The sequence below is a fragment of the Embleya sp. NPDC025285 genome (assembly GCF_055558835.1).
In genome coordinates, this window is the sequence record NZ_JBVHLU010000005.1 from 1 (window position 1) to 57,671 (window position 57,671).

A 57,671-nucleotide genomic window follows, 5' to 3' on the forward strand; every position below is an offset into this window, starting at 1 on the left:
CCCGAGCGAGGCACCGCTTTTTCTTGGAGGAGCGAAGCGGGGGAAAGAAAAAGCGGTGCCTCGCGAGCCGGCGACGAAGTCGCCCAACAAACAGCATCGCCTCACCCACGACTCCGCCCCGCCACCCCACGCCCCCACCCACGACCCACGACCCACCCCACCCCCTCGCGAGCCGCCGACGAAGTCGCCCAACCAACACAGCCGGACCCGGTCCTCCGCACCGGATCCGGCCGCGCTTTCCTCGTCCAAGGCGACCACGGGGTGCGTATCACGCCCCGGACGAAGTCTCGATCCCCGTCAGGCCCCGTACTTGGCCCGGAAGTGCGGGATGACCTTCTCGCCCCAGATCCGGATCGTCTCCATGCAGTCCTCTTGCGGGATCGTGCCCATCTGGATCAGGCACATGATCTCGTCCGCACCCGCGTCGATCAGCTTCTGCACGTAGCCGATCGCGTCCTCCGCCGTCCCGTAGGCGTGGTTGATGTTGTACGTCGCGGTCGCGTTCACCGTGACCGGGATCTTCGCCTCGTGCAGCATCGCGACCTGCTGCTCGGCGGCCTCGTTGATGATCGCCACCTCGTCCCGGCCCTCGACCACGGCCTCGTCCGGGATGCCGGACTTGCCGCCGGAGAACCAGTGCGCGATCGACTGCGCGAAGAAGCGCTGACCGCGCGCGCCGACCTGACGGGCGCGGGCGCCGTCCTCGGAGACGATCGTCGGACACAGCGCGACCAGGTGGTCGTTGGTCACCGTGGACACGAACCGCTCGCCGGTGCGCTCCTTGATCGCGTCCCGGTAGATCTGGTTGAGGTTCGCCACCTCCTCGGGACCGGCGAAGCCGAGCACCAGCGCGCCGACGCCGTACTCCGCCGCCTCGACCAGGCTCGGCTGCTTGCTGCAGGCCAGGAACAGCGGCGGGTGCGGGGTCTGCACCGGGCGCGGCAGGATCGGGTGCGAGCCCTCGATGTCGAGCACGTCGCCGTGCCATTCGAGCTCGTCCCGCTGCCACGCGGCGCCGATGATCCGCAGCGCCTCCTCGACCTGGGCCTTGGTCTGCTCGATGTCCACGCCGCACAGCGTGGACTCCTGGAGCGTGCCGCCCCGGGCCGCGCCCACGTCGAGCCGCCCGCCGGAGAGCGTGTCGAGCATGCCGATCCGCTCGGCGACCCGGGCCGGGTGGTTGAAGTTGAACGGCATGCAGACCGCGCCGTGCGCGATCCGGATCCGGCTGGTCCGCGCGGCGACCCAGGTCAGGAAGATCTCCGGCGCGCTCATGTGTGAGTACCACTTGGTCGAGTGGTGCTCGACGGCCCAGATCCGGTCGAAGCCCATCTGCTCGGCGTATACGGCCTGATCCACGGAGTTGAGGATGACCTCGCGCTCGTGTTCCGCCGTGGGGTTGGCCATCTGGGCTTCGAAGATCATCGAGAACTGCATGCCGTACTCCTGGTGCGCGTGGCGTGGAATACTTCAATTAGATATATGACGACCAGTCAGGTCAATAGCCGGCTGACGTAGAATCAGAAAAAGTTGACGCGTACCGAACGCGCACCGATGGAGGCCACGATGACGGGGGATCCGCTCCCGAAGCTGCCCGCTACCGCGTGGGCCGTGCTCGGCCTCTTGTCGTTCCCGGGCGAGCGCTCCGGCTACGACCTCAAGAAGTGGGCCGACGCTTCCCTGCGCTTCTTCTACTGGAGCCCGGCGCTGAGCCAGATCTACAGCGAGCTCAAGCGCCTGGAGCAGCTCGGCTTCGCCGTCTCGCGCATCGCCTCCCAGGACGAACTGCGCAACAAGCGGCTCTACCGGATCACCGATTCCGGTCAGGAGGCGCTGGCCACCTGGGCCCGGGACACCCCGGCCGGGCCGCCGGTGCTCAAGCACGGCGTCGCGCTCCGGGTCTGGCTCGGCCACCTCAGCGAGCCCGAGGAGCTGCGCAAGACCCTGGTGGAGCACCGCGACTACGCGGCGACCACGCTGGACGAGGTGCGCGCGAGCGAGGATTCGGCACAGGACCGCTGGCCGTTCCCGGCCCTGGTGCTCAAGTGGAGCGAGCGCTACTGGCAGGCCGAGCGTGATCTCGCCGACGGCATGCTCGCCGATCTGGAGGAGCTGTACCGCAAACAGGCGGGCGAGGAGTGAGCGCCCGCCTCACCGGCGGGCGCACATGAAAAAACGATCCAGGAGTCGAGGGGCGGCGCCCGTCGGGGCGCCGCCGACTCCGAGATCGTCCTGGTCGTGCGTGGCTCAGTCGTCGTCGCCGATGACCGGCTCGGGCAGGGTGCCGGCGTTGTGCTCCAACAACCGCCATCCGCGTACGCCCGGGCCCAGCACCGACCAGCAGCAGTTGGACAGCGCGCCCAGCGCGCCCCAGGTCTCCCGGGGCAGGCCCAGCAGCGCGCCGAGTCCGCAACGGATCGCGCCGCCGTGCGAGACCACCACCAGCGTGCCGTCCTCCGGCAGCTTCTCCACCGCGAGGTCGATCGCCTGAGCCATCCGGTCGGCGACCTCGCTCTCCAGTTCGCCGCCGCCGCGTCGCACCGGCTCACCGCGCCGCCAGGCGGCGAACTGCTCCGGGAAAGTCTCCTCGATCTCCCGGTTGGTCAACCCCTGCCACTCCCCCGCGTACGTCTCGCGCAGCGCGGGATCCAGCGTCACCGGGACGTCGACGAGCCGGGCCAGTTCGGCGGCCGTGTCCACCGCGCGGATCAGGTCCGAGGCGATGATCGCGTCCGGACGCAGCGCGGCGAGCAGCCGGGCCGAGCGCCGGGCCTGGCCCAGGCCCGCCTCGGTCAGCGGGATGTCGGTCTGGCCCTGGAAGCGCCGCTCGACGTTCCACGTGGTCTGGCCGTGCCGCCACAGCAGGACACGGCGCCCCTTCCCGCTCAGAGCGCGCCCTCCGCCGCCTCGGCGGCCTTGGCCTGCTCGTTGCCGAGCCGCACCGCTTCCGGCAGTTCGATCCGCGGGCAGTCCTTCCACAGCTTCTCGAGCGAGTAGTAGGCCCGCTCCTCGGCGTGCTGGACGTGCACCACGATGTCGATGTAGTCGAGGAGGATCCAGCGCCCTTCGCGCTCGCCCTCGCGCCGGACCGGCTTGGCGCCGAGCCCGCGCAACGCTTCCTCGACCTCGTCCATGATCGCCTTGACCTGGCGGTCGTTGGACGCGGAGGCGAGCACGAACACGTCGGTGATCGTGACGACCTCGCTCACGTCGTAGGCGACGACGTCGGTGGCGAGCTTCTCTGCACATGCCACGGCAGCCGCGGTGGCGAGCTCCAGGGCGTGGGGGGTTGCGGTCACGATTCGCTTCCTGCGGACGACAAGGGGATTACCGTTCAGGGTCTCACACGCGGGGCCTCGGACGGCCACCCGTTATTTCGCGGATCCCACGGCGGTCACCCGCCCGGGCACGCCGCGGTCGTCCCCGAACCGGGAATCGGGAACGACCGCGGCGACGGCTACGGCTTGTCCGGGTTGTAGTCCTGGCCGAGCGTGACCACCACGTCGGCGAGCATCTCGCCGGTGGCCTTCTTCACCGCCGTCGCCGGCAGGGCCAGGGTCAGCGCCACCTGTTCCGCGTCCGCCTTTCGGGCGTCGTCGGCGTACTGCACGGTCGACGTCGGCTGCGTGCGCTTGGCCGAGGCACCGCCCGGAACGTACGTGACGCCCGCGTTGAGCAGCCGCGCCTGCGCGTCCGGACCGGAGGCGGGCTTGCCGCTCGCGTCCTCCACCATGACCCGGGCCGGGCCCGCCTCGACCTTGCCCTGGCGCACCGTGCCGCCGAGCAGCTCGCGCACGATGGGCAGCGCCGCGGCGGTGTCCAGGATGCCGTCCGCGGAGACCGGGAGGGCCCGGACCTGCATCTGCTTCGCCTGGGTGGCCTTGGCCAGGTTGGCGAGCAGGACGCTGAGCTTGTCGTCCGGCAACGAGGGGTCGGGCACGTTGGCCATGTTGGCCAGCAGCGACAGGACCGCGTCCGGCTGGGTCGGGAACGCGGTCAGCAGGCCCTGGAGGACCCGGCCGAACCGATCGCCGACCACCGCGGGCGCCTCGTTGGGCTGCTTGTAGCCGGCGAAGGCCAGCGCCGCGACGCCGTTCGCGGGATTGCGGCCCTGTCCGACCAGCACCTTGCCGTCCGGGCCCTTGACCTCGACATCGGCGTTGAGTTGGATGCCGCCGGCCAGGTCGACCAGGCCCTGCAGGACCGGCTCCGAGATCACCCACGAGCCGTCCAGCCTGACGCCGAGCAGGTCGGACAGCGCGTCCCGGGACGCGCCCGGGCCCTCGTCCGCCATCAGCTGACCGAGCGGGAAGGAGCTGTTGTCGGAGTTGACGATGGTGACCGAGGACACGCTGACCATGGAGGCGGTGTTCTTCGCCGGGTCGACCGTGAGCAGCACGTTGGCGGCGGCCTTGCCGTCCTTGGCGCGCAGTTGCACCAGCACGCCGCCGTTCTTGCCCGGGGCCGCGACCGACTTCTCGTCGCGCATCCAGGTGTCCCACGCGAAGTACCCGCCGACCCCGAGCAGGGCCACCGCGAGCACCACCGCGAGCGCGATCAGCCGCTGCCGGATCGCCCGACGCTTCTCGTCCCGGCGCTCGGAGCGGGTCTCGGCGAAGGACAGCCAGTCGATGACGTCCTCGGCCTGCTCGCTCTCGTCGTCGACGAACGCGAACTCGTCCGAGCCGTAACCGGGTCGGCCCGGTCGGCCTGGACCCGGCTTGCGCGTCCTGGGCGGCGGCACCCGGCCGTCGTCGGTGGAGGCCGCGGACCGGCCGGACCCGGACCCGCGTTCGGCCGAAGTCGAGGCCGAGGACGAGGGCGTGGGCGACGGCGAAGCCGTGGCCGCGCCGGTCGCCTCCGACCGCGAGCGGGCCGGCCGGGCCGGGCGCACCGGGATCGAGCCCGCCGCGATCCCGGTCGAGGCCGGGTCCGTTCCGGCCGACGGCAGCGGCGCGGCGGGACCGGGCGCGGGCTCGGGTCGGCTACCGGGCACCACAGGCGGCGCGGGAGGTGCGGCGGGCTGCTCGTAGTACGCCGTGGGCTGCTGCTGTTCGTAGTAGCCCTGCTGCGGGTCGGCGAACCCGCCCCGACCGCCCTGCGGCGGATATGCCTCGGCCGGTCGACCCGTCGGGTCGTAGCCGTTGGGGTCGTACGCGTTGGGGTCGTAGGCGTTGGGGTCGTAGCCGCCCTGGCCCGCGCCGCCGGTGCCGTAGCCGTTCGGGTCGTACGTCCCCGCGCCGGTGCCCGGGTCGTACGCGCTCGGCTCGTAGCCGGTCGACTCGTAGCCGCCCGGTGCGTAGGTCCCGGGCGGATACGCGTTCGGGTCGTAGGCGTTCGGGTCGTACGGGTACTGCTGTTGTGGAGCGAAGTACACCGGCTCCAGCCCCTGCGGACCCGACCCCGGCGCCGCCGGCGGCTGCGGGTCGTATCCCGTGAAGCCGCCGTCGGGCGCGTACGAGCCGTATCCCGGCTGTTGCCCCTGGACCTGTCCGCCGTCGCCTCGTTCGGTGCCGTACGGCTCCTGCGCCTGTCCGCCGTCCCCTTGCTCGGTGCCGTAAGGCTCCCACTCGCGCCGGTCGTCGTTGCTCACGAAGCTCCCCGGTACAGCCGCCGCTTGCTGATGTATTGGACGACCCCGTCCGGCACCAGGTACCAGACCGGATCACCCCCGGCCACCCTTGCACGGATGTCGGTCGACGAGATGGCCAGCGCGGGGACCTCGACCAGGCTCACGCCCCCGTCCGGGAAACCCGGGTCGGACAGAGTGTGCCCCGGACGGGTGCAACCCACGAAATGCGCGAGCTCGAACATCTCGTGCGCGTTGTGCCAGGAGAAGATCTGGGACAGCGCGTCGGCGCCGGTGATGAAGAATATCTCGGTCCCCTCGGGAGAGGACTCGCGCAGGTCGCGCAGGGTGTCGAGGGTGTACGTCTCGCCCTCGCGGTCGATGTCCACCCGGCTGACCGAGAAGGTCGGGTTGGACGCGGTGGCGATCACCGTCATCAGGTAGCGGTCCTCGGGCGAGGACACGTCCTGCGCGAACTTCTGCCACGGCCGACCGGTCGGCACGAACACCACCTCGTCGAGCCCGAACTGGCCCGCGACCTCGCTCGCGGCGACGAGGTGCCCGTGATGGATGGGATCGAAGGTGCCGCCCATGACACCGACACGTCTGTTCCGCTCGCTCATGGCGCGAGAATCTATCGGTCCCTACTCCTTGACCGCGCCCGAGGTGATGCCCGCGACGATGCGCCGCTGGAAGACCAGCACGAGAACGACGACCGGAATGCTCACCACGACCGACGCCGCGGCGATCGCGGCGGTGGGCTGCTGGAACTGCGACGCGCCGGTGAAGAAGGCCAGCGCGGCGGGCACCGTACGGGAGCTGTTGGTCGAGGTCAGCGACACGGAGAAGACGAAGTCGTTCCAGGCGAAGAAGAACACCAGGATCGCGGTGGTCACCACGGCGGGCACCGCCATCGGCGCGATCACGTAGCGAAACGCCTGCCACGCGGACGCGCCGTCGATCCGCGCGGCGTCCTCCAGGGCCCACGGAATCTGCTTGAAGAACGAGGTCAGCGTCCAGATCGAGAGCGGCATCGTGAAGGAGAGATACGGCAGGATCAGCCCGATCCAGGTGTCGAACAGGCCGATGCGGCGCCACATGTCGAACAGCGGCCCGACCACCGCGATGGTCGGGAACATCGCGATCGCCAGCGCGCCGAGCAGGATCAGCCGTTTGCCCGGGAACTCCATCCGCACGATCGCATACGCGGTGCCGGTCGCGCACGCGACCGCGATCACCGTGGCGATCAGCGAGATGCCGATCGAGTTGCGCAGCGCGTCGGTGAACAGGTCGTTCTTGAAGACGGTCCGGTAGTTCTCCCAACTCCAGGTGGTGGGCAGGAACTTCGCGTTGTTGATGTCGTCGCCGCCCTTGAACGACAGGGACACCATCCAGGCCAGCGGCAGCACGGTGATCGCGATCACCAGGACGGTGACCAGGACACGGGCGCCCTCGCGGGCCGGACTGGGCTGACTCACGCGGGGCTCCCGAGCTTGCTCACGTCGGTACGGAAGAGCTTGATGAACATGAACGCGATCAGCAGGACGCAGGCGAACAGCAGTACCGAGATCGCCGAGCCCAGGCCCAGCGCGGTGCGGCTGACCAATTGCCGATAAGCCAGGAAGGACACCGTCTCGGTGTCGTTGGCACCGCCGGTCATCACGAACACGGAGTCGAAGATCCGAAACGCGTCCATCGTGCGGAACAGCAGCGCGACCAGGATCGCCTGCTTCATGATCGGCAGGGTGACCCGGGTGAGCCGCTGCCACGGTCCCGCGCCGTCCACGCGCGCCGCCTCGTGCACGTCCGAGGAGACCTGGATGAGGCCGCCGAGCAGCAGCAGCGACATGAACGGCGTGGTCTTCCAGATCTCCGAGAGGGCGATCACGAACAGCGCGGTCCAGCGGTGGTCGAACCACGCGATGTCGGTGCCGAACCAGTCGTTGACGAACCCGGTCGAGGGGTCGAACGCGTAGCGCCAGGCGTAGGCGGAGACGACGGTGACGATGCCGTACGGGACGAGCACGATGGTGCGCAGCGTGCGGCGCAGGTGGAGCGCGCGCTGCATCAACTGGGCGAGCCCGAAGCCGATCACGAACTCGACCGAGACGGTCACCACGGTCAGCGCCAGCGTGGTCCACACGTCGGTCCACCACAGCGGGTCCTTGAGCACGACCCAGTAGTTCGACAGGCCCGCGAACGAGTTCGCCTCCGGGGTGGTCAGCCGCTTGTGGAAGAGCGAGAGCCAACCGGCGTCGAGCAGCGGCGCGATCGCGACCAGGATCATGATCAACACGGCGGGCGCGGAGAGCATCCACCCGGTGCGCCGCATGCGCTGGGCGTGATCTCGCTGTTTCCGGGGCTTCTTGTGCCGGGGCGCGGTGCCGGCCGTGGATACCGTGCTCACAGCAGCACCCGGTCGTGCAGGACCCCGGTGATCAGGTCGTCGGTTCTGCGCGGGGCGGTGTTCGGGTCGACGTCCGCGGGCGGGTGGTACATCCGCTGTACGGACGCGGACACGTCGTTGTAGTACGGGGTGCGCGGGCGCGGGCCGGCCTGGTCCAGCGACTCCCTGATCAGGTCGGCCATCGGCAACGCCTCGCGCACGCGCGGGTCGTCGTAGGCGGCGGCCTTGGCCGTGGTCTCCTTCGACTCCAGCATGTAGGTGATCTGGTTCTCCAGCGTGCCCGCGCAGCGCACCGCGCTCACCGCCGCCGCGCTGTGCTTGCCGTACTTGCTGACCCCCAGGGCGATTCCGCCGAACGGCGGCTTGGACGCCTTGCCGGCGTCGGTCTGCGGGTAGCGCGCCCAGCCGTAGTCGTCGAGCACCTCGCGCGAGAGTTGGCCGTCGTCGACCGCCTCGGCCGCGGCGCCGCGCGCGTACGTCCAGTTGACCATGAAGCCGCCCGAGCCGGATTGGAACGTGGTCCTGGTGTCGTCCTCGATCGAGGTGGCCAGGTTGGCCGGGGCGGCGGGGGAGCGGCCCAGCCGGCGCATGACCTCGGCGGCGCGTTTGCCCGAACCGCCCTCCTGGAGCGTGGGTTTGAGGTCGACGCCCTTCTCCACGTCGCGCACGATCGCGCCGCCGGCGCCGGTGACCAGGCCGTTGACCCAGACCGTGATGCCCTCGTAGCGCTTGGCGGGCACCGAGACCGTCTTGCGCGTCTTCTCCGCGGCGGTGATCACCTCGTCCCAGCTCACCGGGCGGCTCAGGTCGAGCCCGGCTGCCGCGGCGACCGACTTGCGGTACCACAGGAGTTGGGTGTTCGCCCGGAACGGGGCGGCGACCAGGCGAGCGCGCCAGACCGAGGACTCCACCGCGCTGCTGAGCATGCCCTCGGTGAGCGCGGCGGCCTCGGCCGGGTCGAACGGGCGCAGGAAGCCCGCCTCGGCGAACTCCGGTACGAAGACCGGGTCGAGCGCCATCACGTCGATCGAGGAGTCCTTGGCGGCCAGCCGCCGGACCAACTGCTCGCGCTGCCCGGACGCGTCGGTGGGCAACACCGAGACCTTGACCCGGTAGGCACCGCCCGACGCCTGGCTGCACCGGTCGGCGAGCTTTTGGTAGGCCCCGTTGTCCGGCGGCACGTACCAGTTGAGCACCGGTGGGCCCGAGCTGCCGCCTCCACACCCGACGACGGAGGCGACCAGCGCGAGCGCGACGGCCCAGAGTCCGCGACGACGCAGCATGTGGTTCACGGGCTCAGCAGATCAAGCAAACCGTTCTTATCGCTTTAATACCCCCCGAATGGTGGCGTGTCGGTACGCCATTCGGACCCACCCGTCCGCCACCACGCGCCGCGGGTCGCCCGTCTCCGGTATCGGAGGCGGGCGGCCCGGGCTTTCGGGCGTTGGGGTGGTGGGCTGGTGCGGGGCCGGGGGCTAGGCGTGTCGTGGAGGGGCGTTCAGTCGAGGACCGGGGTCAGCGTCCAGTCGCCGTCGGCCTCGAGTTCGATCAGGCAGGGACCCTTGGGCAGGATCGACTCGCCCTCGTAGTCGCCGATCGCGTTGGCCAGGGTGCCGAGATAGGACTCGTCGCCGCCGTGGTCGGCGAAGGTGCCGACGATGAAGTTTCCGGTACCCCGATGCGTCATCACGAGCACCGTGCGCGGGCCGGCCCAGCGCACCGTCTCCGGGCCGGTGCCGGTCAGCCTCTCGGTCAGCGGCCGGGCCGCCTCCGGGCCGAACAGCCGCACGGTCCACGCGCCGTCGGCCTCGATCTTCAGGCGCGAGGTGCGGCTGCTGCGTTCGTCCACCAACGCCCGGCCGCGGTAGGCGCCGATCGCGTTGGCCAGCAGTTTGTCCGTCTCCAGGTCGGCGTCCAGCGTCCACACCACGAAGTTGTCGGTGCCGCGTCCCTCGAGTTCGACCAGGAAGGGGCCGGCCTCGACCGGGCGGGTGATCGACAGGACCTTGTCGCCGCGTCCCTCGTAGACGCCGGCGGGTGGGGTCTCGCCGGTGGCGGGCGCCGGCAACGGCTCGGCGGGGGCCGGTTCGTGCTCCGCCGGGGAGGGCGCGGCCGGTTCGTCGGCCGATTCGGTCACCGCTTCGGCTGCCACTTCGGCCACCGGCTCGGCAGCGATGGACGCGACCGGCTCCGGTTCCGCTGCCGCCGCCGTGGCGTCGCCGGGCGGCGCGTCGTCGGGGCGCACGTCATCGGGGCGCACGTCCTCGGACGGAGCGTCGGCGGGCTTCGCGTCGGCGGGCTTCGTGTCCTCGGGCTTCGTGTCCTCGGGCTTCGTGTCCTCGGGCTTCGCGTCCTCGGGCTTCGCGTCCTCGGGCTTCGCGTCCTCGGGCTTCCGCTCCTCGGGCGTCGCGCCGCCGGCGGGCGGGTGTACCGCCGCGTCCGTCACCGGCTCCACCGACTCCACCGCGTCCTCGTGCGCCATCACCGCGGCCACGATCAGCGTCTGTTCGGGATCCGCGCCCAGATCGCGCACGAGTTGGTCCACGCCCGCCTCGTAGCCCTGGCCCACCGCGCCGAATCGCCAGCCGTCCCGCCGGTAGACCTCGGCCAGGATCAGCGCACGTTCGCGGGTCAGCTCCGCGACCGGCAGCACGAAGCGTCCGATCTCGCCGTCCGCGCCGAGCAGCCGAAGCAGCGAACCGTCGCCGAACCCCGGCGCCTGCGCACCGACCGCGAACACCAGGCGGTCCACCGCGTCGTCCACGGCGGACAGGTCCACATGGAACTCGGCCGTCCCGGTGCCCCCGGCCACCAGCGCGACCGCACTGATCAGCGACGCCGGCCGGGCCGTACAGACCACGTCCAGGTCCGCCGTGCCCAGGCTGAAGCAGTACGCGGCCAGACCCTCGCCCGACACGTCGAACTCCACCCTGATGGCCGAATCGTCCAGCCTCGTCTTTTCGCCCATCGCGAATGTGCGCATCGGGTCCTCCCCCAGCCGCCCCTGACCTGGCGTCACCTTAACGCGCACGGCAAAGCGCCGGGACGGCAACGGCCGGCCCGGCGATCACGGGAGGTATCGGTGATCCGGATCCCGGGATCCGGATTCGACGACAGGTGCTCAGCGGTCCTTGTTGAACCGCGTCACCACGAACAGCAGGACCAGGAGCACGGCCAGCGCACCGATGCCGGCACCCACCGGGTTCAGGTTTTCGTGCTTGCCGCCTTCGTTGGCCAGCGTGGTGAGGACGGTCGTCGCGTGCGAGGTCATCCGTGGTCAGCCCTTGCGTAGTTTTTGCCGACGTGTGCGCACGACATCGTACGGGCGCCGAGAGCGGGTCGCGCGGCCAGGTTCCGGGGACGACCCTCAGCCCGGGGCTGCGGACGCGCCTAGTCTGGGGGCAGATTGGTCGAGGCTAGGGGGCTGGGTATGCCGGACGACAAGACGATCGAGACCTTCGAGGGGCGCAGGCGATTCCCCGGAATCTCCTCCCGGGCGTACGAACATCCCGCCGACCGCACCGCCCTGGTGGCGATGCGCCGGCTGAGCGGGTTCGACACGGTACTCAAGCAGATGTCGGGCATGGTGTCCGAACGGGCCATCCGGCTCGCCTTCCTCGCGGGCTCGGTGCGCGCGGGCGAGCAGCAGTTCCGCCGGTTGCACGAGATGGTCCGCGAGTCCGCGTACATCCTGGACCTGCCCGCCGTGCCCGAGTTGTACATCACCCAGGACCCGCAGCCGAACGCGATGGCGATCGGCATGGACAAGCCGTTCATCGTGGTCACCTCGGGCCTGGTCGAGTTGCTCGACGACGACGAGATGCGCACCGTGATCGGGCACGAGACCGGGCACATCCTGTCCGGGCACGCGGTGTACCGCACGATGTTGCTGATCCTGACCCGGTTCGCCTCGGCGCTGTCCGGGATCCCGCTCGGCTCGCTGGGCGTGCACGCGATCATCACCGCGTTGCAGGAGTGGTTCCGAAAGTCCGAACTGTCCTGCGACCGTGCGGGTCTGCTGGTCGGGCAGGACCCCGAGGTGTCGATGCGCGCGCTGATGAAGGTGGCCGGCGGCTCGCAGTTGCACGAGATGAGCACGGACGCGTTCCTGGAGCAGGCCGCCGAGTACGAGGGCGCCGGCGACCTGCGCGACAGCGTGCTCAAGTTGATGAACCTGCTGGGCCGTTCGCACCCGTTCCCGGTGGTCCGGGTGGCCGCGCTGCGCAAGTGGGCGGACGGCGAGGAGTACGCGCGAATCCTCGCGGGCGAGTACCCGCGTCGTGCGGACGACCCGAACGCGTCGGTGCGCGAGGAGGCCAAGGCCTCGGCGAACGCCTACCGCGAGTCGGTACGCACCACCACCGACCCGTTGTTCGGCCTGCTCCGCGACCTCGCCGACGGCGCGGCGGACGCCGGCGGCAAGCTGCGCGACAAGTTCACCGGCCGCCGCGAAGAACCGGGCGCGGCCTCGACGAACAACAGTGGTGGTGGTGGCGGCGGCGCCTGACCACCCGTCAGGGCAGCCCGAGCAGCCGGGCACATGTGCCGGCGGAGGCCGAGCGGAACGGATCCACCTGCTCGGCCGCCGGCGGCGCGTCGGTCGGCGCCGGACCGGTGAACGAGGGCCGGAACCACAGCGAACCGTCCACGTCGCAACCCTGCGGGCCGGCCACGGTCAGGATCCGCCGCACCTGGAGCAGGCCGTCGCGCAACATCGACGAGTTCAGGTGGAAGTCCCACACCCGGTGCAGCACGAAGCGGGTCCACCCCGGGCCGCCGACCTGCGCCACCGCGTAGACGAACACCACGTCGGCGGTGACCACCAGATCCGCGCGCGCGTGTTCGGCGGCGGCGAGCGTGCCCTTGACCCGTATCGGCGCGTCCAGAACCTTGACCGCGGTCGGATCGAATCGGGTGATCCACCCGGTGGGCGCGAACGTGTCGTCGTCGCGCGGGGCGATCAGCGCCGCGCCGAGCTGATCGCGCTGCTCGGCGCGCAGCAGCGGCAGCGCGGCCCACGGCCGACCGCCCGCGAGCACGGTCGGGTCGAGCTGGGTGCCCACCACGAACTCGCGGACCAGGTTCAGGGCCTGACCCACCCGCGCGGCCGAGAAGTGCGCCGTCGCGCGGGGCTCACCGACCACGATCCCGGCCGCGCCCTGTGCCCAACTCGCTGCCGGGCCGGCCGACATCGGGTCGGCGGGCAGCGGACCCGGCGCGTAACCCACCGGCGGCAGCAGCGCGACCCGATGCAGTACCGCCGGACCGATCTCCAACCGCGGCCCGGGCACGGCGGCCCGCCGGGCGCCCAGAAAGCTCGCGCCGCCGATCACCGACAACACGAGTAACGCACCCAGAGCGCCGCGCAGCGTGCGCACCCGCACGCCGAACACCCGGCGCTGCCGGTGCGGTCGCTTGCCCCCGTGGATCCGCTCGCGTGCCGACGGCTCGTGCAGTCCCGCCGCGCGCACGAAGGTCGCATCGAAGACGACGGCGCTGAACTCGTCCTCGCCGTCGGGCCCACCCCGGTTCGGGCCTTCGGGGGGCACTCCCCGTCCGGACATACTCCCAGCTTAGGTCGCCCGCGAGCGGGTGCATACGTACCCGGACAAGGGGTTGCGACCGGGGCTCAGCCGGGTCCCGAACGGGCCGCGGCGGGCACCGAGGGAACCGGTGCGGACCCGTCCGCGGCGCCGGAGTCACCGGGCGGAACGGTGATCCGCACCTGCGACGTGTCCTGTCCGGGCAGCGGCGCGAACACCGGGTTGTTGTCCGTCGTCGCGCTCCGGCCCGAGTCCACCGACGGCTGCCGGGGAGCGGTGGGGCCCTGTGAGGATCCGCTGCGGTAGACGGCGGTCACCGCCATCGCCACCACGCCGACGCCCATCAGCAGGGCCAGCACCCAGGCCACGCCGCGCCGCCAGCGTGCGCCCCGCGCCCGGGCCCACGGCTCGCCCGCGAACCAGGTCGGCACGTGCGGCAACATCGGGCCGGGGTCGGAGGAGGAAACGGTGCGGGCCCGCCACGGGTCCTCGCCGTCGGGTGGATACGTCCCGTCGTCGAACCAGTCGGAACGCTCGGCCTGTTCGGCCTTCTTGTCGGTCCGCTCGGGCGCGGCCGGTGTGGGTGTCGGCGCAGGATCGACCGCCGCACCACGCTCGTTCGCCGAGGGCTCGTGTACGCGGGCGGCGCGCACGAACGACTCGTCGAAGACGACGGAGGAGAGCTCGTCCTCCGAGAACTCGGGAAAATCTGGGCCGTCCGGGAACTCTGGCCCTGGTGATTCGGGCACTCCTAGACAGTATTACCGCAGGCACCCCGATGGATACCGAATCATCGGACCGGTCGGCGGCCCGAGGACGATCGAAGTCGCCCCGGGCTGCCGATCCCGGATCGGAAGCGTGTCAGACCGTCGCCGCGGCGAGCACTCGGAAGCGCACACGACCGTCGCCGCCGAGCACTCGGAGTGCCTGTGGCCGTCGCCGGCGAGCACTCAGGAGCGCACGTGGCCGTCGCCGGTGACCACGTACTTCGTGCTGGTCAGCTCGGGCAGACCCATCGGGCCGCGCGCGTGCAGCTTCTGCGTGGAGATGCCGATCTCCGCGCCGAAGCCGAACTGGCCGCCGTCGGTGAACCGGGTCGACGCGTTGACCATGACCGCGGTCGAGTCGACCAGGCTGACGAACTCGCGGGCCGCGGCCTGCGACGTGGTGACGATCGCCTCGGTGTGCCCGGAGCTGTGCCGGCGGATGTGCGCGACCGCGTCGTGCAGCGAGGGCACCACGGCGGCGGCGATGTCGTACGACAGGTATTCGGTGTCCCAGTCGGCGTCGACGGCGGGCACCACGTCGGCCGAGTACCCCTGCACCGCGGCGTCGCCGTGCACGGTGACGCCGGCGTCCTTGAGGGCGGCCAGCGCGAGCGGCACGAACGCGTCCGCCACGTCCCGGTGCACCAGCAGCGTCTCGGCCGAGTTGCACACGCTGACCCGGTGCGCCTTGGAGTTGACCAGGATGTTCACCGCCATCTCCAGGTCCGTCTGCGCGTCGACGTAGACGTGGCAGTTGCCCACGCCGGTCTCGATCACCGGCACGGTGGAGCCCTCGACCACGGTCCGGATCAGGCCGGCGCCGCCGCGCGGGATCAGCACGTCCACCAGACCGCGCGCGGTCATCAGCTCCTTCACCGAGTCGTGCGTCTCGCCCGGCACCAACTGGATCGCGTCGGCGGGCAGCCCGGCCGCGACGATCGCGTCACGCATCACCGCGACGATCGCGGTGTTCGACCGGTAGGCGGACGAGGAGCCGCGCAGGAGCACCGCGTTGCCCGACTTCAGGCACAGCGCGGCGCCGTCCACGGTGACGTTGGGGCGGGCCTCGTAGATGATCCCGACCACGCCGAGCGGCACCCGCACCTGGCGCAGTTCGAGACCGTTGGGCAGGGTCGAGCCGCGCAGCACCTCGCCGACCGGATCCGGCAGGCCGACCACGTCGCGTACGTCGGAGGCGATCGCGGCGATCCGCTCGTCGGTCAGGGTCAACCGGTCGATCATCGCCTCACCGGTGCCGTTGGCTCGGGCCCGCTCGACGTCCTCGGTGTTGGCGACCACGATCTCGGCCGAGCGGGCCACGAGCGCGTCGGCGAGCGCGAGCAGCGCGTCGTCCTTGGCCCGGCGGGTCAGTGGCGCGAGGACGGCGGCGGCCTCCCGGGCGCGACGGGCGGTGTCGAGGACTGCGGAGGCTTCGCTGCTGGTCATACCGGCAAGCCTACCTAGGCGCATCGATGATCAACACGAGGATTTCAGCGGTCGAGACGCTTCCGCCCGGCGGCCGTGCCGGACACAATGACGCCTTCACGTGCTGCACAGAGGCAAGGAGCCATCCGTGACCGCTGTACAGGCCCGCCGGCACGGCGTCGCCGACCTGCTCGCGCGCACCGCCGCCCGCCTCCCGCATCGGCTCGCGATCGTGGCGGGCGAGCTGCGCCAAACCTACGCCGAACTCGACGACACCGTCTCGAAGGCCGCCGGCGCGCTCGCCGCGCGCGGCATCGGCAAGGGCGACCGGGTGGTCCTGCTCGCCCGCAACTCGCACGGCTTCGCGGTCGCCTACTTCGCGCTGGCCCGGCTCGGCGCGATCTCGGTCCCGGTCAACTTCATGCTCACCGCGCCCGAGGTCGGCTACGTCCTGGAGCACGCGGGCGCGACCGCCGTCCTGGCCGGCCCCGAGCTGACCGACACCGCCGACGCGGCGTTGGCCGGCCGCGACGCGCTACGTGTGGTGTTCGGCCCGGCGGCCCCGGGCTGGGAACCGTTCGCGGCACTGCTCGCCGAGGGCGGCCCGGTGCCGGAGCTCGAACTGGACGACGACGATCCGGTGCAGATCATGTACACCTCCGGCACCGAGTCCCGCCCCAAGGGCGCGGTGATGACCAGCCGCAATCTGATCGCGCAGTACGCGACCGCGATCATCGACGGCGGGATGGCCGCCGACGACGTGGAGATCCACGCGCTGCCGCTCTACCACTGCGCGCAACTGCACTGCTTCCTGACCCCGGACGTCTACCTCGGCGCGACCTCGATCATTCTGCCCGCGCCGGATCCGGCCACGCTGCTCGCCACCGTCGAAGGCGAGCGGGTGACCAAGCTGTTCTGCCCGCCGACCGTGTGGATCGCGCTGTTGCGACACCCCGACTTCGACACGCGCGACCTGTCCAGCCTGCGCAAGGGCTACTACGGCGCGGCCGCGATGCCGGTCGAGGTGCTGGCGGAACTGCGGCGTCGGCTACCGGAGTTGCGGCTGTACAACTTCTACGGCCAGACCGAGATGTCGCCGGTCGCCACCATCCTGGGCCCGGACGAGCAGGAGCGGAAGGCCGGATCGGCCGGGCGCGCGGGGCTGAACGTGCAGACCATCGTGGTCGACGAGCAGGACCGGCCGGTGCCGCCCGGCGAGGTCGGCGAGATCGTGCACCGGGGCCCGCACACCATGCTGGGCTACTGGAACGACCCCGAGCTCACCGCCGAAGCATTCCGCGGCGGCTGGTTCCACAGCGGCGACCTCGGTGTACTCGACGACGAGGGCTACCTCACGGTCGTCGACCGCAAAAAGGACATGGTCAAGACCGGCGGCGAAAACGTGGCGGGCCGCGAAGTGGAAGAAACCATCCACACCCACCCCGCCGTAGCCGAAGCCGCGGTCTTCGGCGTCCCGCACCCCTACTGGATCGAAGCCGTAACCGCCGTAGTAGTCCCCCGCCCCGGCGAAGCAATCACCCAAGACCAGGTAATCAACCACTGCAAAGCCCACCTCGCAGGCTTCAAGGTCCCCAAATACGTAGTAATCGCCGATTCCCTCCCCAAAAACCCAAGCGGCAAAATCCTCAAACGCCAACTCCGCGAACAACACGCGACCCTGTCCACCACCACCCCCTGACCCTCCCAGCCCTCCAGCCCGGCCGGCGCTTGAGGCCACTCAGCCCGTGCGGCGCTTGAGGCCAACCTCAGCCCGTGCGGCGCATGAACACACCAGCCCGGCCGGCGTTTGAGGCCACTCAGCCCGGCCGGCGCTCGAGGCCACTCAGCCCGTGCGGCGCTTGAGCACACCAGCCCGGCCGGCGCTTGAGGCCACTCAGCCCGGCCGGCGCTTGAGGCCACTCAGCCCGGCCGGCGCTTGAGGCCAACCTCAGCCCGTGCGGCGCTTGAGCACACCAGCCCGGCCGGCGCTTGAGGCCAACCCAAACCGGCTCACCCATGCCAAGACCGCCAAAGCGCAGCATACGCACCGTCCGCCGCGATCAACTCCCGGTGACTCCCCAGCTCCGTGATCCGCCCGCCCTCCACCACCGCAACCCGGTCCGCGTCATGCGCCGTATACAACCGGTGCGCGATGGCAATCACCGTCCGCCCCGAGATCACCGCGCCCAACGACCGCTCCAGGTGCCGCGCCGCCCGAGGATCGATCAGCGAGGTCGCCTCATCCAGCACCAACGTGTGCGGATCGGCCAACACCAACCGGGCCAGCGCCAACTGTTGCGCCTGCGGCGCGGTCAACTCGTGCCCCTTCGGCCCGACTTGGGTGTCCACACCGGCCGGCAACCCCGCCACCCAGTCCGCGTCGACTGCACGCAACGCGGCCACCACCTCGTCGTCGGAGGCGGTCTCCCGGGCCAACAGCAGGTTGTCCCGCAACGTGCCCCGGAAGACGTGGTGCTCCTGCGTCACCAACGCGACCCGGCCGCGCAGTTCGTCCAGCGGCAGGCCCACCAGCGGCACCCCGCCCACCCGCACGTCGCCGGAGGTCGGCGCGTTGACCCCGGCCAACAACCGCCCCAGCGTGGATTTCCCGGCCCCGCTGGGCCCCACCACCGCGATCCGCTCGCCCGGCTCGATGGTCAGGTCGATCCCGTGCAGCACCTCACGGCCCGCCGAGTACGCGAACCGCACGTCGCGCGCGGTCAGCGTCTCGTCCACCGGCTTCGTGTCGGTGGGTTCGCGATCCGAAGGCACGTCCGCCACACCCAGCAGCCGGGCCAGCGAGGCCGCCGAGATCTGCACCTCGTCCAGCCAGTTCAGCAACTCGTCCATCGGGCCGATGATCAGTTGCACGTACAACACCGCGGTCGCCACCTCGCCGAGCGAGGCCCACCCGTGCAGGTACGCCCAGCCGCCGAAGGCCGTGGTGGCCACCACCGGCAACACGTAGCCGAAGTCGACCGCCGGGAACCAGATCGTGCGCAACCACAGCGTGTACCGCTCGGCCGCGTACGCCTGCGCGACGTCCTCGTCACCACGCCGCCGGCGCCGGTCGGCCAGCCGCAGCGCCTCGACCGTGCGCGCACCCTCGACCGTCTCCGCGAGCGAGTCGGTCACCTGCGCCCACGCCGCGTTCTCGCGCAGGTAGCCGGCCGGCGCGCGGCGCAGGTACCAGTACGTGACCGGGATCAGCAGCGGCACCGTGATCAGCAGCGGCAGCACCAGCAGCGGGTTGAGCAGCAACAACCCCACCAGGGTCAGCACGATCGTCACCACCGCGACCAGCACCGACGGCACCGCCCGCCGCGCGGACCGCGACATCGCGGCCACGTCCCGGTTGGCCCGCCCGAGCAGGTCACCGGAGCCGGCCCGCTCGACGGTGGACAGCGGCAGGTCCAGGATCCGGTCCACGAACTCCTCGCGGACCTGCGCGAGCAGCCCCTCGCCGAGCCGCGCCGCGGCCACCGCGGCCTGCCGCACGATCAGGGCCTGGAGCAACAGCGCGCCCGCTATACCCAGGCCCAACAGGTCGATCGTGCGGGTCGGGCTGTCCGCGCGGACCTTCTCGATCAAGACCCCGAGCAGCCGGGGCGCGACCAGACCGGCCACCGCGGCGAGCGCGTAGAACAGCACGGTCAGGATCAGATCCCGACGCCGCTCGCGCAGCAGCCGCACCGCGTGCCGGCCCACCTCGGCGGCCGGCGCGATCGGCAGCAGTTCCCGCGCGCTCACGCGTCCTCCAACTCTTCGTCGTCGACCCGGGTGACCAGTGCGGCGTACCTCGGTTCGCCGGCCAGCAGTTCACGATGCGGACCGACCGCGATGACCTTCCCGTCCTCGATGTAGGCGACCTCGTCCAGCGTGTCCAGGACGAGCGGGCTGGTGGTCGCGACCACCGTGGTGCGACCGCGGCGATGGGCGGCGAGCCGGTCCGCGATCCGCGCCTCGGTGTGCGCGTCCACCGCGCTGGTCGGCTCGATCAACACCAGCGTCTGCGGATCTGCGACCAACGCCCTTACCAAACGCAGCCGTTGCACCTGGCCGCCGGAGAACTCCCTTCCTCGCGCCGCGATCTCGGTGTCCAACCCCTCATCCAGCGCGTCGATCACGTCCTCGGCGCAGGCCACCCGCACCGCCGCCGCCAGATCACCCGTTTCGCCGTCGCCCGGCGTCAGTTCGCGGCGCAGCGGCCCGGAGAACAGGCCCGCGTCGTGGTGCGCGACCAGGATCCGCGCACGCACGTCGGCGAGCGCGAGGTCGGCCAGCGGCACGTTGCCGTAGAGCACGTCGGCGTCCTCGTAGCGGCCGAGCCGATCGGCGAGCGCGGGCGCGTCCTGCGGGTCCTCGCAGGCGATGCCCAGCAGCGTGCCGGGCCGGACCACCAGGCCCGAGCGCCGGTCCACCAGGTCGCCGGGTGGCGGCCACGCGGCGGGTTCGGCGGCGTCGTTCACGCCCGGTTCCAGGGCCAGCACGCGAGTGACCCGCCGGGCCGCGACGTGGCCGCGCACGATCCGGTCGGCGGCCTCGGTGAGGGTGGAGAGCGGCACGGTCAGGAACGCCGCGTAGCCGTAGAAGGACACCATCTGACCGACCGTCAGTCGCCCGTCCAGCGCGAACCGGGCGGCCAGCCAGGTGCCGAACGCGACGAAGAAGCCGGGCACCAGGAACTGCGCCGCCTCCAGCAGGGATTCGACCCGGGCGGTACGCACGCCGGCCACCCGCAGCTGTTGCGACTCGCGCCGGTAGCGGGCACCGAAGGTGCGCTCGCCGCCGATCCCGCGCAGCACCCGCAGGCCGGAGGCGATGTCCACGGCCCGATCGGCCAGGCCGGTCTGCAACTCGCGGTAGTCGTTCTGGCGTCGGTGCAGCGGACGCAGCAGCAGCGAGACCAGGCCCATCAGCAGCGGCACGCCGATCAGCACGAGCAGGCCCAGCGGCACCGACATGTTCAGCAGCACCACCGCGACCACGCCGAGCGTGACGACCGACGCGCAGCCGCGGGCGGTGATGTCCAGCATCGAGCCGATCGCGTCCACGTCCGAGGTGCCCACGCCGACCACCTCGCCGGAGGCGATCCGGCGTTGGAGCGCGGCACCGAGCCGGGACGCGTGCCGGGTCACCAGTTGGATCGTGCGAAACGCGCCGTCCAGGAAGTTGGCGACCGCGTTGCGGTGGCGCATGATCCCGGTGAAGCCGATCAGGACCGCGATGCCCAGCAGCGCGCCGGACCACCCGAGCAGTCCCCGCTCGTCGCGCTCCTCGATCGCGTCGATCGCACGGCCGACCGCGGCGGGCATCAGCGCCTGCGCGACCATCCACACCGACGCCCACAGGATGCCCATGGTGATCGTCCGGCGACAACGTGCGGCGAGCCAGATCAGGAATCGGCCCGCCGACCGGATATCGGGATCGCCGGGGTCGGCGACGGGAAACGTACGCATTGTCCCGCGACGCTAACGCGCGAGAGTTTTTCGGGCCACGCATTATTCGCCGACACCCACGCCGACACGCGGCCCGCAACGGCCCGCAATCGGCCCGCGACAAGACCCGGTCCCACCGCCGGGCGCAGGCCGAACGCGGCCGGTGTCGGCGCTAGAAGGGCTGCACCCGGCCCGGTTGCACCGGCAGCGGAGCCGGCGCGCCGGCCCGCGTCTGGTACGTCGGGCGGTCCACCACCTCCAGGCCGATCAGCTCCCAGGGCGGCAGCCCCGCGCTCTGTCGATGCTCGCCCCACAGCCGCATCGCGATCGCCGCCGCGTCGTGCAGGTTGGGCGCCTCCTCCCAGTACCGCACCTCCGCGTGGTCGGCCGCGTAGCGTCCGGCGAGCAGGAACGGGTGCTCGTGGGCGAGCCGTTCCAGCGCCCGCCGCACGTCCTCGGGATCACCCGGCTTGCCGGCGAGGGTGAGCGTGATGTGCCACATGCGGCCCGCGCCGTCGTCGGCCTCCGCCCTCGTGTTGGGCTGTCCCCAGGGGCGGTCCCCACGCTCCGGCACGGCCGGCCTCCCGTCGGCGAGCTGCTGATCTTCCGTGGTCGTCGCTCAGCGGCGCAGCAGCACCAGATCGTCGCGGTGGACGACCTCGCGCTCGTAGGCCGGACCCAACTCCCGGGCCAACTCTCGGGTCGATCGCCCGAACAGGCCCGGCAGTTCCTTCGCATCAAAGTTGACCAGTCCGCGGGCCACGATGTGACCGTTTTCGTCAACCAGGTCCACCGGATCGCCGGCGACGAAACCGCCCTGGACACCGGTGATCCCGGCAGGCAGCAGCGAGCTGCGCCGCTCGACGACGGCCCGCACCGCACCGGGGTCGAGGGTGAGGCGACCGCGCGCGGTGCTCGCGTGGGCCAGCCACAGCAGTCGGTCGGCGGTGCGAACTCCGGTGCGGTGGAAGAGCGTTCCGGTGTCCTTGCCGGCCAGCGCGTCGGATGCGAAACGGGCCGCGGTGAGCACCACGGGGATGCCCGCCGAGGTCGCGATACCCGCCGCCTCGACCTTGGTCACCATGCCGCCGGTGCCCACGCCGGCCTTGCCGGCCTTGCCGATCTCGATGCCCTCGAGATCCTCGGGGCCGTGCACGAACGGAACCCGCGAGGAGGTCGACTTGGCCGGGTCGCCGTCGTAGAGCCCGTCCACGTCGGAGAGCAGCACGAGCAGATCGGCGTGCACGACGTGGGCGACCAGCGCGGCGAGTCGGTCGTTGTCGCCGAACCGGATCTCCTCGGTGGCCACCGTGTCGTTCTCGTTGACCACCGGCACCGCGCCCATCGCCAGCAGCTTGTCCAGCGTGTTGTAGGCGTTGCGGTAGTGCGCGCGCCGGGTGACGTCGTCGACGGTCAGCAACACCTGGCCCACCCGCAGGCCGTAGCGCGCGAACGACGCGGTGTAGCGGGCCACCAGCAGTCCCTGTCCCACGCTCGCGGCGGCCTGCTGGGTGGCCAGGTCGCGTGGTCGGCGGGCCAGTCCGAGCGGGGCCAACCCGGCGGCGATCGCGCCGGAGGAGACCAGGACGACCTGGACCCCCTCGGCCCGCTTGGCCGCTATCACGTCCACGAGGGCGTCGACGCGATCCGCGTCCAGGCCCCCCTGGGCGGTCGTCAACGAAGACGAACCGACCTTGACCACGATGCGGCGCGCGGAGGTCACGTCCTCGCGCGCCGCGCCGGCCCCAGTGAGCACTTCAGGCCCTGCCTTCCCCGTTCGAAAGCATCCGGAATCACCCGGAATCTTCAGGAATCACCATCATCCGAGGAGCGCCCGCCGGTCACGAGTCCGAGAACGGGTCGAACTCCTCGTACTGCGTCTCGATCGCCTCGCGCTCGCGGCGCCGGTCCACCGCCGGGCGGTGGGTCTGCAGGCGGTGGTCCTCGCCGCGTCGGCCCAGCATCTCCGCGCCGGCCGCCACGGTGGGCTCCCAGTCGAAGACCACGCCGGTGACGTCGTCGCCGATGACGACCTCGGCACCGGGGACGGCCCCGGCCGACCACAGCGCCTCCTCGACGCCGAGTCGGGCGAGCCGGTCGGCGAGGTAGCCCACCGCCTCGTCGTTGCTGAAGTCGGTCTGGCGCACCCAGCGTTCGGGCTTGGCCCCGCGCACGATGAAGGCCTCGTCGCGCCGCGTGACGGTGAAGCCGCTGTCGTCGACCGCGGTCGGCCGCAGCACGATCCGGGTGGCCTCCGGCGCCGGCGCGGCGTCGCGCGCGCCCTGCACCTGCGCGGCCATCGCGAAGGACAACTCGCGCAGGCCCGCCCGGCTGACCGCGGAGACCGCGAACACCTGGAGCCCGCGCCCCTCCAGCTCGGCCTTGACCATGTCTGCGAGGTCGTTGCCGTCGGGCACGTCGATCTTGTTCAGCGCGACCATCCGCGGCCGGTCCTCCAAGCCGCCGTACGCCTTCAGCTCGGCCTCGATCGTGTCGAGGTCGCTGATCGGGTCGCGGCCGGGCTCCAGCGTCGCGCAGTCCAGCACGTGGACGAGCGCCTTGCAGCGCTCGACGTGCCGCAGGAACTCCAGGCCCAGTCCCTTGCCCTCGCTCGCGCCGGGGATCAGCCCGGGCACGTCGGCGACGGTGTAGACCACGTCGCCGGCGGTGACCACGCCCAGGTTCGGCACCAGGGTGGTGAACGGGTAGTCGGCGATCTTGGGGCGTGCGGCGCTGAGCGTGGCGATCAGCGAGGACTTGCCGGCGCTCGGGTAACCCACGAGCGCGACGTCCGCGACGGTCTTGAGTTCCAGGACGAAGTCGCCGGCCTCGCCGGGCTCGCCGAGCAGCGCGAAGCCGGGGGCCTTGCGGCGCGGAGAGGCCAGAGCCGCGTTGCCCAGGCCGCCGCGACCGCCCTGGGCGATCACGTAGCTGGCGCCGTTGCCGACCAGGTCCTCGACGAATTCCTCGTCGCCGTTGGGGAGCAGTCGCTTGACCACGGTGCCGTCCGGCACGGGCAGGATCACGTCGGCGCCGTTGGGACCGGTGCGGTTGGCGCCGGCGCCGGGCTTGCCGTTGGTGGCCTTGCGGTGCGGGTGGTGGTGGTACTCGAGCAGTGTGGTGGTGTTGGCGTCCACGACCAGCGTGACATCGCCGCCCCGCCCGCCGTTCCCACCGTCGGGGCCGCCGAGCGGCTTGAACTTCTCCCGGTGGACGGAGGCCACGCCGTGGCCCCCGTTACCCGCCGCGACATGCAGCACGACGCGGTCGACGAAGGTCGTCACGTGGATTCCTCCTCGGCTCCCCGAGCGGGGAGCGAAACACTGTGGACAAACAACCGAGGGCGGACCGCATGGGGTCCGCCCTCGGGTGTCAAAGCGAATGCCGCGGCGTGATTATTCCGCCGGGACGATGTTCACGACGCGACGACCGCGCGCGGTACCGAACTGCACGGCGCCGGCCGACAGCGCGAACAGCGTGTCGTCGCCACCGCGACCGACGTTGGTGCCGGGGTGGAAGTGCGTACCACGCTGGCGGACGATGATCTCGCCGGCGTTGACGACCTGGCCGCCGAAGCGCTTGACGCCGAGGCGCTGAGCGTTCGAGTCACGGCCGTTCCGGGTGGAAGATGCACCCTTCTTGTGTGCCATGTCGCTTCTCCCTACTTCCCGGAGTTGATGCCGGTGATCTTAAGCTGGGTGTGCTGCTGGCGGTGACCCATGCGCTTGCGGTAACCGGTCTTGTTCTTGTACTTCAGAATGTCGATCTTCTTGCCCTTGGTGTGATCGACGACCTCGGCCGTCACCTTCACACCCGCGAGGACCCACGGGTCACTCGTCACGGCTTCACCGTCTACGACGAGGATGGCCTGAAGCTCAACTGCCGTGCCCGCCGCACCGCGAATGCGGTCGACCTGGACGACGTCACCGACGGCAACCTTGTGCTGCCTGCCACCGGCGCGAACGATCGCGTACACCGTGGATCTCTCTCTCTGCAGGGTCCGAGCCCCTGAAGCCAGCCACACCGAACAGAAATCGGGGGCCTCCTCCGAAGCTTGCGATCCGGAGGGTGGTTGCTCAGGAGCCTGTGCCTAAGCACACCAAGGGCAAAGGTTACAGGATGCCCGGGGGCGAAGGCCAAACGGGTCCGTCCCGGGGTTGGACCCCGGGGCGGACCCGTCGTGACTCAGCTTCCGCTCGCCGCCGAAACCGGTTCGGCGCCGTCCACGGCACCCTCCGGCGGACCGGCGGGCCGGGTCGCCCGCCGCGACGTCTTGCGCGGCTTGGCGGCGGCCTTGGCGGGCTTGGCCGGCTCGACCTCGGCGGGGGCCTCGGCGGCCTGCGCCTTGGCCTTGGCCGCGGCCTTCGTGGCCCTGGTCGCCTTCGCGGCCGGCTCCGGCGTCGGCTCGGCGACCGGCTGTTCGGCCGGCGCCTCGCTCGCCGCGGCCTCGGCGGCGACCTTCTTGGCCGACTTCCGAGGCGTCTTCGCGGCGGCGGTCTTCTTCGCCGGCGCGGTCTTGGCCGCGGCCTTCTTGGCGACCGTCTTCTTGGCGGCGGTCTTGCGCACCCGCTTGGCCGGCGCGGGGGCCTCCTCGGCCTCCTCGACGGCCTCGGCCGCCTCCACCACGTCGACCTCGACCGGCTTGGCCTCGATCACCGGCGCCTCGGCCTCGACCTCGGTGGTCGGCTCGGCCTCGACCGGCGGGGCCGGCTCCGGCTCGACGACAACCTCGGCGGCTTCGGCGGTCTCCACGGCCTCGATCGCCTCGGCGACCTCGACCGGCTCGACCGAGCCGAGTGCGGCGACCTCGGGCAGCACGGTGTCCACCGCGACGTCGTCGAGTTCCGGGCCGTCCAGGTCGATCGACTCGTCGGTGTCGACGATCTCGGTGATCGGACCGCTGCCGTTCTTGTCGGCGTTGCCGCCCTTGTTGCGCTTGCGCCGCCCGGAACCGGCGGAGGCACCGTTGCCGTTGCCGCCGTGGCTGTGGCCGCTGTTGCCGTGCCCCTTGGTCTCCGGCGCGTCCATGTGCACGATCACGCCGCGCCCGTTGCACCGCTCGCAGTTCTCCGAGAAGGCCTCGAGCAGACCCTGGCCGACCCGCTTGCGGGTCATCTGGACCAGGCCGAGCGAGGTCACCTCGGCGACCTGGTGCTTGGTCCGGTCCCGGCCCAGGCACTCCATCAGGCGCCGCAGCACGAGGTCGCGGTTGCCCTCCAGGACCATGTCGATGAAGTCGACGACGATGATCCCGCCGAGGTCGCGCAACCGGAGCTGGCGGACGATCTCCTCGGCCGCCTCCAGGTTGTTGCGGGTGACGGTCTCCTCGAGGTTGCCGCCCTGACCGGTGAACTTCCCGGTGTTGACGTCGACCACGACCATCGCCTCGGTGCGGTCGATCACCAGCGAGCCGCCGCTGGGCAGCCAGACCTTGCGGTCCAGCGCCTTCATCAGCTGCTCGTCGATGCGGTACGTCGCGAAGACGTCCACCTCGCTGGTCCACCGCGACAACCGCGGGGCCAGGTCGGGGGCCACGTGGCCGACGTAGTCGTGGACGACGTCCCACGCCTCGTCGCCCGAGACGATCAGCTTGGAGAAGTCCTCGTTGAAGATGTCGCGGATGACCCGAACCGTCATGTCCGGCTCGCCGTACAGCAGCGAGGGCGAACTGGTCGTGATCATCTTGGACTTCTTCTTGATCTCTTCCCACTGCGCCTGCAGCCGCGTCACGTCGCGGGTCAGGTCCTCCTCGGTCGCGCCCTCGGCGGCGGTGCGCACGATGACGCCCGCGTTCTCCGGCACGATCTTCTTGAGGATGGTCTTCAGCCGCGCCCGCTCGGTGTCCGGGAGCTTGCGGCTGATCCCGGTCATGGTGCCCTCGGGCACGTAGACCAGGTACCGACCGGGCAGCGAGACCTGGCTGGTCAGCCGGGCGCCCTTGTGGCCGATCGGGTCCTTGGTGACCTGTACCAGGACCGACTGGCCGGGCTTGAGCACGGCCTCGATCCGGCGCGGGCCGCTGAAGCCCGCCGCCTCGAAGTTGACCTCGCCGGCGTACAGCACCGCGTTGCGGCCCTTGCCGATGTCGACGAAGGCGGCCTCCATCGACGGCAGCACGTTCTGGACCTTGCCCAGGTAGACGTTGCCGACGTACGAGGTGGCCTGCTCCTTGTTGACGTAGTGCTCGACGAGCACGTCGTCCTCGAGCACGCCGATCTGGGTGCGCTCGCCGTTCTGCCGGACGACCATCACCCGCTCGACCGCCTCGCGGCGGGCCAGGAACTCCGACTCGGTGATGATCGGCACCCGCCGACGGCCCTGCTCGCGCCCCTCGCGGCGGCGCTGCTTCTTGGCCTCCAGGCGGGTCGAGCCCTTGACGCCCTGCACCTCGTCGGTCGGGCTCTCGCTGAGCGCCTCACGCTTGCGCGGCTCGCGCACCTTGACCACGGTGCGCTCGGGGTCGTCCTGCGGCTCGGCCGCGACGTCGTCGGCCGCACCGTCACGACGGCGGCGCCGACGCCGACGCCGGCTGCTCGTGGTCGCCCCGGGGTCGCCCGGCTCGTCGGTGTCCTCGTCGTCGTCGGGACCGTCGCCGACGCCCTCGGCCTGCTGCTCGCCGTCCTCGTCGGAGCCGCCGTCCTCGGCACCGTCGTCACCGCGACCGCGGCGACGACGACCACCGCGCCGACGGCGACGGGTCGGGCGGTCGCCCTCGGTGTCGTCCTCGTGCGCTTCGGAGCCCTCCGGCTCCTGCGCGGCCTCGGGCTGCTCGGTCGCGGTGACCGCGCGGCCCACGTGCCGCTCCTGCTCGTCCTGGTAGCGCGAGTCCTGCGGCTCGGCCTCGGCCGCCGTGTGCACCTCGTCCACCGGCAGCGCACGGCGTCGGCGACGCCGACCACGCGGCTCGTCCGACTCGGTGCGGGTCTCGGTCTCGGGCTCGGCGGCGGCGGGCGCCGGGGCCGGCTCGGCCGCGCGCTGGGGCTCGGCGAAGACGGCCGCCTGCGGGGCCTGGAACAGCGGCTGGAACACCGGCGGCGGCGTCTTGCGACCACTGCGGGTCCGCGGCTCGGGTGCGGCCTCGGGCTCCGGCTCGGGCGCGGCCTCGACGACCGGCTCGGCCTCGGCGACGGGGGTCTCCTCGATCGCCTCGGCGGCGGGCACCGCCCGCTTGCGGGTACGCCGGGTACGCCGCGGTGCCTCCTCGGCCGGCTCGGCCTCGGTCTCCGGCTGCCCGGACTCGGCCCGGGCCGGCTCGGGAGCGGGCTCGGGCACGACCTCGTCCGGGGTCGCCTCGGGAGCGACCGCCGCCCGCTTGCGGGTACGCCGGACTCGCCGGGGTGCCTCCTCGGGCTCCGGCTCGACCTCGGCCGGCGCGGCCTCGGCGGCCTCCGCCGGTGCGGCCGCGGCCTCGGCCGTGTCGGTCACCGGCGCGGTCACCCGCTTGCGGGTGCGCCGCGCACGTCGCGGGGCCTCCGGCTCGGGCTCGGGCTCGGGCTCGACCACCGCGGCCTCCTCGGCCTCCGGCTCCTCCTCGTCGGAGGGCTCGGCAACCTCGGGTGTCACGGCAGCCGGAACCGGCGCGGCCTCGGCAGAGGGCACGCTCGGCGGTCCTGCGGGTCGACTGGCGGCCCTGCGACGGCGGCGGGGTGCCGGCGTCGTGGCCGTGTCGTCCTTCGTGCTGTTGTCGTTGTCGGAAGTACCGGAGTTCACAACCCCGGGTGTACCTGATGTCTCAGGCGTGTCGTTGGGCTCGGTGTCGAGCATGCGGGTCTGTCTCCCGTCACGCTTCCGGGCGCTCCAACGCAGGGCGCCGCGCGGAAGCTTCTCTCTCACTCGCCGGTCCCGGCCTTGCGGCCGTGACCGGGCGATAAGTCTGTCGGAAATTCAAGCCTTGGGCCTCGTGTACCCGGTCGTCACCGATTCGAGGCTTCGACGACGGGTTCTGCACCGCCCTGCGGGCCGGTCCGGAGTACCTCGTCCCCCTGTGAGGTGTGCTCCACCGCCGATGCTGCTGCGCGGTCGGGCGCGAGCGGGTCGGTCACCGAATCGGTCGCGGCGTCGAGCGGCCCCTGCGCCAGGCGGGTGACCGCGGCGGCGGTGGGCGTAACAAGTTCGGCGACCATGCGAAGACCGGACAGAACGTCGTCGGGTCGAACGGCGGGTGTGGTGTGCCGGACAACCAGTCGCAGTATCGCACAAGGTGCGGCACTACCCGCATCGACACCCGGGTGACCTGCGTCGTTCCCGTCGGGGGTGGTGACGGTCAGCGCGATCACCGCCTCTCGGGCGTCGAATGTGCGCATTCCGTTCTTGCTCATCCGCTGGACCTCGACGGTCTCCGCGGCCAGGAACACGCCGACCGCCCGCTCGGCCTCCTCGTGGGTGACCCCGGCGAGAAGCAGCTCCCAGACCGACGCCTCGAGGCGTTCGGGCAGGTTGCCGCCGTGTGCCTCGACGATCTCGAGCACGTCGAGACCGCTCGGCAGCGATGCGTCGAGCAGGTCTCGCAGTCGCGCCGGGTCACAGTGCGTGGCCACGCCGATCTCGAGGTACTCGGCCTCGCTGGCGACGCCGGTGGGCGCCGCTCCCGCGTAGGACACCTTGGGGTGGGGGGTGAAACCGGCGGAATAGGCCATCGGCACTTCCGCCCGACGCAGGGCCCGCTCGAACGCGCGCTGAAAATCCCGGTGGCTGGTGAACCGGAGGCGGCCGCGCTTGGTGTACCGGAGGCGCAGTCGCTGGACCGTCGGCGCGGGCGGCGGTCCCTCGGGCGTACGTCGTGCCAGTTTCGCTCAGTCCTTGGCTCAAGTGGGTGGGCAGAAGTCGATCCAAGCGTACGGCCATCGGACGGGTCGGGTCAGCGGCCCCCGATTCCCATGGCCCGCAGCACCTCCCCGGTGGCCCGGCCGATCGGCCGCAGGATGGTGCGGCCGACCCAGCGCAGCGGTGCCACGACGACGAATCGCCACACGGCGCGGATGGCCCTGCCGATCGGCGTGAGCACGTTGCGCCACGCCCAGGACACCGGCAGTACCACCAGGTGGTGCCAGACCACGGCGATGCCGCGACCGATCGGGACCAGTACGGCCCGCCACAACCACGACAGCGGCCGGACGATCAGGAAGTTCAGGACGGCGGTGGACACTTCCCACGCGAACCGCAGCGCCTGCAGCGTCACGCGTCCGACCGGACGCAGCACGTACCGCCACAGCCACGTCGCGGGCTTGAGCAGCACGTACCTGAACAGGAAGACGAGTGGGCGGATCAGCAGGTGGGTCACCAGCCACGCGATCGCGTTGCCGATCGGAACCAGGATGTAGCGGCCGACGAAGCTGAGCACCGGGTACAGGAACCAGTCCCACAGCAGAATCTTCAGACCCTTGAGGATCGGCCGCAGGAACCAGGTCCAGAACAGGAACTTGATCCCCCTGCCGATCAGTCGCAACAACTCCCACAGCAGCCGCAGCGGGACCACGATGATCAGCGCGATGATCCGGGCCGGCCAGCGGACCACCGCGTACAGGCACCCCTCGCCCGGTTCGGGGCCGCCGGCGGTGCGCGTGCCTTCGGCGCGCTGCTGCCACGTCGGTTCGGGCCCGCTCGGCGGCCCCGGCCGGTGATTGCTCGTCGACGGCGTCCACGGCGCCGGTTCCGGTTGCTCCCCGTTTGCATTCACCCGGGAAGATTAGTGGCCCTGCCACCGACAAGGAGCCGGGACCACCATTGCTGCCTCGTGTGACCATGCGACTACCCGACGGCGCGCACCGACGGCCCGGCTCGACCGCGCGTCGACCCGCGCCGCCGCCTAGGTGCACTCGGCGCCGCCGACGAGGCAGGCGAACCCGACTGCGCCCGAAGGGCTGGGCAGCTTCCGCCGGTTGGTGCAGGGTGTAGGCCGGAAGGGTCCCGCACTCTTGCGACGACTTCGTAAAGGCGGTGCGCAGTGGCAAAGATGAATGAAATCGGAACAATCGCCTATGAATTGGGGAAACTGTTCCGCAGCAAGCTCACCCAAGGGCCGGTCGGAGCGTCACCGGCGAAGGAGACCGATGGCGAGGCTCCGACCCCCGCACCCGACCCACTGCGATACATGCCCAAGGAGCAGAGGCGGCGCGCCGCCAGGGACAACCAGCAGCGGTTTCCCCCGAATTCCGTAGCGAGGCCGGGCGTGGGAAAGGACACCAAGAAGCGCGAGCCAAAGGATCTCGAGAAGCCCGGACCCCCAGCACGCGCGGTGTCGGATTCCGAAGCGACAAAAGCGTTCGGGGAGAGCCTCCGCGCGGACGTCGCCGCCTTCCGGGACAAGGAATTGCTCGGGAAGAAGCCCGCCCCCCGGGCCAAGGCGCCAGACGTCGACAAGTCGTTGGCGAAGAGCGCGGCAACGGGTTTCGTACCCGCCGCGGGTGGCGGAGCGTCCGGCCGTTCGTCCGCCGCCGTGGAGGTCAACCGCCACGAACCGTCACGCACCCTCGGCGTGAGCAGGGTCGGCGCCGGGGCGGAGCTGAAGCAGAACCTCGAAAAGTAACGCGGCATCCGGCACCGCCTCGCCCGCCGCGGCGCCCCGCACGGAAACGAAAAGCGGCCGGACTCGCCGTCCGACCGCCTGTTCGTTCCGAGCCCCGGAGGGCCCGCGCCTCATCCCGGTGCTAGCCCTGCGCGGCCGGTTGCTTGACCGACAGCGGCAGCAACTTCTGGCCCGTGGGGCCGATTTGGATCTCCGTGCCCATTTGCGGACATACGCCGCAGTCGAAGCAAGGGTTCCAGCGGCAGTCGTCGACCTCGGTTTCATCGAGGGCGTCCTGCCAGTCCTCCCACAGCCAGTCCTTGTCCAGGCCGGAGTCGAGGTGGTCCCACGGGAGCACCTCGTTCCACTCGCGTTCGCGGGTGGTGTACCAGTTCAGGTCCACCGGCTCGTCGGCCAGCGCCTTGTCGGCGCAGCGCACCCAGCGGTCGTAGCTGAAGTGTTCGCTCCAGCCGTCGAATCGGCCGCCGTCCTCCCAGACCGCGCGGATGATCCGGCCCACCCGGCGGTCGCCGCGCGAGAGCAGGCCCTCGATCGCGCCCGGCTTGCCGTCGTGGTAGCGGAAGCCGATCGACTTGCCGTACTGCCGGTCCGCGCGGATCGCGTCGCGCAGCTTGTGCAGTCGCGCGTCGGTGGCTGCGGGGTCGAGCTGCGGGGCCCACTGGAACGGGGTGTGCGGCTTGGGCACGAACCCGCCGATCGACACCGTGCAGCGGATGTCCCGGCTCCCGGAGACCTCGCGGCCCTTCTGGATGACCTTCTTGGCCATGTCCGCGATCTGCAGCACGTCCTCGTCGGTCTCGGTGGGCAGGCCGACCATGAAGTAGAGCTTCACTTGGCGCCAGCCGTTGCCGTACGCGGTGGCGACCGTGCGGATGAGGTCCTCCTCGGACACCATCTTGTTGATCACCTTGCGCAGCCGCTCGCTGCCGCCCTCGGGCGCGAAGGTCAGACCCGAGCGGCGACCGTTGCGGGTCAGCTCGTTGGCCAGGTCGATGTTGAACGCGTCCACCCGGGTGGACGGCAGCGACAGGCCGATCTTGTCGTCGGTGTAGCGGTCCGCGAGGCCCTTGGCCACCTCGGCGATCTCGGTGTGGTCGGCGGAGGACAACGACAGCAGGCCGACCTCCTCGAAGCCGGTCGCCTTCAGGCCCTTGTCGACCATCTCGCCGATGCCCTTGATGCTGCGCTCGCGCACCGGCCGGGTGATCATGCCGGCCTGGCAGAACCGGCAACCGCGGGTGCAGCCGCGGAAGATCTCCACCGACATGCGCTCGTGCACGGTCTCGGCGAGCGGGACCAGCGGCTGCTTGGGGTAGGGCCACTCGTCGAGGTCCATCACGGTGTGCTTGGACACCCGCCACGGCACGCCCGAGCGGTTCGGCGCGACCCGCTGGATCCGGCCGTCGTCGAGGTAGTCCACGTCGTAGAAGCGCGGCACGTAGACGTTGCCGGTGACCGCGAGGCGGAACAGCAGTTCGTCCCGACCGCCCGGGCGGCCCTCGGCCTTCCAGGCCCGGATGATGTCGGTGATCTGGAGCACGGCCTGCTCGCCGTCGCCGACCACGGCGCAGTCGATGAAGTCCGCGATCGGCTCGGGGTTGAACGCGGCGTGTCCGCCGGCGAGCACGATCGGGTGGTCCTCGGTGCGGTCCTTGGCCTCGATCGGGATCCCGGCCAGGTCGAGCGCGTTGAGCATGTTCGTGTAGCCCAGCTCGGTGGAGAAGCTCAGCCCGAACACGTCGAACGCGCCGACGGGCCGGTGGCCGTCCACGGTGAACTGCGGCACGTCGTGCTCGCGCATCAGCTTTTCCAGGTCGCCCCACACCGCGTAGGTACGCTCCGCGAGCACGTCGGCGACCTCGTTGAGAACCTCGTACAGGATCATCACGCCCTGGTTGGGCAGGCCGACCTCGTACGCGTCCGGGTACATCAGCGCCCAGCGGACCGTGCACGCGTCCCAGTCCTTGACGGTCGAGTTGAGCTCGCCACCGACGTACTGGATGGGCTTCTGCACCTGGGGCAGAAGCGGCTCCAGACGCGGGAACAGGGACTCGACGGGCATGGCGGTCCTTCCGATGGGGCTGGGAGGGGGATCGACCTCCCAGCCTAACGCGATCCGGGCGGACCCCCTACCGGGTTGCCCGGTGGGGGCCCGCCCGCGACGGGTGGCCGGCGGCCTGTGCGAGGCCGACGGGCCGGCTCGGCTCAGGCCGACTTGAAGGCGCCGGCGTGCCGCATGTGCACCGACTGCAACAGCCCTATCCCCATCCAGATCGCGAACATCGACGATCCGCCGTAGGAGACGAACGGCAGCGGCAACCCGGCCACCGGCATGATGCCCAGGTTCATCCCGACGTTCTCGAACGCCTGGAAGGCGAACCAGGCGACCACGCCGGCCGCGACGATCGTGCCGTACAGGTCGTCGGCGTGCAGCGCGATCCGGATCCCGCGCCACAGCAGGATCCCGAACAGCGCGATGATCACGCTGCAGCCGATGAAGCCCAGTTCCTCGCCCGCCACCGAGAAGACGAAGTCGGTCTGCTGTTCGGGTACGTACTGGCCACTGGTCTGCTCGCCGTGGAACAGCCCCTTGCCGGTGAGCCCGCCCGAGCCGATCGCCAGCCGGGCCATCACGGTGTTGTAGCCGACGCCGCCCGGATCGAAGTCCGGATTGGCGAAGGCCCGGAACCGGTCGATCTGGTATTCGCTGAGCAGCCCGAGGCGCACGACCGCGCCCGCGCCGGCCGCGGCCATCATGATCAGCGCGATCATCCAGCGCGCCCGCGTACCGGACGCGAGCAGCACGCCGAGCACGATCATCGCCAGCACCATGACCGAACCGAGGTCGGGCATCAGCATGATCACCGCCATCGGCAGCGCCGCCACCGCCAGCGCCCAGAACACCGCCTTGTCGCCCGGTCTGGCCAGGTCCCCGGTGTCCACCCGTTCGGACAGGATCATCGCCATGCACAGGATGATCGCGATCTTGGCCAACTCGGCGGGCTGCACCGAGAAACCAGCGCCCAGTTGGATCCAGGCCCGCTGACCGTTGATCGTGCTGCCCAGCGGGCTGAGCGCGGCCATCAAGCCGAGCACGGCGACGATCCCGACGAACGGCGCGAAGGCCCTTATCCGACGGTGACCGATTATCGCCACCACTGTTGCCAGAACCAGCCCGATCGCCAGATTGAGCAGGTGCCGCTTGAAGAAGAACTGCGGGTCGCCGCCGGTGAGTCCGCGCCGATTGCGGGTCGCGGACCACACCAGCAGGGAGCCCACCACGGACAGCGCGAGCGCCGGGCCCAGGAGTATCCAGTCCAGCCGACGCACCGGGGCGTCGCGCTGGATGATCTGTCGGGTGATCGACCGGCGCGGGGTGAACACCGGCGCGAGTCGGCCCAGGTCCGGTGTACCGAATCCGGCCACCCGCGAGGCGGGTCGCAGTTTCAGGCTCATGTCCCTCTCCCCGTCCGGTAGACCACGCGATCGGGCGGCAGTGCCCCGGGCGCGGACATCGCGGTAGTGGTGGGAGCGTTGTTCCCGCCCGGGTGCGGCGGGAGCAGGTGGGCGGCCGGCACGACGGTGCCGTCCTCCTTGACGTGCGGCAGCCCCGTGGGCGGGGCGGGCAGCAACGCCTTGGCCGGGTCGATCGCGCCCTTCTCGTCGACGCCGAGCAGCGCTTCGTAGATCTTGCGGACGGACGGACCCGAGGTACCGGAGCCGGTGCCGCCCTGGCTGACCATCATCACCACGGCGTACTGCGGGCCGTCCTTGGGCCCGCCGTAGGTGGCGAACCAGGACGTGCTCTGCTTTCCGTACACCGAGCCGGTGCCGGTCTTGGCCGCTATCGGCATCTCCGCGTTCGGCCAGTTGGCGAAGACGCCGGCCGCGGTGCCGTTCATCTCGACGCCGATCAGCGCGTTCTGCAGGTACTTCACCGTCGCGTCGCTTATCGGCAGCTTGGCCGTCGCCTGTGGCTGGATCTCGCGCACGAGCTTGCCCTCCGGGCTGATCACGGCCTTGCCGATGGACGGCTTCCACAACGTGCCGCCGTTGGCGATGGCCGCGTACACCCGGGCCATCTGCAACGGGGTGACCGTGGTGTCGCCCTGGCCGATCGCGAAGTTGATCGCGTCACCGGCGCGGAACTGCCACCCGTCGACACAGTTCTCCTTGGCGATCTTGTCCACGTACTCGTTGCCGGTGTCGCCCTGCTTGCACCACGCGTCCTTGTTCTGCTCCCAGTTGCGCTTCTTCCAGGCCCGGTCGGCGATCCGGCCGCCGGACTCGCCGGGCAGGTCGATCCCGGTGGGCGCGCCCAGGCCGTAGTTCTTGGCCATGGTGACCATCGGGTCCTTGGGGTTCTTGCCGAAGATCCCGCCGTCCTTGAGCCACATGTCGTAGCCGATGCCGTAGAAGACGGTGTTGCAGGAGACCTCCAGCGCACGCTGGAGCGAGATCGGGCCGTAGCCCCTGGACTCCAGGTTGTTGAAGGTCGTGCCGCCGACCGTGATGCTGGGCGAGCAGTCGTAGTTGGCCTTGGTGGAGTAGCCCGACTCGGCGGCGGCCGAGGTGGAGATCACCTTGAAGATCGAGCCCGGCGCGAACTGACCCTGTATGGCCCGGGCCACCAGCGGTACGCCGGCCTTCTCGTCGGTGAGCGCCTTGTAGTCCTCCGGCGAGATGCCGCCCACCCACACCGACGGGTCGTAGTTGGGCGCGCTGGCCATCGCGATCACCCGGCCGGTCTTGATGTCCATCACCACGGCCGCGCCCGCGTCGGCGACGAAGTTCTTGTGCGTGTTGCCCGCGTCGAAGGTCGCCCGGGCCCGCTTCATCGCCTCGTCCAACTGCTGCTCGGTGATCGCCTGGATCTTCGCGTCGATGCTGGTCACCAGGTGGTTGCCGGGCACCGGCGCGGTCTCCGAGACGGTGCCGGTGACCCGGCCGAGGTGGTCCACGGACAGCCCGGTGACCCCGGACTTTCCGCGCAGGTCCGCGTCGTAGGTGCGCTCCAGACCGCTGCGGCCGACCTCGTCGGCGCGCTGGAGGTCCTTCTTGCCCTCGGCCTTCTGCTTGCTCAACTCGTCGTCGGAGACCGGCGAGAGGTAGCCCACGACGTGTGCGCCGTTGGCCCCCTCGGGCGCCGGGTACTGCCGCACGGCGGTGGGCTCGGCGGTCACCCCGGGGAAGTCCTCGCGATGCTCCATGATGGTCAGCGCCTGCTCGGTGGTGGCGTTGTCGGTGACCGGGATCGGCTGGTACGGCGAGCCGTTCCAGCACGGCTTGGGCACGTTGCGCTCGCACAGCCGGGTGCGCGCCTTGACCTCGTCGGCGGGCAGTTGCAACACCTCGGCGAGCCGGGTCAGCACGGCGGCGCCGGAGTCGGGCATCCGCAGCAGTTCGGTGCGGCTGACCGAGACCACCAGCGCGGTGCGGTTGTTGACCAGCGGGAGGCCCTTGTCGTCGAGGATCTGCCCGCGCACGGCCGGGGTCACCACGTCTCGGACCTGGTTCTGCGACGCGGCCGCGGCGTAGTGGTCGCCCTCGCGGATCTGCAGGTACCACAGCCGGCCGAAGAGGGTGATCATCAGCGACAGGACCAGGATCTGCAGGATCACCATACGGGCCCGCACGCTGTGCGCGCCGTCTCCCTTGGAGCGGCCGGAGTTGAGCAGGCTGGGCATGCGTTTACGCATCTTGGGCGTTCACCCCCTACCGGGACAGGCCCGAGAGCATCGGTTTGGGATCCACCTTGCGGGCCAGCGCCATCACCCACGGCACCACGAACGGCGCCAGGATCGCGTCGTAGACCACCGCGGTCAGCAGCAGCTTGGTCAGCCCCACCTGGCGCACCGCGCCGTCGCCGACCAGCGCGCCGACCGCCGCGTACAGCACGGTGGTGCCCGCCGCGGCGACCGCGACCACGGCGATCGGCGTGAGTACCGAGCGTCTGGGGCTGCGCGAGACGAACAGGCCGGCGACGTACCCGGCCAGGCACAACACGAAGGCGTACCGGCCCGCCGCGTGGTCGGCGGGCGGCGCGAGGTCGGCACACAGGCCGGCCGCGAAGCCGATCACGCAGCCGGCGGTGGGCCCGTACGTCAGCGCGAGCCCGACCACCACCAGGAGCAACAGGTCCGGCACCGCACCGGGCAGACCGAGCCGGGCGAGCACGCTCACCTGGACCACGAGCGCGACGACGATCAGCAGCGCGGCATAGAACACGCGGGAGATCCGCACCGTCTCAGTCCCTTCCGGTCGGTGGGGTCGCGCCGCCGGGCGGCGGCTTGCGGCGTGCGTCGGCGGCGTTGGCGTTGTTGGTCCGGGTCCCGCCGGCGGGCGGCTTCGCGGCCGAGGCACCCTTGGGCGGCTCGGTGCTCGCGGGCGGCGCCGGCGGCACGGGCGGCGTACTCGGCGGCGCGGCCGCCTCCTGGATCGGCGGTGGCAGCACCGCGTCGCGCGGGTCGGTGCGCGGCGGTTCGATCACCACGCCCACCGTGTCCAGGCCGGAGAAGCGCACGTACGACCGCACCTCGACGCTGCGGGTGAGTTCGCCCGGGGTGTTGCGCACCTCGGCAACCTCGCCCACCGGCACGCCCGGCACGAACGGCTTGCCGCCCTGCGAGCCGAAGGTGACCAGCCGGTCGCCCTTCTTGACCCGGGCCTGCCCGTTGAGCAGCTTGAGGTTCATCGGCTTGTCGCCGCGTCCCGAGGTGATCCCTATCTCCATCGACCCGGCCAGGCGCGTGCCGACCGCGAATCCGGGGTCGGTGGCGAGCAGCACGGTCGAGGTCATCGGACCCACCTGGGTCACCCGGCCGACCAGACCGTCGCCGTTGATCACGGTCATGTCCGGTTTGATGCCGTCGCCCACGCCCGCGTCGAGGGTGACCGTCCAGGAGAAGCCCTGGGCGGGCCCGATGGCGACCACGCGCGCGGGCTTGATCTTGTACTGCCCGGCCGAGGAGACCTTGAGCAGTTTGTCCAATTCGGCCGCGCGATTGCGGTCGAACTCGATGTTGTCCACCTGTTGACGAAGCTTGGCGTTCTCGTCCTGCAGGCGCTTCTTCTCGCTCTCGTGGGATCCCGCGTCCTTGACCGCGTTCACGGCCCGGCCGACGGGGTCCACTGCGGCGGACACGCCGCGTTCGGCGGGGCCGAACACGGCCGAGGCCCAGTCGCGGACATTCGCGATGGGCGAGTTCCGGCCACCGCGGATGTCCACGGTGATGAGGGCGAAAGAGATCGCTAGCAGCAGCACGAGGACCAGCCGACCGTGCCGGGAGTCCCTCACGATGCGCGCCCGCCCCTTTCGTACGTTGCGGCGCTTGTGGGCAGTTGTGGTGTGTGGCCGCGCCGGACCGGATCCGGGGGCGGCGGACCGGCCGACCGCCCCCGCGTCCCGGGTCAGCGGCGTGGTTGGGCGTCCAGTACCTGCTGGAGCTTCTCGTACTCCTCGACGCACTTGCCCGCGCCCAGGGCCACCGAGTCCAGCGGGTTGTCGGCGATGTGGATCGGCATTCCGGTCTCGGTCCGCAGCCGCTCGTCGAGGCCGCGCAGCAGCGCGCCGCCTCCGGTGAGCACGATGCCGCGATCCATCACGTCGCCGGCCAGTTCGGGCGGACACTGGTCCAGCGTGCTCTTGACCGCGTCCACGATGGTGTTGACCGGTTCCTCGATGGCCTTGCGGACCTCGGAGGTGGAGATCACGATCGTCTTGGGCAGGCCGCTGACCAGGTCGCGGCCGCGAATCTCGCTGTGCTCGTCCTCGCCGAGGTCGAAGGCCGAGCCGATCGACATCTTGATTTCCTCGGCACTGCGCTCGCCCAGGAGCAGCGAGTATTCCTTCTTCACGTAGGCGATGATCGCGTTGTCCAACTCGTCGCCGGCCACCCGGATCGACTGCGCCGTGACGATGCCACCGAGCGAGATGACGGCGACCTCGGTGGTGCCGCCGCCGATGTCGACGACCATGTTGCCGGTCGCCTCGTGCACCGGCAGACCTGCGCCGATCGCGGCGGCCATCGGTTCCTCGATGATGTGCACGCTGCGCGCGCCGGCCTGGCTGGACGCCTCGACCACCGCGCGGCGCTCGACGCCGGTGATGCCCGAGGGCACGCAGATCACCACGCGCGGACGGGCCAGGTACCGGCGGCGGTGCACCTTGAGGATGAAGTAGCGCAACATCCGCTCGGTGATCTCGAAGTCGGCGATCACGCCGTCCTTGAGCGGTCGGATCGCCACGATGTTGCCGGGCGTGCGCCCGATCATCTTCTTCGCCTCGGCGCCGACCGCCAGGATGCCCCCGGTAGTGGTGTTCTTGGCGACCACCGACGGCTCGTTCAATACGATGCCGCGGCCTCTGACGTACACCAGCGTGTTGGCCGTACCGAGGTCGACCGCCATGTCACGACCGATGAACGACAAGTTGTTCGCCATATAAAGAACCTAGGGCCTTCCCGAGCTCGTAGCCATGAGGACATGAGCCGGCCGAGGGACGTCGCACCGACGACACCGGATCGACCGACCAACATCGTAGGCACGGGTGTACCGGCGGCAGAACCGCGACGTACCGGGGCACGGCTGCACCCTCCATCCACCATGACGTGATCACGGGGTGAGGGGTTGCGTGCCACGCGCGGCAAGTGGAGGGATTTCCCTCTAACAGCGCACGGCCGGCGCCCGATCGGCGTCCCGGCGGGTCGTGTGGAGGTCCACACGGCGTGGTCGCGAAAAAAATCGATCTCCCGCGCGGCCCGCGCGCGTCGCGCGGCATTCGCCCTTCATCGCGACACGTGCGTCACGGCGGGAATCGACACGGCACGGGCCCGGCCCGGCGCGTGGGGTTGTCGAACACCCCGGGCGCCGCGACCGGACGCTCAGGCGTGCTCGGGGAAGAAGTTCTTGATCTCGCGCTCGGCGGACTCCGGCGAGTCGGAGCCGTGCACGATGTTCTCCCGGGTGATCGTGGCGAAGTCGCCGCGAATGGTGCCCGGCAGGGCCTTGATCGGGTCGGTGACGCCGGCGAGCACGCGGAAGGACTCGATCACCCGCTCGCCTTCGACGATCAGCGCCACGGACGGGGCCGAGGTCATGAACTCCACGAGCGGGGCGTAGAACGGCTTGCCCTCGTGCTCGGCGTAGTGCCGCTCGATCGTCTCGCGGTCCATCACCCGCAGATCGAGCGCGGCCAGGGTGAAGCCCTTGCGCTCGATACGGCCGATGACCTCACCGACGAGACCACGCCGGACTCCGTCCGGCTTGACCAGGACGAGCGTGCGCTCGGACACGTTGGCTCCTTGCTTCCTCGAAAGGGGGGTACGGGCACAGACCTCGCGACCCGACGAACGGTCAACGCCCAGAGCCTATCCGGGGTAACGCATCAACCTTTCGGCCGTACGCCTTCAGTCACTCGGCGGTAGCCATCCGGGCCGCCTTGGCGGCGTCGATGATCCGCCCGACCCGGATGCAGCCGTACCAGATGGCCGCGAACACCACGCCGATCAGGAACATCATCGGGACCACGAAACCGGTCACGAACAGGCCCAGTTGCAGCGCCCAGCCGGCGGTGATCGCCCACGGTTCCTTGAGCTTGGCGCACAGCAGCACGCAGAAGAGCGCGGACGGCCCGGCGACCGCCCACAACACGCCGGTGGAGATGTCGGTGAGTCGCATCGCGACCAGCGCGGCGAGGCAGATCACCATGGCCTGGCCGATCAGGTGGGTCGAACACAGCGCGCGCATGCTCAGGCGTCCCTTCCGTTGCGATGGCCGGCTCCCCCGGTGTCGGCGCCCTTGAGCAGCACCCGGGCCTCGCCGACGGTGACCACGGAGCCGGTGATCAGCACGCCCGCGCCGCCGAGGTCGCCCTCCTCCTCGGCCAGCGTGACGGCGGCCTCGATCGCGTCCGGCAGGGCCGGCTGCACGTCGACCCGGTCCGCGCCGAACACCTCGACCGCGAGCGCGGCGAGTTCGTCGACCGGCATCGCGCGTGGTTGCGAGTTCCGCGTCACCACGACCTCGGCGAGCACCGGTTCGAGCGCCTCCAGCACACCTCGCACGTCCTTGTCGCCCATCACGCCGACCACGCCGACCAGATGCCGGAAGTCGAACGAGTCGGTCATCGCCTGCGCGACGGCCCGGGCGCCGGCGGGGTTGTGCGCGGCGTCGATCAGTACGGTGGGGCTGCGCCGGACGATCTCGAGTCGGCCCGGCGAGGTGACCGACGCGAACGCCTCGCGGACCAGGTCCGCGTTCAGCGCGCCACCGCTGGTGAGCCCGGGTCGATCGGCCACCCCGACGCCCATGAACGCCTCCACGGCGGCCAGCGCGACCGCCGCGTTGTGCGCCTGATGGCTGCCGTGCAGCGGCAGGAAGACGTCCTCGTACTCCCCCGCCAGGCCGCGCAGGGTGAGCAACTGGCCGCCGACCGCCAGGTCGCGCCGGACCACGCCGAACTCCATGCCCTCGCGGGCCACCGTCGCGTCCACCTCGACCGCGCGTCGGATCAGCGCCTCGGCCGCGTCCACCGGCTGTTGCGCCAGCACGACCAGGCTGTCCTTCTTGATGATCCCGGCCTTCTCCACCGCGATCTCGCCGGGCGTGCCACCGAGCCGGGCGACGTGGTCCAGCGCGATCGGGGTGACCACGGCGACCGTGCCGTCCACCACGTTGGTCGCGTCCCACGTGCCGCCCATGCCGACCTCGACCACCGCGACGTCCACCGGCGCGTCGGCGAACGCGGCGTACGCCATCGCGGTGATCACCTCGAAGAAGGACAGTCGGTACGGCTGCGCGGCGTCCACGATGTCGATGTAGGGCCGGATGTCGTGGTAGGTCTCCACGAACCGCTCGGCGCTGATCGGCTCGCCGTCCAGGCTGATCCGCTCGGTCATCGACTCGACATGCGGGCTGGTGAAGCGGCCGGTGCGCAGTTGGAACGCGCGCAGCAGCGCCTCGATCATCCGGGCCGTGCTGGTCTTGCCGTTGGTGCCGGTGATGTGGATGACCGGGTACGCCCGCTGGGGTTCGCCGAGCACGTCCATCAGCGCGACCACGCGGTCGGTGGACGGGTCGAGCTTGGTCTCCGGCCAGCGCCCGATCAGCTCGGCCTCCACGGCGCGCTGCGCGGCCGCTGCCTCGGCGGGGTCTGTCACTGGTGTCACCGGTTCCGATCGAGTTCTTCGGGGGTTGGGGCCGAGCCGGGGTGGCGGCTCGCCGATCGTCCGCGCGGCCCGGGTGGGTGTGCCCGGGTCGCGCGGCCGCTCGGATCAGGCGGTGGGCAGCCGGTCGAGCTGGCCCTTGATGCGTTCGATGTCGGCTTCGGCTCCGGTCAGCTTGTCCCGGACCTTGTCCACCACATCGGCGGCGGCCTTGGCCAGGAAGCCGGCGTTGCCGAGCTTCTTGGTGTTCACGTCTCGGACCTTCTCCGCCTCGGCCAGGTCCTTGGTCAGTCGCTTGCGCTCGGCGGCGAAGTCGATCGCGCCGGACAGGTCCAGCTCGATCACCGCGCCCGCGACCGGGAAGGACGTGGTCGCCGCGAAGCCCTCGCCGGCCGGTGTGCAGCGGGCGAGTTGCCGCAGCGCCGCCTCGTGCGCGGCGATCGCGGTGCCCGCGAGCGAGATGTTGGCCGGCACCCGCTGGCCGGGTTTGAGGCCCTGGTCCGAGCGGAACCGGCGAACCTCGGTGATCACCTGCTGGAGCGTGGTGATCTCGGCCTCGGCAGCCGGGTCGGCGAACCCGCTCGGGGTGGGCCACTCGGCGGGCACGAGCGACTCGCCGCCGGTGAGCGTGGTCCACAACTCCTCGGTCACGAACGGCACGATCGGGTGCAGCAGCCGCAGCGTCACGTCCAGGACGTGGCCCAGCACGCGCCGGGTGGCCTGCGCGGCGGCCTCGTCCTCACCGTTGAGCGGCAGCTTGGCCAGTTCGACGTACCAGTCGAAGACCTCGTCCCAGGCGAAATGGAAGAGCGTGTCCGAGAGCTTCGCGAACTGGTAGTCCTCGTAGTACGCGTCCACCTCGGCCACGACCGCGTCCAGCCGGGACAGGATCCAGCGATCGGCCGCCGCGAGCTGTTCGGCGGCCGGCATCGGACCCTCGACGGTCGCGCCGTTCATCAGCGCGAACCGGGTCGCGTTCCAGATCTTGTTGCAGAAGTTGCGCGAGCCCTGGACCCAGTCCTCGCCGATCGGCACGTCCGTGCCGGGGTTGGCGCCGCGGGCCAGGGTGAAGCGCAGCGCGTCGGTGCCGTACGCGTCCATCCAGTCGATCGGGTCGACCACGTTGCCGAACGACTTGGACATCTTCTTGCCGAACTGGTCGCGGACCAGGCCGGTGAGCGCGATGGTGTGGAAGGGCGCCTGCCCGTCCATCGCGTACAGGCCGAACATCATCATCCGGGCGACCCAGAAGAAGATGATGTCGTGCCCGGTGAGCAGCACGTCGGTCGGATAGAACTTGGCCAGGTCGGCGGTCTGCTCGGGCCAGCCCAGCGTGGAGAACGGCCACAGCGCGGAGGAGAACCACGTGTCGAGCACGTCGGTGTCCTGCGTCCAGCCCTCGCCGGTCGGCGCCTCGTCGTTCGGACCCACGCAGACCGTCTCGCCGTTCGGGCCGTACCAGACCGGGATCCGGTGGCCCCACCACAACTGGCGCGAGATGCACCAGTCGTGCATGTTGTCGACCCAGCCGAAGTAGCGCCCGGCCAGCTCCTGCGGGTGGATGGTCACCCGGCCGTCGCGCACCGCGTCGCCGGCGGCCTTGGCCAGCGGCTCGACCCTGACCCACCACTGCATGGACAGGCGCGGCTCGACGGTGGTCTTGCAGCGCGAGCAGTGCCCGACCGCGTGCGTGTACGGGCGCTTCTCGGCGACGATCCGCCCCTGCTCGCGCAGCGCGGCCACGATCGCGAAGCGCGCCTCGTAGCGGTCCAGTCCCTCGAACGGGCCGTGCACGGTGACGATCGCCCGCTCGTTCATGATCGAGGGCATCGGCAGGTTGTGCCGGCGGCCGATCTCGAAGTCGTTCGGGTCGTGCGCCGGGGTCACCTTGACCGCGCCGGTGCCGAACTCGGGGTCCACGTGCTCGTCGGCCACGATCGGGATCCGCCGCCCGGTGAGCGGCAGTTCGATCTCGGTGCCGACCAGGTGCGCGTACCGCTCGTCGCCGGGGTGCACCGCGACGGCGGTGTCGCCGAGCATGGTCTCGGCGCGCGTGGTGGCCACCACGATCGCGGCGTCGCCGTCGCCGTAGCGGATCGAGACCAGCTCGCCCTCGTCGTCCTGGTGCTCGACCTCGATGTCGGAGATCGCGGTCAGGCAGCGCGGACACCAGTTGATGATGCGCTCGGCGCGATAGATCAACTCGTCGTCGTAGAGCCGCTTGAAGATGGTCTGCACGGCCTGGGACAGGCCCTCGTCCATGGTGAAGCGCTCCCGCGACCAGTCGACGCCGTCGCCGAGGCGACGCATCTGGCCGAGGATCTTCCCGCCGTACTCTTCCTTCCACTGCCAGACCCGGTCCACGAACTCCTCGCGGCCCAGGTCGTGCCGGGACTTGCCCTCCTTGGCCAGCTCGCGCTCGACCACGTTCTGGGTGGCGATGCCGGCGTGGTCCATGCCGGGCAGCCACAGCGCCTCGAAGCCCTGCATGCGCTTGCGGCGGGTGAGCGCGTCCATCAGCGTGTGCTGGAACGCGTGGCCCAGGTGCAGCTGTCCGGTGACGTTCGGCGGCGGGATGACGATCGTGTACGGGGGCTTGTCACTCTTCGCGTCGGCCTCGAACCAACCCGCGGCTACCCAGCGCTCGTACAGCTTCCCCTCTACCTCGGCGGGGGTGTACTGGGAGGGAAGGGCCTGCGGCTGCTCGGCGGCAGCGGCTGCGGGAATGGTGTTCTCGGTCACCGCCCCAGTCTACGGAAGGCGCGCGGGCGCCTTCGACGCGGCGGCGGTGGGGCGGTGGCAGGGCGGTGGCGCGGCGGGCGGGCGACGGCCGGGCGGCGCTGACGCGGCCGTCGAGGCGGCGGGCGCGCAGGGGGCGCGGCGGCGGGCGCGGAGGTCGGTTTCGCGCCGGAGGCGTCCCGCCCTTGTCACCGTGCTGTCACCGCGACCCCGCCGGGCGCCGGGCACCGCTAACTTGCGCCGTGGGCGGTATCCGGTTTCGACGATGGGGGCATCGGTCGGGGCGTCGGGAGCCGGCCCGATATCCGTGAATCCGTGAATCCGGGGGGATCTCGTGCGTACTCGCACCTCGACACTGCTCACCACCATCACCGCCGTCACCGTCTCGGTGCTCGGGGCATCCGTGCTGACGGGTTGTCAGGCCAAGGACGACAAGGCCGACCGGAGCGGCCCGGCGGTCGCCACACCGGACCGACCGGCCGACGCCGGGGCGACCTCGGCCGTGACGCGGCCGGCGGAGCTGCCGAGCGGCAAGGCCCAGCCGACCGCGCCCTCGACATCGGTCCCGTCCGGCCGGCCGTCGACGCCGGCCGGTGTGCGCAGGCTCCAGCCCGCCGCCCGGGCGGGCGGCCTGACCCGGCTGACCGACGGGCCCACCGACGTTCCGGTCGACCCGGGCGAGGTGCGCGACCGCGTCAACAACGTGGTGGTCGCGGCATACGGCGCGACCGGGGCCGGCCCGCGCGCGGTGCTGTTCGTGGGCGTGGACGGGATGACCGGGGTCGACGGCAAGCGGCTGGAGCACATGCTGCGCGGCATGGTCGAGTACGTGAACGGCAGCGGCGGCAGCGTCCCGGACGGGGTCACCATGAAGTCCTACGACGCCGGCCCGCTGGGCGGCACGCTGGAGTGCATGCCCGGTTCGGCCGCCGGGCCCGCGGCGATCTGCGGGTGGGCGGACCGGTACACGACGGCTGTGGCCTACTTCGAACAGTCGTCGGCGGATCAGGCCGCGGCGAAGTTCAAGGCGATGCGCGCGGATCTGGAGAAGTAGCGGCGGGGCGCTCCCGGATGCGCCGGCGGGGCCGCGGCGGAACGCGCGTTCGTGCGTCGCCTCGCGGCCCTACCGTCGTTGTACCGGGTACCGATGACGTACGGCCGAGCCACGAGGTGGTGGGGGCGATGAGCGACGGGTACGGCGGCATGCAGGAGTCCGGGACGAGTGGCGCGGGATACCCGAGCGGCCCACCGACCGACGCTCCGCCGCCGAGCGACCGCTCCCGGGACCGGGCCGCGCTGCTCGTGGGCGTCCTGGGCAGCGCGGCGGTGGTCGTGGCCGCGGTGGTGGTCGTCGTACTGCTGCTCGACTCGGGCGGCAGCGGCGGCGGTCCGAGTCGGCCGCGCGGCCTGCCGACCGCGCCTGCCGGCGTACGGATCGCCGGACCGCTCGTGATGCCGACCACGATCGAGGCCCGAGGCCCGGTCCCCCACCAGGAGTTGCCCGGCACGGTCGGCGAACTCGACGCGACGATCGGGCGGACCTTCACCGACGTCCGAACCGAGGTCTTCGGCGGCGGGCAGATCGGCGAGACGGTGCTGCTGACGCTGGCGACCAGGCGGGACACGGCGCCGGCGGCATACGTCCGGGACTTCGTGCCGGCGGTGTCGCTGACCGAGGATCCGGCCGTACCCGGCCCGCCGGGGTTGCTCCGCTGCTGGAGCAACCCCACCACGGCGATGTGTCTGTGGGGCGACGAGCACGATCTCGTGCACGTCAGCGACGGAGCCGGTGTCGCACACGCTCGGCTGGTGATCGCGAACGTGTACGCGGGCACCGCCCGATAGCCGTCCTGGGCACCTCGGCTGTCGTCCCGGGGGCTTTCCGGCCGCCGTTCGGCTTCCGCTCGGTTGCCGGTGGGTGGAGGGTTCGGCTCAGGCGCTCTTGTCGCGCCGCTCCCGCTTGACCACGTCGCGCGGCACAAGCGTGGGATTGACGTGCTTGAGCACCACCTGGTCGGTGACCACGACGCGGGCCACGTCCTTGCGGGACGGGACCTCGTACATCACCGACTGGAGCACCTCTTCGAGGATCGCCCGCAGGCCGCGCGCACCGGTGCCGCGCATGATCGCTTGGTCGGCGATCGCCTCCAGCGCCTCCATCTCGAAGTCCAGCTCGACCCCGTCGAGTTCGAACAGCCGGCGATACTGCTTCACCAGCGCGTTCTTGGGCTCGGTCAGGATCTGGATGAGCGCCTCGCGGTCCAGGTTGTGCACCGAGGTGAGCACCGGAAGCCGGCCGATGAACTCCGGGATCATGCCGAACTTGAGCAGGTCCTCGGGCATCACGTCGGCGAACGAGTCGGCGCTCTCCACATCGCGCTTGGAGCGGATCTGCGCGCCGAAGCCGATGCCCTTGCGGCCGACCCGGCCTTCGATGATCTTCTCCAGGCCGGCGAACGCGCCACCCACGATGAACAGCACGTTCGTCGTGTCGATCTGGATGAACTCCTGGTGCGGGTGCTTGCGGCCGCCCTGCGGCGGCACACTCGCGGTGGTGCCCTCGATGATCTTCAGCAGCGCCTGCTGCACGCCCTCACCGGACACGTCGCGCGTGATCGACGGGTTCTCACTCTTGCGAGCGATCTTGTCGACCTCGTCGATGTAGATGATCCCGGTCTCGGCCTTCTTGACGTCGTAGTCGGCCGCCTGGATCAGCTTCAGCAGGATGTTCTCGACATCCTCGCCGACGTAGCCCGCCTCGGTGAGCGCGGTCGCGTCGGCGATGGCGAACGGCACGTTGAGCATCCGGGCCAGGGTCTGGGCCAGCAGCGTCTTGCCACAGCCGGTCGGCCCGAGCAGCAGGATGTTCGACTTGGCCAGTTCGACGCCGTCGTCCCGGGACGCCTTGGCGGACTCGCCCGCCTGGACCCGCTTGTAGTGGTTGTACACCGCTACCGAGAGCGCCTTCTTGGCGACTTCCTGCCCGACCACGTAGCCGTCGAGGAACTCGTAGATCTCCCGCGGCTTGGGGAGCTCCTCGAACTTCAACTCGGAGGACTCGGAGAGCTCCTCCTCGATGATCTCGTTGCACAGGTCGATGCACTCGTCACAGATGTAGACACCCGGACCGGCAATGAGCTTCTTCACCTGCTTCTGGCTCTTTCCGCAGAACGAGCACTTGAGCAGGTCGCCACCGTCACCGATGCGTGCCACGAGGTGCATCTCCTTCGCCTGGGCCCCGGATGTCCCGGACCTGGTGCCTGGTCTTTCGACGGTACCCCGCCGGAATCTCCGATCCCCCGGTTTTGACCATCAACCGGTCACCGTTGTCCGGTCGGCGGCAAGCCGCCGACCGGGCGGGGACACTAGCCGACGACCTTCCGAGGTGCGGTGATCTCGTCGATGAGGCCGTACGCAAGCGCCTCTTCGGCCGTCAGAATCTTGTCGCGCTCGATGTCGTCGCGAACCTGCTCGATCGGCCTCGTGCTGTGCTGCGCGAGCATCGTTTCCAGCATGGTGCGCATGCGCTGGATCTCACGAGCCTGGATCTCCAGGTCGCTGACTTGCGCGCGCCCTGTTTCACTGTACGGCTGGTGGATGAGGATGCGGGAGTTCGGCAGCGCCATTCGCTTGCCCGGAGTTCCCGCGGCGAGCAGAACGGCGGCGGCGGAGGCCGCCTGGCCCATGCACACCGTCTGGATGTCGGGGCGCACGAACTGCATCGTGTCGTAGATGGCGGTAAGCGCCGTGAAGGAACCGCCGGGCGAGTTGATGTAGATCGAGATGTCCCGATCGGGGTCCATCGACTCGAGCGTCAGCAGCTGCGCCATCACGTCGTTCGCGGAGGCGTCGTCGACCTGGACACCCAGGAAGATGATCCGCTCCTCGAACAGCTTGGTGTACGGGTCCTGCTCGCGGAAACCCTGCGACGTGCGCTCGATGAAACGCGGCAGGACGTAACGGCTCTCGGCGCTGCGCGAGGCCAACGGTGCCAGGCCCTCGGGCCGGTGGAACAGATTGTCATTCATGGAAATCTCAGCCCTCCGGGACTGCGGACTCGACTCAGTGGCTGGGCGACCGGAGGCCGACTCACGCTGTTTCCCAGCCGGGGTCGGCTGGTGTGGATCAGCTGTCGGTCAGCCGGGTTCAGCTGTGTACAGCCGCCGGTATCAGCTGGTGCTGCCGGTGTTGGGAACCTCGGCCGCACTGCGAACCACGTGGTCCACCAGGCCGTATTCCTTGGCCTCCTCGGCGGAGAACCAGCGGTCGCGGTCCGAGTCGTGCTCGATCTTCTCGGGGGTCTGCCCGGAATGGTGCGCGATCAGGCGAGTCATCTTGCGCTTGGTGCGCAGGAGCTGCTCGGCCTGGATCTTGATGTCCGACGCCGAGCCACCGAGACCGGCGGACGGCTGGTGCATCAGGATCTCGGAGTTGGCCAGCGCGATGCGCTTGCCGGGGGCTCCGGCGGTCAACAGGAACTGGCCCATGGAGGCGGCCAGGCCCATCGCGACGGTCGCGACATCGTTGCTGATCCACTGCATCGTGTCGTAGATCGCCATGCCGGCGGTGATGGAGCCACCGGGCGAGTTGACGTAGAGCCAGATGTCCTTTTCCGGGTCCTCTGCGTTCAGCAACAGGAGCTGGGCGGAGATCGCGTTGGCGATCTGGTCCTCGACCACCGAGCCGAGGAAGATGATCCGCTCGCGCAGCAACCGGTTGTAGACCTGGTCGTCGAGCCCCATCCCACCCGGCTGAGATGCACGCGAAGTGGGCACCGCGAGCCCCGGAGTCACGATCTGCGGATTCGTCACGTATCCACCTGCTCGTTTCCGACGGCAATCCCGAGCCGTCACGAAGTCGACCTTGGGAGGCACCTGCGTTCGTGGCGGGTGACCCCCTTCGTACAGCGACCCTAACGCGCGGATCGTCGCAGGCCATCCCAGACTCAGGACTGTTCGCCCAGAGCGCAGCAAGGCGGCATCCGGGCGGTATCGGGGTAGTCGCGCGCGGATCGAGCGAGGCCGGGACAACCTTCCGGTCCCGGCTCCGCCGCCCCGAGTCCCGCGTCGGCCCCGGCCCGACCGCGCCGACTGCCCGCCGCGACCCCTGGTGCGGACCGGTGCGGACCGGTGCGGACCGGTGCGGTGCGGTCCCGGCCGGGACCGGGCCCCGGGCCCGTCCTCTCGAGCCCCGCGTCGCGCCCGGCCGACTCGGCCCGGCACGACTCACGCCCGCTGCGCGCCCCGCAGGCTCGCTGGGCCGCTCGGGCAGATCGGCCGGGATCGCGGGGAGCTCGGGTGGCGGAACCGGGATCGCGCGAGCTCGGGGTGGCGGAACCGAAGACGCGCGGAGCTTGGGGTGGCGGAACCGAAGACGCGCGGAGCTTGGGGTGGCGAAACCGAAGACGCGCGGAGCTTGGGGTGGCGAAACGGAAACCGCGCGGAGCTTGGGGTGGCGAAACCGGAATCGGGGGCTCGGTGGGTACCGGGACGGGGTCTCCGGCGCCATGGGCCCGTGTCCTGCGCCGTGCGGGCGGCAACGGGTTGCCGGGCGAGAGGGCGAGAACGGCTGCCACGGGCCGCCGATCGCGCGAGCCGATATCGGACACCGACTCGACTCGCGCGGAGGCTCCTCGGGGCCGGCGCAGGCATCTTCGGGGCCGTCGGCGACCAGCCGACGCGCGCGGCCCGGTACGAATCGGCGCGACACGGATCGCGAGACCGGCGACGGATCGCGAGACCGGCCCCGCACGGTGGTTCGCCCGCGCGAACCATCCGCGCCACCGTCGCCACACCGCGCACCTGCCGCACCGCCGAGCGGACCCGATCTCCGAACACGGCCGGGCGGCCCGGCATCCACCCGACCGTGCGACCGGCTCCAGGCGTACTCCGAGCGTGGGAGCCCTCCCCCCGCCGCCCCTCCCGCACCCACCCGTGCGCCTCGCGCCCGAAACGCACTTCGGGCCCGGTCTCCGCCGAAGCGGGGACCGGGCCCGAAGCGTCGGGTCCTACTCCCTACAGCTACTACGCCCTACACGCACTGCGTGCGCCGCGGGTCACCCCGACCGGCCATCGCGAGTCGCGCGCGTCGCGAGGGCGTCGCGCGAGTGTGGATCAGGCCTCGGCCTTCTCCTCCGCGGTCGCGTCCGACGCGGGAGCGGCCTCTTCGGTCTCCGCGTGGTCGTGGCCCTCGTGGTTGTCCGCGTCGTCCGCGTGCAGGTCGACACCGAGGCTGACCTCGTTGCCGGACGCGTCCTTGGCCTTGGCGCCCTTGGCGATGACCTCGAGGGCCTTGCCGCGAGCGACCTCGCCGACCAGGACCGGCACGTAGCCGGACTGCATGACCTGCTGCGCGAACTGGTCCGGGCTCATGCCGGACTGCTGCGCCCGCTGGATGAGGTGCTGGGTCAGCTCTTCCTGGTTGACGGAGAGCTGCTCCTTCTTCACCACCTCGTCGAGCACGAACTGGGCGCGCATGCCCTTGCGGACGCTGTCCTGGAGCTCGGTCTCGTACTCCTCGGCGGTCTGGCCCTGGATCTCCAGCCACTTGGCCAGGTCCATGCCCATCATGCCGAGCTGCTGCTCGAGCTGACCGCGACGCTGCTCGATCTCCTCGGTGACGATGCTCTCCGGCAGCGGCACCTCGATCTGCTCGAGCAGGGCTTCCAGAACCTTGTCCCGACCCTCGTTCTGCTGGTCGTGCAGCTTCTGGTGGTCGAGCTTCTCGCGCAGGTCCGCCTTCAGCTCGTCCAGCGTGTCGAACTCGCTGGCGAGCTGCGCGAAGTCGTCGTCGAGCTCGGGGAGCTCCTTGGCCTTGACGGTGGTCACCTGGACCGAGACCTCGGCGGTCTCGCCGGCCGCGCTGCCACCCTGGAGCTCGGTCTCGAAGGTCTTGGTCTCGCCGGCCGACGCGCCGATGACGGCGGCGTCGAGGCCGTCCAGCATCGTGTCGCCGCCGATCTGGTACGACATCGCCTTCGCGACGCCGTCCTCCAGCACCTCGCCGTTGACCTTGGCCTCGATGTCGATGACGACCGTGTCGCCCTCGGCCGCGGCCCGCTCGACGGTGTTCAGCGCACCGAAGCGGTCACGCAGCTCTTCGATCTTCTCGGCGACGTCCTCGTCGGTGACGGTGATGTCATCGACCTCGACCTCGATGCCGGAGTAGTCCGGCAGCTCGATCTCGGGACGGGTGTCGACCTCTGCGGTGAACTTCAGATCGGCACCGCCGGCCAGCTCGGTCACGTCGGTGACCTCGGTGACCTCGGGCTGGCCCAGGACGCGCAGCTCGTTCTCCTCGACGGCCTTGCCGTACGAGGAGGAGAGGATCTCATCGAACGCCTCGACGAAAACGGCCTCGCGACCGAAGCGCTGGTCGATGATGCGAGCCGGGATCTTGCCCTTGCGGAAGCCCGGGACCGTCACCTGCTTGCCGATCTTCTTGTACGCCGCGTCGAGGCTGGGCTTCAGCTCCTCGGAGGGAACCTCGACGGTGAGCCGAACCCGGGTCGGGTTCAGCGTCTCGACGGCGCTCTTCACGGTAAGGGTCTCCTTGCTGCGGGCTGTTCTTCCGGGCCTGTGCATCTTGCCTGACGGCACACTGAAGGTTCAGAACCGGCGTACCGATCCATCCTGCAGCGAATCCATGATGTGGTGGTCGGGGCGGGGAGACTCGAACTCCCGATCTCCTGCTCCCAAAGCAGGCGCGCTAGCCACTACGCTACGCCCCGTGGCGCCCGATGAAGTCTAGAGGACGACACGCTAGAGTCTGCACTGGCCGCGCACCAATCCGCTAACCTAGGCGCCACGTGCACGCCACACCAGCTGCGGGTGTAGCTCAATGGTAGAGCCCTAGCCTTCCAAGCTAGTGGTGCGAGTTCGATCCTCGTCACCCGCTCAGAAGTACGAAGGCCCAGGTCAGGGGAGGTTTTCCCTGGTCTGGGCCTTCGTCGTATCTCGGGACTTTCGGTCCTTGCGTGGTTCTGGCGTGGTCTTGGCTTTCGACGTGGGCTCGCGGGTTCGGGTCTCGTTCGGGGATTGGGGCGGACAGATTTTTCGTGGGCTTTGGTATGGCTCCCGCCTCGTTCGGGCTTGATCCGGGCGGGTGACGCGTCGGTGGCCTCGTGATCACGCTCACTGGATCGATGTGCCGCGATGGGGCCCGCCGGGGTGGATTCGTGGTGGAGAGACGGGTCTTTGGTCCCGGTACCGAGTGACCTTTGTCCTGTGGCTCCGGTTCGAGCGGACGGATCCGGCGACGGATCCGGCTCCGTGCACATGTTCGCCGGCTCTGGGGCGGCTCGAGAACGGCTGACGAGGGGGCTCGCGCGTCGGGCTTCGATGGCGGATTGATCGCGCGTTCGATGTCGGTGTTCGTCCGGGGCCGCCTCATTTTGGCCGGCGGCTTGGGTACCCGGGGCGAGAAGGGATTCCGCCGGCGATTGGGTCTCGGCCGCGTGCCGGTGGGGTTATGGCTGGTGGGTGGTGAGGAGGGGGGTTATGGCTTCGAGGTGGGTGCGGTCGGTTTCGGGGGGCTGGAGGCGGGTGGGTTCGCGGTAGCGGGGGTCGAGGAGGACGTGGGCGATGCCGAGGGTGGCGAGGGCGGCCAGGTCGGTCTCGATTTGCGGGAGGGTGCCCTCGCCGGGGAGGCGGTCGGCGTCGGGGATCGGGGTGGTGGTGACTCGGAGTGGGGTGCGCAGGGTGACCGTGGGGGTTGGGCGGGCGGCCTGTTCGGCAGCGATGCGGAGGGCGGGGAGGCCCTGCTTTTCGAGCCATTGCGGGGTGACGCCCAGGGGGTGCCAGGTGTCGCCGTGGCGGGCCGCGCGGCGGATGGCGGCGGGGCTGTTGCCGCCGATCCACAGCGGTGGGCGCGGGGATTGGAGCGGGCGCGGGGCGGTGTGTACGCCGGTGAAGGAGGTGTGGGTGCCCTCGAACGAGGCGATGTCCTCGGACCACAGCGTGTGCAGCGCCGCGAGGTATTCGTCGGTGATCCGGCCGCGCTCGGCGTACGGGATCTTCAGCGCGGCGAATTCCTCCTCGGCCCAGCCGATTCCGATGCCCAGGACCAGGCGGCCGGCGCTGTATCGGTCCAGGTTGGCGGTCACTCGGGCGGTCGGCAGCGGGTCGCGGTAGGGCAGGATCAGCACGGTGGTGCCCAGCCGGATTCGCTCGGTACGGCCGGCCAGGCGAGTGCGGTCAGTGGTTCGTAGAAGGGCGCCGGGTATTGGGCGGCGACGTCCGAGGTGACCGCGATGTGGTCGGACAGCATGGCCAGGTCCAGGCCGAGATCCTCGGCATGCCGGACCTAGGTCAACATCGCGTCGGGGCTCGCGGTGGGCCCGTAGTTGGGAATGTTCACGCCGAATCTCATGTACGCCTCCGGGTTGGCCTCGATCGGTCGGCTACGTCGGACTGTCGGCAACACTGGCTTCGACTCGACCGTAGGGCCTGGCACTCGACTCGGGGCCGGGTCGAAGGAAGCCGATGCGGTATCGGGAGTGGGAGGCTGAAGTGGCGTTCGGCCGACACCGTCGCGGGCGGGTGGCGGACGTCAGCAGGCGTGTGGCGGACGGCAACCCACGTGTTCGCCGGGTGGGCGCCGCCGGCGGGTCGCGCGGGTTGTGGGCATCGCGTCCGCCGCCGAGTCCGGTGTGCCCATGGGTCCGGTAGGCGACGACGGGACTCTCCGGCGGCCGAACGCGCCGTACCCGGGCCCGGGTTCGGACGCGCACAGGGCATCGATCGCGGCTTGGCAGGGGCGAAGTTCGTGCCGCCCACGGGAAGCGTTGCGGGCCGACACGCACTCGGGGTGGACCCGGGGCCTGCTTCGGCAGATCTTGGCGGGTGCCGGGGCGTGACCCCCATTGGGCTCCGCAGCGATCGGTGCCGTACGTCGGCGAAGCCAACCCATGCGGTTCGACTGTGTTCCGGAACGGCGAGTGCGGCGAGCAGCCCGAGGGGTGGATGCGGTGCCGGGTCTCGCGGAGCTCGGAGGGAGATTGCGGCAGCGGCCTAGGGGAGGTTGATCGCGGTTATGCCGGTGAGGACCAGGATGGTGGCTGCTATTCGGTGGCGGCCGTAGGTCTCGTGGAAGATCAGGGTGCCGATGATCGCGCCGAAGACGACCGAGGTTTCGCGGAGGGCGGCGATCGTGGCCAGGGTGCCTCGGGTCTGGGCCCAGATGACGAGGGTGTAGGCGGCGAGCGACATCGCGCCGCCGAGCAGGCCCCAGGCACGTTGCGGATTCGGGGTGGTGGTGGGGTCTCGGCGTGCGCGGAGGCGCAGGACCAGGATGGTCGGGGCCGATTCGAGAACGAACAGCCAGGCCGCGTACGACATCGCCGAGCCCGAGGATCGCGCGCCGACGCCGTCCAGGACGGTGTACAGCGCTATCGCGCAGCCGGTGGCCAGTGCGGCCAGGACCGCGGTCGCCTCGCTGCGGCGCGGGATGCCGCCGGCCAGGGCGAGGACCAGCATGCCCGCCGAGATCACCACGACACCGACGGTCTGCGTCACGGTCAGGTACTCGTGCAGCAGGGTCACCCCGATCAGCGCGGTGACCCATGGGGAGGTGCCACGCGCGATCGGGTACACCTGGCCGAAGTCGCCCAGCCGATACGTCTCCAGCAGGAGCAGGTTGTAGACCACGTGCAGGGCCGCCGAGCCGAGCAGCCACGGCCAGGCACCGGCGGCCGGGACGCCGACGAACGGCAGGCAGGACAGGCCGATGGCCAGGCTTGCCACCTGGATCATCACCATCGTCCCGAGCCGGTCCTTGAGCCCGTGCGCGAGTGCGTTCCAGGCCGCGTGCAATCCGGCCGAGCCCAGCACCGCGACGGTGACGGCGGGCGTCACGTGCGCTCGCGCGACGGCCGGGCCGGCGTACGGAGGGCATCGGTCACAGCGATGCCCCCGGTCGGAGCGGCTTCGTCGGTCCGGAGTCGGACGGCGCTCCCGGGCGCCCGGGAGCAGGTCATTCGGGGCATCCAAGCACGGGACATCCAAGCACGGAGGGCGGAATAATGACTGTCCATATGACGCACGCCTCCTACGAAGACGCCTCCTCCGCCCGCACTCCCTCCGTCCCCTCCACCCGCCGTACCCCCGCCGCCCGCGCCGCCTCCGCCCTCGCCTCGTTGCGCGGCCTCGCGCTGGGTGACGCGCTCGGCGCCCAGTTCTTCGTCCCCGACAACCTCCCGCACCTGGCCGATCGCAGCCTGCCGAGCGGCAGTTGGCCGTGGACCGACGACACCGAGATGGCCTGCGTCCTGCATGCCGAGTTGACCCGGCGCGGCACCGTCGACCAAGACGAGTTGGCCAAGTCCTTCGCTCACCGGCACGACTTCGATCGGGGCTACGGGCCTTCCACGAACCGGATGTTGCGACTGGTTCGCCAAGGCGGTGATTGGCGCACGCTGGCCGCCGAGCCCTTCGACGGCCAGGGCTCGTGGGGCAACGGGGCGGCGATGCGCGTCGGGCCGCTGGGCGCGTGGTTCGCGGACGACCTCGACATGGTGGCGGAGCAGGCCGCGTTGTCCGCCGAGGTCACGCACACCCATCCCGAAGGTGTTGCCGGCGCGGTCGCGGTGGCGGTCGCGGCGGCGGGCGCGGCGACCCTGGACCGGCCGGGTGCGGGCGACTTCGTGAGCTTTGTCCGCGATCGCACACCCACCGGGCTGGTCCGCGAACGGCTGGGCGCGGCACTGGATCTGGTGGACCGTCAGGACTCCCGCGCGGTCGGCCGGATGCTCGGCAACGGTCACGAGGTGAGCGCACCGGACACGGTCCCGTTCGCGGTGTGGTCCGCGTCCCGGCACCTCGACGACTACCCGGCGGCCTTCTGGTCCACCGCGAGCGCGGGCGGCGACGTGGACACCACATGCGCGATCGTCGGCGCGATCGTGGGTGTCCGGGCCGAGTTGCCCGCCGAGTGGACGAGGCATGTGGAAGCGCTGCCGACCTGGTGGCAGGACGCGGTGGCGAACTCCCCGCTCAATTAGTTGGCAAAGTTCGCCGAGGTGCACGATGATGAGCGCGCTCTCGTCGCGACGCGCCGATCGGCACCAACTTGCCTTCGACGCAAGCTGGTTCGCAA

The 57,671-nt window shown here is 70.7% G+C and carries 46 protein-coding genes, 2 tRNA genes and 1 pseudogene; 8 read left to right on the forward strand and 41 right to left on the reverse strand.

Annotated elements, in window-relative coordinates; genetic code table 11:
• Positions 1 to 297: 297 nt before the first annotated feature.
• On the reverse strand, positions 298 to 1,437 hold the full coding sequence (locus ACZ4FV_RS04805; RefSeq protein WP_395862830.1) for an LLM class flavin-dependent oxidoreductase: 1,140 nt from the start codon (positions 1,435 to 1,437) through the stop codon (positions 298 to 300).
• 129 nt (positions 1,438 to 1,566) lie between these two features.
• Here ACZ4FV_RS04805 and ACZ4FV_RS04810 point away from each other — a divergent pair, with 129 nt between their 5' ends.
• Entirely contained in the window at positions 1,567 to 2,142 is a 576-nt protein-coding gene (locus tag ACZ4FV_RS04810) for a helix-turn-helix transcriptional regulator (protein WP_395862832.1), read from the forward strand.
• A gap of 105 nt (positions 2,143 to 2,247) precedes the next feature.
• Here ACZ4FV_RS04810 and ACZ4FV_RS04815 read toward each other — a convergent pair whose 3' ends face one another.
• The 9 genes from ACZ4FV_RS04815 to ACZ4FV_RS04855 form a co-directional block, all read right to left on the reverse strand.
• On the reverse strand, positions 2,248 to 2,889 hold the full coding sequence (locus tag ACZ4FV_RS04815; RefSeq protein WP_395863453.1) for a histidine phosphatase family protein: 642 nt from the start codon (positions 2,887 to 2,889) through the stop codon (positions 2,248 to 2,250).
• Complete coding sequence (gene rsfS, locus ACZ4FV_RS04820; protein WP_395862834.1) at positions 2,886 to 3,299, reverse strand: ribosome silencing factor; 414 nt, start codon at positions 3,297 to 3,299, stop codon at positions 2,886 to 2,888. Before rsfS ends, ACZ4FV_RS04815 begins: the two co-directional genes overlap by 4 nt.
• Before the next feature lie 158 nt (positions 3,300 to 3,457).
• A complete protein-coding gene (locus ACZ4FV_RS04825; RefSeq protein ID WP_402234309.1) occupies positions 3,458 to 5,593 on the reverse strand; it encodes an LCP family protein in 2,136 nt (711 codons plus the stop codon).
• Positions 5,590 to 6,192, reverse strand: coding sequence for a nicotinate-nucleotide adenylyltransferase (gene nadD / locus ACZ4FV_RS04830; RefSeq protein WP_395862838.1), 603 nt, complete (start codon positions 6,190 to 6,192; stop codon positions 5,590 to 5,592). The genes ACZ4FV_RS04825 and nadD overlap by 4 nt, the downstream gene beginning before the upstream one ends.
• A 21-nt stretch (positions 6,193 to 6,213) precedes the next feature.
• On the reverse strand, positions 6,214 to 7,047 hold the full coding sequence (locus ACZ4FV_RS04835; protein WP_395862840.1) for a carbohydrate ABC transporter permease: 834 nt from the start codon (positions 7,045 to 7,047) through the stop codon (positions 6,214 to 6,216).
• Entirely contained in the window at positions 7,044 to 7,976 is a 933-nt protein-coding gene (locus ACZ4FV_RS04840) for a carbohydrate ABC transporter permease (protein ID WP_402234307.1), read from the reverse strand. Before ACZ4FV_RS04840 ends, ACZ4FV_RS04835 begins: the two co-directional genes overlap by 4 nt.
• Positions 7,973 to 9,259 (reverse strand): extracellular solute-binding protein, encoded by a 1,287-nt coding sequence (locus tag ACZ4FV_RS04845; protein ID WP_402234321.1) that lies wholly within the window; start codon positions 9,257 to 9,259, stop codon positions 7,973 to 7,975. Before ACZ4FV_RS04845 ends, ACZ4FV_RS04840 begins: the two co-directional genes overlap by 4 nt.
• A 215-nt stretch (positions 9,260 to 9,474) precedes the next feature.
• Positions 9,475 to 10,959, reverse strand: a complete 1,485-nt coding sequence (locus ACZ4FV_RS04850; RefSeq protein ID WP_465321876.1) for a TerD family protein — start codon at positions 10,957 to 10,959, stop codon at positions 9,475 to 9,477.
• A 138-nt stretch (positions 10,960 to 11,097) separates the two neighbouring features.
• A complete protein-coding gene (locus tag ACZ4FV_RS04855; protein ID WP_395862883.1) occupies positions 11,098 to 11,247 on the reverse strand; it encodes a hypothetical protein in 150 nt (49 codons plus the stop codon).
• A 159-nt stretch (positions 11,248 to 11,406) separates the two neighbouring features.
• Here ACZ4FV_RS04855 and ACZ4FV_RS04860 point away from each other — a divergent pair, with 159 nt between their 5' ends.
• Positions 11,407 to 12,483 carry a M48 family metallopeptidase gene (locus ACZ4FV_RS04860; protein WP_402234303.1) on the forward strand — a complete coding sequence of 359 codons (1,077 nt, stop codon included), beginning with the start codon at positions 11,407 to 11,409 and terminating at the stop codon, positions 12,481 to 12,483.
• Between the two features lie 7 nt (positions 12,484 to 12,490).
• Here the strand turns inward: ACZ4FV_RS04860 and ACZ4FV_RS04865 are convergent, their stop codons facing one another.
• The 3 genes from ACZ4FV_RS04865 to ACZ4FV_RS04875 all read right to left on the reverse strand — a co-directional run bounded on the left by ACZ4FV_RS04865 (position 12,491) and on the right by ACZ4FV_RS04875 (position 15,732).
• On the reverse strand, positions 12,491 to 13,540 hold the full coding sequence (locus tag ACZ4FV_RS04865) for an SCO2583 family membrane protein (RefSeq protein WP_402234301.1): 1,050 nt from the start codon (positions 13,538 to 13,540) through the stop codon (positions 12,491 to 12,493).
• Between the two features lie 65 nt (positions 13,541 to 13,605).
• Positions 13,606 to 14,268 (reverse strand): SCO2584 family spore wall biosynthesis protein, encoded by a 663-nt coding sequence (locus ACZ4FV_RS04870; protein WP_395862889.1) that lies wholly within the window; start codon positions 14,266 to 14,268, stop codon positions 13,606 to 13,608.
• Positions 14,269 to 14,469: 201 nt separating this feature from the next.
• On the reverse strand, positions 14,470 to 15,732 hold the full coding sequence (locus tag ACZ4FV_RS04875; RefSeq protein ID WP_395862890.1) for a glutamate-5-semialdehyde dehydrogenase: 1,263 nt from the start codon (positions 15,730 to 15,732) through the stop codon (positions 14,470 to 14,472).
• Positions 15,733 to 15,859: 127 nt separating this feature from the next.
• Between ACZ4FV_RS04875 and ACZ4FV_RS04880 the strand changes: the two genes are divergently transcribed.
• On the forward strand, positions 15,860 to 17,410 hold the full coding sequence (locus ACZ4FV_RS04880) for a fatty acyl-CoA synthetase (RefSeq protein WP_465321878.1): 1,551 nt from the start codon (positions 15,860 to 15,862) through the stop codon (positions 17,408 to 17,410).
• 311 nt (positions 17,411 to 17,721) lie between these two features.
• Here ACZ4FV_RS04880 and ACZ4FV_RS04885 read toward each other — a convergent pair whose 3' ends face one another.
• From ACZ4FV_RS04885 to ACZ4FV_RS04930, 10 genes are all read right to left on the reverse strand, one after another.
• Complete coding sequence (locus tag ACZ4FV_RS04885) at positions 17,722 to 19,461, reverse strand: ABC transporter ATP-binding protein (RefSeq protein WP_402234297.1); 1,740 nt, start codon at positions 19,459 to 19,461, stop codon at positions 17,722 to 17,724.
• Positions 19,458 to 21,170, reverse strand: coding sequence for an ABC transporter transmembrane domain-containing protein (locus tag ACZ4FV_RS04890; protein WP_465321879.1), 1,713 nt, complete (start codon positions 21,168 to 21,170; stop codon positions 19,458 to 19,460). The genes ACZ4FV_RS04885 and ACZ4FV_RS04890 overlap by 4 nt, the downstream gene beginning before the upstream one ends.
• A gap of 151 nt (positions 21,171 to 21,321) precedes the next feature.
• On the reverse strand, positions 21,322 to 21,651 hold the full coding sequence (locus ACZ4FV_RS04895) for a hypothetical protein (RefSeq protein ID WP_395863456.1): 330 nt from the start codon (positions 21,649 to 21,651) through the stop codon (positions 21,322 to 21,324).
• Positions 21,652 to 21,768: 117 nt separating this feature from the next.
• Positions 21,769 to 22,872, reverse strand: coding sequence for a glutamate 5-kinase (proB, locus tag ACZ4FV_RS04900; RefSeq protein WP_395863458.1), 1,104 nt, complete (start codon positions 22,870 to 22,872; stop codon positions 21,769 to 21,771).
• 118 nt (positions 22,873 to 22,990) lie between these two features.
• Positions 22,991 to 24,433: a GTPase ObgE gene (gene obgE, locus ACZ4FV_RS04905; RefSeq protein WP_395862898.1), complete on the reverse strand. Its 1,443-nt coding sequence runs from the start codon at positions 24,431 to 24,433 to the stop codon at positions 22,991 to 22,993.
• Between the two features lie 111 nt (positions 24,434 to 24,544).
• The gene (gene rpmA, locus ACZ4FV_RS04910) at positions 24,545 to 24,799 is read right to left on the reverse strand and encodes a 50S ribosomal protein L27 (protein WP_020550744.1); all 255 of its coding nucleotides are present in this window, start codon (positions 24,797 to 24,799) and stop codon (positions 24,545 to 24,547) included.
• A gap of 11 nt (positions 24,800 to 24,810) precedes the next feature.
• Positions 24,811 to 25,125: a 50S ribosomal protein L21 gene (rplU, locus tag ACZ4FV_RS04915; RefSeq protein ID WP_380029162.1), complete on the reverse strand. Its 315-nt coding sequence runs from the start codon at positions 25,123 to 25,125 to the stop codon at positions 24,811 to 24,813.
• Between the two features lie 209 nt (positions 25,126 to 25,334).
• The gene (locus tag ACZ4FV_RS04920; protein WP_465321881.1) at positions 25,335 to 28,913 is read right to left on the reverse strand and encodes an Rne/Rng family ribonuclease; all 3,579 of its coding nucleotides are present in this window, start codon (positions 28,911 to 28,913) and stop codon (positions 25,335 to 25,337) included.
• A gap of 149 nt (positions 28,914 to 29,062) precedes the next feature.
• Positions 29,063 to 29,935, reverse strand: coding sequence for a TIGR03936 family radical SAM-associated protein (locus ACZ4FV_RS04925; protein ID WP_395863460.1), 873 nt, complete (start codon positions 29,933 to 29,935; stop codon positions 29,063 to 29,065).
• A gap of 71 nt (positions 29,936 to 30,006) precedes the next feature.
• A complete protein-coding gene (locus ACZ4FV_RS04930; protein ID WP_395862902.1) occupies positions 30,007 to 30,825 on the reverse strand; it encodes a hypothetical protein in 819 nt (272 codons plus the stop codon).
• 267 nt (positions 30,826 to 31,092) lie between these two features.
• Here ACZ4FV_RS04930 and ACZ4FV_RS04935 point away from each other — a divergent pair, with 267 nt between their 5' ends.
• Positions 31,093 to 31,674 carry a hypothetical protein gene (locus ACZ4FV_RS04935; RefSeq protein ID WP_465321883.1) on the forward strand — a complete coding sequence of 194 codons (582 nt, stop codon included), beginning with the start codon at positions 31,093 to 31,095 and terminating at the stop codon, positions 31,672 to 31,674.
• A gap of 121 nt (positions 31,675 to 31,795) precedes the next feature.
• Here the strand turns inward: ACZ4FV_RS04935 and ACZ4FV_RS04940 are convergent, their stop codons facing one another.
• From ACZ4FV_RS04940 to ACZ4FV_RS04985, 10 genes and pseudogenes are all read right to left on the reverse strand, one after another.
• The gene (locus ACZ4FV_RS04940; RefSeq protein ID WP_465321884.1) at positions 31,796 to 33,736 is read right to left on the reverse strand and encodes a TIGR03960 family B12-binding radical SAM protein; all 1,941 of its coding nucleotides are present in this window, start codon (positions 33,734 to 33,736) and stop codon (positions 31,796 to 31,798) included.
• Between the two features lie 143 nt (positions 33,737 to 33,879).
• Complete coding sequence (gene rodA, locus ACZ4FV_RS04945; protein WP_395862908.1) at positions 33,880 to 35,130, reverse strand: rod shape-determining protein RodA; 1,251 nt, start codon at positions 35,128 to 35,130, stop codon at positions 33,880 to 33,882.
• The gene (gene mrdA / locus ACZ4FV_RS04950) at positions 35,127 to 37,361 is read right to left on the reverse strand and encodes a penicillin-binding protein 2 (RefSeq protein WP_395863462.1); all 2,235 of its coding nucleotides are present in this window, start codon (positions 37,359 to 37,361) and stop codon (positions 35,127 to 35,129) included. The genes rodA and mrdA overlap by 4 nt, the downstream gene beginning before the upstream one ends.
• 49 nt (positions 37,362 to 37,410) lie before the next feature.
• Positions 37,411 to 37,917, reverse strand: a pseudogene (gene mreD, locus ACZ4FV_RS04955) (rod shape-determining protein MreD); the annotation flags it as partial.
• A 4-nt stretch (positions 37,918 to 37,921) separates the two neighbouring features.
• The gene (gene mreC, locus ACZ4FV_RS04960) at positions 37,922 to 38,971 is read right to left on the reverse strand and encodes a rod shape-determining protein MreC (protein ID WP_402234288.1); all 1,050 of its coding nucleotides are present in this window, start codon (positions 38,969 to 38,971) and stop codon (positions 37,922 to 37,924) included.
• Positions 38,972 to 39,084: 113 nt separating this feature from the next.
• A complete protein-coding gene (locus ACZ4FV_RS04965) occupies positions 39,085 to 40,104 on the reverse strand; it encodes a rod shape-determining protein (protein WP_026218256.1) in 1,020 nt (339 codons plus the stop codon).
• 452 nt (positions 40,105 to 40,556) lie between these two features.
• Positions 40,557 to 40,967, reverse strand: coding sequence for a nucleoside-diphosphate kinase (gene ndk / locus ACZ4FV_RS04970; RefSeq protein ID WP_020550731.1), 411 nt, complete (start codon positions 40,965 to 40,967; stop codon positions 40,557 to 40,559).
• A 118-nt stretch (positions 40,968 to 41,085) separates the two neighbouring features.
• Positions 41,086 to 41,421, reverse strand: a complete 336-nt coding sequence (locus ACZ4FV_RS04975; protein ID WP_395862912.1) for a DUF4233 domain-containing protein — start codon at positions 41,419 to 41,421, stop codon at positions 41,086 to 41,088.
• Between the two features lie 2 nt (positions 41,422 to 41,423).
• Complete coding sequence (gene folC, locus ACZ4FV_RS04980; protein ID WP_402234285.1) at positions 41,424 to 42,833, reverse strand: bifunctional tetrahydrofolate synthase/dihydrofolate synthase; 1,410 nt, start codon at positions 42,831 to 42,833, stop codon at positions 41,424 to 41,426.
• A 114-nt stretch (positions 42,834 to 42,947) separates the two neighbouring features.
• Complete coding sequence (locus tag ACZ4FV_RS04985; RefSeq protein WP_395862916.1) at positions 42,948 to 45,581, reverse strand: valine--tRNA ligase; 2,634 nt, start codon at positions 45,579 to 45,581, stop codon at positions 42,948 to 42,950.
• A 331-nt stretch (positions 45,582 to 45,912) separates the two neighbouring features.
• On the opposite strand from ACZ4FV_RS04985, the gene ACZ4FV_RS04990 reads away from it, so the two are divergent.
• Entirely contained in the window at positions 45,913 to 46,632 is a 720-nt protein-coding gene (locus ACZ4FV_RS04990) for a hypothetical protein (protein ID WP_395862918.1), read from the forward strand.
• A 128-nt stretch (positions 46,633 to 46,760) separates the two neighbouring features.
• Positions 46,761 to 47,423: a hypothetical protein gene (locus ACZ4FV_RS04995; RefSeq protein WP_395862920.1), complete on the forward strand. Its 663-nt coding sequence runs from the start codon at positions 46,761 to 46,763 to the stop codon at positions 47,421 to 47,423.
• 87 nt (positions 47,424 to 47,510) lie between these two features.
• On the opposite strand, the gene clpX is transcribed toward ACZ4FV_RS04995, so the two are convergent.
• The 5 genes from clpX to ACZ4FV_RS05020 form a co-directional block, all read right to left on the reverse strand.
• Positions 47,511 to 48,791, reverse strand: coding sequence for an ATP-dependent Clp protease ATP-binding subunit ClpX (gene clpX, locus ACZ4FV_RS05000; RefSeq protein WP_360304477.1), 1,281 nt, complete (start codon positions 48,789 to 48,791; stop codon positions 47,511 to 47,513).
• Between the two features lie 152 nt (positions 48,792 to 48,943).
• The gene (locus tag ACZ4FV_RS05005) at positions 48,944 to 49,606 is read right to left on the reverse strand and encodes an ATP-dependent Clp protease proteolytic subunit (protein ID WP_395862922.1); all 663 of its coding nucleotides are present in this window, start codon (positions 49,604 to 49,606) and stop codon (positions 48,944 to 48,946) included.
• A 141-nt stretch (positions 49,607 to 49,747) separates the two neighbouring features.
• Positions 49,748 to 50,320 carry an ATP-dependent Clp protease proteolytic subunit gene (locus tag ACZ4FV_RS05010; protein WP_020550724.1) on the reverse strand — a complete coding sequence of 191 codons (573 nt, stop codon included), beginning with the start codon at positions 50,318 to 50,320 and terminating at the stop codon, positions 49,748 to 49,750.
• A 1,371-nt stretch (positions 50,321 to 51,691) separates the two neighbouring features.
• On the reverse strand, positions 51,692 to 53,116 hold the full coding sequence (tig, locus tag ACZ4FV_RS05015; RefSeq protein WP_395862924.1) for a trigger factor: 1,425 nt from the start codon (positions 53,114 to 53,116) through the stop codon (positions 51,692 to 51,694).
• Between the two features lie 115 nt (positions 53,117 to 53,231).
• A tRNA-Pro gene (locus tag ACZ4FV_RS05020) sits at positions 53,232 to 53,307 on the reverse strand.
• Positions 53,308 to 53,403: 96 nt separating this feature from the next.
• On the opposite strand from ACZ4FV_RS05020, the gene ACZ4FV_RS05025 reads away from it, so the two are divergent.
• Positions 53,404 to 53,474: transfer RNA gene (locus ACZ4FV_RS05025), tRNA-Gly, on the forward strand.
• Positions 53,475 to 54,045: 571 nt separating this feature from the next.
• On the opposite strand, the gene ACZ4FV_RS05030 is transcribed toward ACZ4FV_RS05025, so the two are convergent.
• From ACZ4FV_RS05030 to ACZ4FV_RS05040, 3 genes are all read right to left on the reverse strand, one after another.
• The gene (locus ACZ4FV_RS05030; protein ID WP_402234280.1) at positions 54,046 to 54,723 is read right to left on the reverse strand and encodes a TIGR03619 family F420-dependent LLM class oxidoreductase; all 678 of its coding nucleotides are present in this window, start codon (positions 54,721 to 54,723) and stop codon (positions 54,046 to 54,048) included.
• Positions 54,717 to 54,845, reverse strand: a complete 129-nt coding sequence (locus tag ACZ4FV_RS05035) for a hypothetical protein (RefSeq protein ID WP_402234278.1) — start codon at positions 54,843 to 54,845, stop codon at positions 54,717 to 54,719. Before ACZ4FV_RS05035 ends, ACZ4FV_RS05030 begins: the two co-directional genes overlap by 7 nt.
• A 743-nt stretch (positions 54,846 to 55,588) precedes the next feature.
• Entirely contained in the window at positions 55,589 to 56,431 is an 843-nt protein-coding gene (locus tag ACZ4FV_RS05040) for an EamA family transporter (protein WP_395862944.1), read from the reverse strand.
• 167 nt (positions 56,432 to 56,598) lie between these two features.
• On the opposite strand from ACZ4FV_RS05040, the gene ACZ4FV_RS05045 reads away from it, so the two are divergent.
• Positions 56,599 to 57,576, forward strand: coding sequence for an ADP-ribosylglycohydrolase family protein (locus tag ACZ4FV_RS05045; RefSeq protein ID WP_402234277.1), 978 nt, complete (start codon positions 56,599 to 56,601; stop codon positions 57,574 to 57,576).
• The last annotated feature ends 95 nt before the right edge of the window (positions 57,577 to 57,671 follow it).

Coding starts and splice junctions, on each gene's coding strand:
- ACZ4FV_RS04805 (WP_395862830.1), bottom strand. CDS start 1,437: ATGCAGTTCTCGATGATCTTCGAAGCCCAGATGGCCAACCCCACGGCG.
- ACZ4FV_RS04810 (WP_395862832.1), top strand. CDS start 1,567: ATGACGGGGGATCCGCTCCCGAAGCTGCCCGCTACCGCGTGGGCCGTG.
- nadD (WP_395862838.1), bottom strand. CDS start 6,192: ATGAGCGAGCGGAACAGACGTGTCGGTGTCATGGGCGGCACCTTCGAT.
- ACZ4FV_RS04845 (WP_402234321.1), bottom strand. CDS start 9,259: ATGCTGCGTCGTCGCGGACTCTGGGCCGTCGCGCTCGCGCTGGTCGCC.
- ACZ4FV_RS04850 (WP_465321876.1), bottom strand. CDS start 10,959: ATGCGCACATTCGCGATGGGCGAAAAGACGAGGCTGGACGATTCGGCC.
- ACZ4FV_RS04855 (WP_395862883.1), bottom strand. CDS start 11,247: ATGACCTCGCACGCGACGACCGTCCTCACCACGCTGGCCAACGAAGGC.
- ACZ4FV_RS04860 (WP_402234303.1), top strand. CDS start 11,407: ATGCCGGACGACAAGACGATCGAGACCTTCGAGGGGCGCAGGCGATTC.
- ACZ4FV_RS04865 (WP_402234301.1), bottom strand. CDS start 13,540: ATGTCCGGACGGGGAGTGCCCCCCGAAGGCCCGAACCGGGGTGGGCCC.
- ACZ4FV_RS04875 (WP_395862890.1), bottom strand. CDS start 15,732: ATGACCAGCAGCGAAGCCTCCGCAGTCCTCGACACCGCCCGTCGCGCC.
- ACZ4FV_RS04890 (WP_465321879.1), bottom strand. CDS start 21,170: ATGCGTACGTTTCCCGTCGCCGACCCCGGCGATCCCGATATCCGGTCG.
- ACZ4FV_RS04895 (WP_395863456.1), bottom strand. CDS start 21,651: ATGTGGCACATCACGCTCACCCTCGCCGGCAAGCCGGGTGATCCCGAG.
- rpmA (WP_020550744.1), bottom strand. CDS start 24,799: ATGGCACACAAGAAGGGTGCATCTTCCACCCGGAACGGCCGTGACTCG.
- ACZ4FV_RS04920 (WP_465321881.1), bottom strand. CDS start 28,913: ATGCTCGACACCGAGCCCAACGACACGCCTGAGACATCAGGTACACCC.
- ACZ4FV_RS04940 (WP_465321884.1), bottom strand. CDS start 33,736: ATGCCCGTCGAGTCCCTGTTCCCGCGTCTGGAGCCGCTTCTGCCCCAG.
- rodA (WP_395862908.1), bottom strand. CDS start 35,130: ATGAGCCTGAAACTGCGACCCGCCTCGCGGGTGGCCGGATTCGGTACA.
- mrdA (WP_395863462.1), bottom strand. CDS start 37,361: ATGCCCAGCCTGCTCAACTCCGGCCGCTCCAAGGGAGACGGCGCGCAC.
- ACZ4FV_RS04975 (WP_395862912.1), bottom strand. CDS start 41,421: ATGCGCGCGCTGTGTTCGACCCACCTGATCGGCCAGGCCATGGTGATC.
- ACZ4FV_RS04995 (WP_395862920.1), top strand. CDS start 46,761: ATGAGCGACGGGTACGGCGGCATGCAGGAGTCCGGGACGAGTGGCGCG.
- ACZ4FV_RS05005 (WP_395862922.1), bottom strand. CDS start 49,606: ATGAATGACAATCTGTTCCACCGGCCCGAGGGCCTGGCACCGTTGGCC.
- ACZ4FV_RS05010 (WP_020550724.1), bottom strand. CDS start 50,320: ATGGGGCTCGACGACCAGGTCTACAACCGGTTGCTGCGCGAGCGGATC.
- ACZ4FV_RS05035 (WP_402234278.1), bottom strand. CDS start 54,845: ATGCTGTCCGACCACATCGCGGTCACCTCGGACGTCGCCGCCCAATAC.
- ACZ4FV_RS05045 (WP_402234277.1), top strand. CDS start 56,599: ATGACTGTCCATATGACGCACGCCTCCTACGAAGACGCCTCCTCCGCC.